Source organism: Lactobacillus hominis DSM 23910 = CRBIP 24.179, from assembly GCF_000296835.1.
Lineage (GTDB): Bacteria > Bacillota > Bacilli > Lactobacillales > Lactobacillaceae > Lactobacillus > Lactobacillus hominis.
Genome location: NZ_CAKE01000035.1, coordinates 1 through 57671, shown reverse-complemented (window position 1 = coordinate 57671; position 57671 = coordinate 1). Strand labels below are relative to the sequence as shown.

Below are 57671 nucleotides of genomic sequence, written 5' to 3'. Positions count from 1 at the left end.
CTCAAAATAAAAAAGCAGGTCATGATTATTTTATAAAAGAAACCTTGGAAGCAGGGATCGCTTTAACTGGGACAGAAATAAAGTCCATCAGAGCTAGAAGAATTAACTTGCGTGATGGTTACGTCCAGATAATTAATGGTAATGCTTATTTAGAAAACGTTCATATTAGTGAATATAAGCAAGGAAATATTTTTAATCATGATCCTTTAAGAAAACGCCAATTATTGCTGCATAAAAAGCAAATTACTCGTTTAGCGGGTATCCAAAGTCAACAAGGGATGACGATAATTCCATTAAAAGTTTATATTAAACATGGCTTTGCTAAAGTTTTAATTGGTGTAGGACAAGGTAAAAAGCAATACGATAAGCGTCAAACTATTAAAAAGCGAGATCAAGATCGAGAATTGCGTCGTAAGTATCGTGTGAGGTAAAAAATGATCAGAAAGGCTGAACGGAAAGATTTCCCTTTTATTTTTCCTATATTAAATCAAATATTTGAAGAAATGGATATGAAGACAATTAAAGCTTTGCCTGAAGGCCAATTCTATGATCTGATGAAACAAGCATTTTATTCAGATCATTATCGTTATTCTTTAAATCGAATTTGGGTTGCAACTGATGAAGATGATCGCCCAACAGGTTTAATTGATATGTATGGCTATGAAGATCAAAGCATAATCGATATGTCTTTAAGGCCTAGTTTAGCCAAGACTTTATTGCCTTTAGAAACAAAAATTTTTACTGATAAAGAGGCACTTCCAGGAGAATGGTATATTGATGCCTTGGCTGTAAATCCCAATCATTGGGGAGAAGGGATTGCTTCTTCTTTATTAGCAGTCGCCCCAAAAGTCGCTAAGGAAAAAGATTATAAAGTGGTTAGCTTAAATGTTGATCAAGATAACCCACGTGCACAACGCTTATATGAGTATAAAGGTTTTGAAACAGTGTCGACAATGAAAATTGGCGATCGAAAATATGACCATATGATAAAAAGAGTATAAATTCTATACTCTTTTTTATTTTTATGTTGCTTTATTTGATAGAATCTGGTATCTTAAAGTGCTTTATATATTAATAAAGCTAAAATATTAAGAAGATGAAAGGAGCAGTGTATGCCAATCAATTTTCGACATGCACAAAAGGTAATTTATAGTCATTTATCAGAGAAAGAGGTAACGTCGCTATCTATTTCGAAATTGCTAGAACAAGTTCCAGGATTTAATAGACAAGCTTTTTACAAGCAATATCATAATAAATTTTATTTCTTAGGAGTTTGTATCAATGCGATTGTTCGAGACGAATTAGCGTTTCATAATCACCCCAAGTTAAAAGATAACTTTTATGTGTTACTTCATCATATAAAACGTGAAGAAAGATTTTATACGAATGTCTATTCTTTGGTAAGAAATGCCTGTATTTGTGATCAATTACAAGATCATTTACATGATTTCGTTAAGGAAAAACAGAAAAACGATATCATTTTCTCAAAAGGAGTATTAAAAAAAGAAACCGATGCGATATATAAACGTATATATCATTGGGTTTCTCATAATTGTTATGAAGAAGTAAAGCAAATCTACAATGAATTAGGAACAAGTATGTCTCACGTAGAATACTTATGCGATTCGAAACTGCGTAATTCAGAAATTTTGATTAATTTTGAAAATAAATATTGGCAGACTTCTTCTGATAATTTAAGTTAGGCTGAAGCTGGTTTTTTTATTAAATTAAGCTGAGGTAACTTCAATGGTGTAGTATGCCATTGAGTGAATAAAATACTAATTAATAAAATGAAAGGAACATCTTCTGGCCGTGCAATTGAACAACATAACCCCGTCCCATCGAAAGTGACTAGTGTTTCAACGCTAGCCACTTTTTTTATGCCAGAATAAAATGAATAGTTGCCTTTTTTGATGTTGCCACTTACCCAGTAATTTAGTCGGGTAACATAAAACAGATTAGTTAAATGACTGTTAACTTTTTTGACTTTAACTAACGAGTGGTGAACAACATCGATTGTATATGAGCGAATTAGTTTAGAAGATTTATCAAGATATAAGCGACCAATTTCTTCATGGAAACTATTATATAAGATAATCGTATGATTTACATTGTCTAAATTTCCACAAATGAAGAAATCAGTCTTATGCTTTTTTTCAACGGGAATTTGACCTAATGTATTAGTCTTATTTAATAAAATATAATATTTCATGGTTAATTCTCACTTAAAAAATGTTCAATAGCAAAGGCAACTCCATCTTCATTATTAATTTTAGTAACAAATGAAGCTAATTGTTTGATTTTAGGTATTGCATTAGCCATTGCAACGCCGACTCCAGCCATTGAGATCATGGATTCGTCATTTAAGTTGTCGCCGATAGCTGCAACTTCTTCTGTTTTATACCCCTGTAGTTTTGCATAATCCATTAAAGCAATTCCTTTTTGAGCTTTGATACTATTGATTTCAATATTATTAGCGCCACTAGCAGTAACGACAATATTGCCTAAATTAGCAAGGTCTTTTTTAATAGATTTAAAAGCTTCTTCGCCTCGATTATTGAAAGCAATTAATTTCATCACTTCAAAGTTGGGCTGAGAAATAAGTTCACGATAGTCTTTAACAAAGTTAACTTTTAACACTTGATCAGATCCTGCTGCAACAGAAACTGCTTTTTTAAAACTGATATTTTTATTTAAACCAGTAACTAGATGAGCAAAATTAGCAATCCGTCGCATCTTCGAATTGGAATATACATGTTCAGCGGTAATTATTTCAAAATAATAGTCTGTTTTTTCTAAAAGATGAATAATTTCAAGTGCTTTATCGCGTTTTATAGGTTCTTTGACCATTAACTTACCTTGAGTATTAAAAACCATCGCTCCATTAAGATTGATAAACCCAGTTTTAATACCTGCACCTTGAACTAATTTTTTAGATTCAGCGGGAGCACGGCCAGTAGCAATTAAAAATTCAATGCCATTGGCTTGTGCTTTTTTGATCGCCTCGATATTTTTTTGAGAAATTTGCATTTTGGAGTTTAATAAGGTTCCGTCCATATCGCTAGCAATTAATTTAATCATGACTTTGCCTCCAACATATTTATATGTTTATAATATCATGAAACCAGATTCACAAATATATTGAGGTAGGTATTGATGAAAAAATTAATTGGAAATGACTGGGATGAAATTTTAGCTCCAGTCTTTGAAAGTCAACAATATCAACAATTGCACAATTTTTTAAAAAATGAATATGCCACAAAAAAGATTTATCCAGATATGTATCATATTTTTACGGCATTTAAGTTAACGTCTTTTGCCGATACAAAAGTAGTAATTCTAGGTCAAGATCCTTATCATAATCCTGGTCAAGCTACAGGGATGAGTTTTAGCGTTAATCCTGGAATAGCGCTGCCGCCATCGCTGCAAAATATTTATAAAGAATTATACGATGATGTCGGGGCAGTTCCAGTCAAGCATGGTTATTTAAAAAAGTGGGCTGATCAAGGCGTGCTTTTATTAAATGCAGTTTTAACGGTGCCATATGGGCATGCTAATGGCCATCAAGGTAAAGGATGGGAACTTTTAACAGATCAAGCAATTAAAGCGCTAAGTGCACGTGGTAAAGTGGTCTTTATCTTATGGGGACGGTTTGCTCAAAATAAGATTCCACTAATTGATACCAACAAAAATACAATTATCAAATCGCCTCATCCTAGTCCTTTTTCAGCTAACCGTGGCTTTTTTGGCTCGCGCCCATTTTCTAAATGCAACAAAGCGCTTTTATCTTATGGAGAAAATCCAATTGATTGGCAATTGCCAAGTGAAGTTAGTCAAGATGAAGTAGTTTAATATTTTATCTGTACGATGAATTAAGGTAAAATAAAAAGAAAAAGTGAGGACGTCTCTAATGAAAGTATTTGAATTATTAAAAAATAAAGCACTTGAAAACAAAAAGACTATTGTGTTTCCAGAAGGTACGGATAGCAGAATTTTAGAAGCTGCATCAAAATTAAACGCTGGTGGTTTTGTCGAACCTATTCTTTTAGGAAAGCCTGAACAAGTAACAGCAGCGGCTCAAAAAGAACATATTGATCTTGGTTCAATTGAAATTATTGATATGGATAATTATGAACATTTCGATAAGATGCTAGCTGATCTAGAAACTTTGAGAAATGGCAAAAATACTACAGATGAATGTCGTAAGATGCTTACGCAACCATCATATTTTGGTACGATGCTTGTTTATGAAAAAATTGCTGATGGTATGGTATCAGGAGCCACTCATTCCACTGCAGATACAGTTCGTCCAGCTTTACAAATTATTAAGACCAAGAAAAACATGAAACGTGTTTCTGGTGCAATGATTATGGAAAAGGATAATGAAAAATATATCTTCGCTGATTGCGCCATTAACATTGATCCAGATAGTGAAACATTAGCTGAAATTGCATATCAATCAGCACAAACTGCTAAGATGCTTGATATTGATCCTAAGGTTGCGATGCTCAGTTTCTCAACTAAGGGGTCAGCTCAAGGTCCAATGGTTGAAAAAGTCGTTAAAGCAACTGAAATTATGCATGAAAAGCATCCTGAAATTGCTTGCGACGGAGAATTGCAATTTGACGCAGCTTTTGTACCATCGGTTGGTCAAGCCAAAGCTCCAAACTCTAAAGTTGCAGGTCACGCAAATGTCTTTATTTTCCCAGAATTGCAATCAGGTAATATTGCTTACAAAGTTGCCCAAAGAATGGGTAATTATCAAGCAGTTGGTCCAGTTTTGCAAGGCTTAGCTGCTCCAATTAATGATTTATCTAGAGGTGCTAGCAGCGAGGATGTATTTTTATTAGGAATTTTAACTGCAGCTCAAGCAAATATGGAGTAATGACTAATGACAATTAGTATAGAAATTAATTCAGATGAAGAGATGCAAAATTTGGGTCAGCTTTTAGGTAAGACTGCTCAAGGACATGATCTTTTATTATTAAATGGAGATTTAGGAGCTGGAAAAACTACTCTGACTAAAGGAATTGCAAAGGCATTAGGCATTAAAAGACCAGTTAAAAGTCCAACCTTTACCATAGTTAGAGAGTATCGCGAAGGCTCTATGCCATTATTTCATATGGATATGTATCGTTTGGAAGATGGGGACTTGTCCAGCATTGATATGCCGAGCTATTTGGCTGAAAATGGGTTAGTTGTCATTGAATGGCCAGAATTTATCATTGATTCTTTACCAGATGATTATTTACAGCTAACAATCAAGCGAATAGATGATTCTTGGGATTCAACTAAAAGAAAAATTGAAGTTGAAGCAGAAGGTAAAAGAAATCAAGATTGGTGGCAAGGAGTTGCCAAGAATTTAGAGAAGTAAAGAAAAAACTAGTTAAGTTTTTAAACGAGCTTAACTAGTTTTTTTATTGGTTCATCGCCGAATCGCTGATTTTGTTTAATTAAAATTTCCGCACAGGCTTGACTATCGCTTAATGCATTATGATGATGCCATAAATCGATATCTAAGGCTTCCGACATGGTATCTAGTTTATGATTTTTAAGATCAGGTTCAAACAATTTGCTGGTAGCCAAGGTATCGATTGCCATATAATGCGGAGCTGCAATATCATAACGAGCAAGTGATTTTTCCATTACATTGCAGTCAAAGCGAGCATTATGGGCAGCTACCATCATCCCTGGCTGAAAGAGCTTTTTAATTTTAGGCCAAACCTCTGCCATAGTAGGAGCATTTTTTACATCGTTCGCGGTAATGCCGTGGACTTTGATATTTTGAGCGTCAAATGGCATTTGTGGATTAATCACGGTATAAAATTGATCGATTATTTTGTTGTTGCGAACTAAAACAAGAGCTAATGAGCAGGCACTTTCAGGATAATGATTAGCCGTTTCGAAGTCCATCGCTGTAAAATTCATAATTTACTCCTTTTTATTTTATTTTTAGTATAGCACATGGTAGATAAATACACCTTTTTTGCGTTATCATTATAAGGATAATAGAACAAAGGAGTCGCTAAAAATGAAGTTAATGGATTTAAAAGATCAAGGGATTGATATTCAAGAAAATGTTCCACTTAGTCGATTTACTTTTACTCAAACTGGTGGTCCTGCTGAATTTTTAGCTTTTCCAAAAAATTTAACTGAATTAAAGCAATTAGTAGAAACTGCGAAGCAATTAAGCATTCCACTTACAGTGATTGGTAATGCGTCTAATCTGATTATTCGCGACGGTGGAATTGAAGGTTTAGTTTTAATTTTAACCAAGATGGATGAAATTACTGCTGATGAAAAAAATCATACTGTTACAGCTCAAGCCGGTGCGCGAATTATTGATACTTCTGAAGCTGCTTGTCAGGCAGGCTTAACGGGGTTAGAATTTGCTGCTGGCATTCCAGGCAGTGTAGGCGGTGCAGTATTTATGAATGCAGGCGCTTATGGTGGCGAAACTGAATTTGTTATTAAGTCAGTTGATGTTTTGACGCGTAACGGAGAATTTAAAACTTATACCCACGATGAAATGAATTTTGGCTATCGTTATTCTCTTGTTCAAGATACTGGTGATGTTGTAGTAAGTGCAACTTTTGGTCTGGAACCCGGAGATAAGCTCGCAATTAAAGATAAGATGGAATATTTCAATGGCTTAAGAAGAGCAAAGCAGCCGTTAGAGTATCCTTCTTGCGGTAGTGTATTTAAGCGCCCTAAGGGTCATTACGTGGGTCCAATGATCATTAAAGCTGGTCTGCAAGGTAAAAGAATTGGTGGAGCAGAAGACTCAATGAAGCATGCCGGTTTTATCATTAATGTTGGTGGTGCAACTGCAACGGATTATTTAAACTTAATTCATTTAATCCAAAAAGAAATTTTGAAGAAATTTGGCGTGACTTTAGAAACTGAAGTTAGAATTATTGGAAAAGAAAAGGACTAAAGAGTCTTAAAGCTATTAAAGCTACAAGTATCGAGACTTGCAGCTTTTTTTATAGGGGGATTCGGGATGGCAGATATTATTAGACTAGAACATGTGAGAAAAGAATATGATGACGGCTTTGTAGCTTTAAAGAATATCAATTTAAAAATTGAGTCAGGAAAATTTTATTCTTTACTGGGTCCATCTGGCTCTGGAAAAACTACGATTCTTAGAATAATTGCTGGTTTTAGCGAACCTACGCAAGGAAAAGTCCTTTTTGATGGTCAAGATATTACACATTTAGATGCCTCAAAGCGTCAAATCAATACCGTTTTTCAAAATTATGCTTTGTTTCCTCATATGAACGTTTATGAAAATGTCGCTTTTGGCTTGCAACTAAAGAAAAAAGATAAAAAAGAAATAAAGATGGCTGTCAAAGAAGCCTTACACATGGTCCAATTAGATGGTTTTGCAGGACGTGAAATTTCTGAACTTTCTGGAGGCCAGCAGCAACGTGTGGCCATTGCTCGTGCGCTAGTTAACGAACCCAAAGTATTGCTGTTAGATGAGTCGCTATCTGCGCTTGATAAAAGATTGCGTAAAGATATGCAGTTTGAATTACGTGAAATTCAAAAAAAGCTGGGAATCACTTTCATTTTTGTTACTCACGATCAAGAAGAAGCTCTAGCGATGAGCGATGAAATTTTTGTCTTAAATGAGGGAAAAATCCAGCAAAGCGGCAGCCCCGTCGATATTTACGATGAACCGGTGAATGACTTTGTAGCGCGTTTTATTGGCGATTCTAATATTTTAACTGGGCGGATGATTAAAGATTACGAAGTGGAATTTGGTAATCATCGTTTCGAATGCGCCGATGCAGGAATTAAGCCGGGAGAAAAAGTTGAAGTAGTTTTAAGACCTGAAGATTTAGATATTGTTGACTTAGAAAAAGGTAAGTTAAGAGTACAAGTAGAAAGTCAGCTATTTTTAGGCGATCACTTTGAAATTAAGGCTAAAGATAGCGATGAAAACGAATGGCTAATTCATTCTACAAATTCTACTGAAATAGGTAAGCAAATTGGACTTTACTTTGATCCAGAAGATATTCATGTTATGCGTTTTGGTGAAAGTGAAGCCGAGTTTGATAAGCGGTTAGAAGCATATGAAGGAGATGAAGAATAACGTAATGAAAAAAAGTAAGCTAATATTTGTAATTCCCTATGTGTTATGGCTGATTTTATTTGTAATTGCACCAATTGTTTTAATTACGATCAATGCATTTTCTGATGGTCATGGTTTTACATTAGATAATTTTAGAAGATTTTTTGTTGATGGCACTTTTTTGAGAATGACGCTAAATTCATTTTGGTATGCATTTTTAATTACGTTATTCACTTTAATTATCTCTTATCCAGTAGCTTATATTTTGAGTCAGTTAAAGAATCAACAATTCTGGCTCTTATTGATCATTTTGCCTACTTGGATCAATTTATTATTAAAGGCCTATGCTTTTATTGGAATCTTCGGCCAGCACGGCCTAGTCAATAATTTCTTACACTTATTTGGTATTGGACCGCAAAATATTCTTTTTACAAATTTTGCTTTTATTTTTGTGGCAGCCTATATTGAAATTCCATTTATGATTTTGCCAATTTACAATGCTATTACTGATATTGATCCAGCTGTAATTCAAGCCGCGCGGGATTTGGGCGCTAATAAATGGCAAACCTTTATCAAAGTATTATGGCCTCTTTCTAAAAGCGGTGTAGAAGCAGGAGTTCAAGCAGTTTTTATTCCTTCACTATCTTTGTTTATGCTTACGCGTCTAATTGGGGGAAATCGCGTTATTACTTTAGGTACTGCAATTGAAGAATATTTTATGACTACGATGAACTGGCCGATGGGGTCGGCAATTGGAGTTATTTTAATTTTCTTAATGGTTGTTGTGATGTTAATTACGACATCTTCAGATAGTCATCATAAAAAGAGGATAGAACTATGAAGCGAATAAAAATTTCTCATATTTATCTAGCAATAGTTTTATTTTTGCTATATTTGCCAATCTTTTACTTGATCTATTACTCTTTTTCGAGTGGGCAGAATATGGACCACTTTGAGCATTTTACTTGGTCTCATTATCAGGACTTATTCAACGATAATCGACTACTAGCAATATTTTTAGAAACTATTGTTTTAGCTTTATTATCAAGTTTAATTGCAACTGCTGTTGGTACTTTTGGCGCGATCGCAATTGATGAAACTAAATCAAAAAAGGTAAAAAAGAGTTTTTTAGCCTTAAATAATGTTTTAATGGTTTCTCCTGATGTAATTATTGGGGCAAGTTTTTTGATCTTTTTTACTGCTTTAGGATTTGGCTTGGGATTTGGATCAGTTTTATTAAGTCATATTGCTTTTTCGATTCCAATTGTAGTGTTAATGGTGCTTCCACGTTTAAAGGAATTTGATCATTCTTTAATCGATGCAGCTTCTGATTTGGGGGCTAATAGCTGGCAAACTTTTACTAAAATCACTTTACCTGCAATAACTCCAGGAATTCTAGCTGGCTTTTTTATGGCTCTAACTTATTCATTGGATGATTTTGCAGTTACATTTTTTGTAACAGGGAATGGTTTTACAACATTGTCAGTAGAAATTTATTCTAGAGCACGCCAAGGAATTAACTTAGAAATAAATGCTCTGAGTACTTTGATGTTTATTTTTGTGTTAATTTTGGTAATTATTTATTACTTTATAACTAATAAAAAGTCACGCAATCGGAGGACGATACTATGAAAAAGATTATTATCAGCATCTTATCAATTATTATCGTCTGCTGCGGTTTGGAATTTTGGGCGCATGATTTAAACAATCACGATGTTTCTTCAAATAGCAAGAATTTAGTTATCTACAATTGGGGCGATTATATTGACCCTAAGTTAATTAAAAAGTTTGAAAAACAGACTGGCTATCATGTTATTTATGAAACATTCGATTCAAATGAAGCAATGTATACCAAAATCAAGCAAGGTGGCACTTCTTATGATATCTGCGTTCCATCTGATTACATGATTTCGAAGATGCGCAAGGCTAATTTATTAGAGAAAATTAACAAAAAAGAGATTCCTAATTATAAAAACATCGGCAAGCAATTTTTACATCAATCATTTGATAAAGAAAATGAATATTCAATTCCATATTTTTGGGGCACTTTAGGAATTGTTTATAACGATAAATATATTAAAAAAGGTTCCATCCAGCATTGGAATGATTTATGGAAAAATAATTATCGTCATGATATTTTACTCGTTGACTCAGCGCGCGATATTATGGGGATGTCTTTAGCTTCAATGAATTATTCGATGAATACCAAAAATTCTTTGGAATTAAAATTAGCAAAAACTAAGCTAGATGGCTTAGGTCCAAATGTAAAAGCTATTATTTCTGATGAGTTAAAAATGTATATGATTCAAAATGAAGCTCCAATTGGCGTTACTTGGTCAGGCGAAGCGCGGACAATGTTAGATCAGAATCCGCATTTGCATTATGTTGTGCCAAGCGAAGGATCAAATTTGTGGTTTGATAATTTTGTAATACCAAAAACTGTGAAAAATAAGACAGGTGCATATAAATTCATTAATTTTATGCTTGATCCTAAAAATGCAGCCCAAAATGCGGAATATATCGGTTATTCAACGCCAAATAGCTTAGCGAAAAAACAGCTGCCTGCTAAATTAAGAAACGATAAGCAATTTTATCCATCTGAGCAAACTATGAAGAATTTGCAGGTATATGAAGACTTAGGTCCAAAGAAAATTCAAGAATACAATGATTTATTCTTAGAATTTAAAATGTATGCCCGTTAAATCAAAGTGTTAGGTATAATTAGTTAGTAAAAGGAGGGGCATATGAAGTTTGATCTACAGAGCATTTTAACTTGGCAAAATTTAATGAATGTACTAGATATACTGATCGTTTGGTATATCATTTATCGACTAATTATGCTGGTTCGAGGAACTAAGGCGGTCCAATTAGTTAAAGGAATTTCTTTAATTATTATCGTGCGAATAATCGCAGGATTTTTAAATTTACATACTTTAACTTATTTTGTGGATCAAATTCTTTCTTGGTCAGTAATTGGAATCATAGTGATTTTCCAGCCTGAAATTCGTCGTGGATTAGAGCATTTGGGGCGGTCTCCAATTTTTGGTGGCAATCCTGTTAGTGAGAAAAAGACCTCTGAAAGAATGGTCCATGAGCTTGATAAGGCCATTCAATATATGTCTAAACGAAGAATTGGTGCCTTGATCACTATTCAGCAAAGCACTGGTTTAGAGGATTACATTGAAACTGGAATTCCGCTAGATGCTGATATTTCTGGAGAATTATTGATTAATATTTTTATTCCGAATACTCCGCTTCATGATGGGGCTGTTATCATCCGAGATAATAAGATTGCAGTAGCTGCAGCATATTTACCACTATCTGATAACAGTACAATTCCCAAAAAATTAGGAACGCGCCACAGGGCAGCTGTCGGGATTTCTGAAGTTACTGATGCCATTACGATTGTTGTTTCAGAAGAAACTGGTGGCGTAACTATTACGCGTAATAGTCAATTCATGCTTGATTTAACGAGAGCTGAATATATGAAATATTTGACTGCACAATTAGTACCGCCAGAAGATGAAAAACCAAATTGGTATCAAAGAATTGTAAATAAGTTATGGAATTGGGGGTCAAATAAAAAATGAAACGTTTTTTTGATAAACCCTGGTTTTATAAAATTCTTGCTTTATTGTTAGCAATTTTATTGGCTATTTATATTAATAATAATCAGCAAGGCTTTGCCCCAAAAGGACAACGTAATCAAACGATTAAAACAGCTACTCGTAAAGAAACATTGAAGGTTCCTTTACAAGTTTCGGTTAATACTGATAAATATTATGTTACTGGCTACCCTGAAAAAGTTTCACTGACAATTTCTGGTTCAAGTGCTTTGGTAACCTCGACAATGAATACTCAAAATTTTAGAGCATTTATTGATTTAAGTCGTTTAAAAACTGGCACTCATAAAGTACCTGTTAAAATCAATGGTTTGAGCAATCAACTCGCCTATTCTATAAAACCCAAAACGGTAAGAGTTACAATTCAAGATAGAAAATCTAAGTCTTTTCCTGTTCAAATAGAGTATAATAAGGGTGCTGTGCCTGATGGTTATCAAATTGGAACTGCAACTAGCGATCCTTCAGTCATTAATGTGACGGGTTCTAAGAGCGAAGTTAACCAAATTGATCGCATCGTTGCACGCGTCATTCTTCCTAAGGGACAGACTGAAACTTATAATCGAGAAGTAATGCTAATAGCAGAAGACAGAGATGGCCGACAATTAAATGTCGTTATGGATCCTGCTACAACGCATGTGCATGTACCAATTCATCTTCCTAGTAAAAAGGTGAAAGTAAATGTAACTTCTCATAATGAAAGTCAGAATAGGATTTATTCCTTAACTGCCAATCATTCGAGCGTTCGGCTTTATGGCAAAGCGAGCGTTTTGAAAAAGTTAAATGAAGTTTCGTTAGATGTAAATTTAGATAATATAAGTTCAACTACTACAAAAAAAGTAAATCTTGTATTACCTAAAGGTATCGTAAAGGCCGATCCCTCAGAATTTACAGTAAAAATTCGTGTATCTGAAAGCATGAATTCTGTGAAGAAAGAATAAATTTAGAAACAAAAATTAAGAAAGGTTGTTTATAAAAATGCTTAAGTACTTTGGTACCGATGGTGTGCGTGGTGTTGCTAACGCAGGTTTAACTCCTGAAATGGCATTTAAATTAGGTCGTGATGGAGGTTATGTTTTAACCAAAGATAAGAAAGATGGAGAAAAGGCAAAAGTTTTAGTTTCTAGAGATACTCGTATTTCTGGTCAAATGCTTGAATATGCTTTAATAGCTGGTTTATTGTCAGTAGGTATTGAAGTGTTAGAACTTGGCGTTATTACTACTCCAGGTCTTTCTTACTTAGTAAGAGCTCAAGGCGCTGATGCTGGTGTACAAATTTCTGCATCTCATAATCCAGTTCAAGATAACGGAATTAAGTTCTTTGGTAGCGATGGTTTGAAGTTATCTGATGCTAAAGAGGAAGAAATTGAAAAATTAATCGATGCACCAGAAGATAAACTTCCTCGTCCATCTGCTGAAGGTTTAGGTACTGTAACTAATTATCACGAAGGTGCTTCTAAGTATCTTCAATTCATTGAAAATACCTTACCAGAAGAATTAGGCGGTATTAAAGTTGTAGTAGATGGCGCTAATGGTGCATCTAGTGCTTTAATTTCACGCTTATTTGCAGATATGGGAGTAGACTTCACTACTATTGCTACTCATCCAAATGGTTTAAACATTAACGATCATGTTGGTGCTACTCACACTGAAAAACTTCAAGAAGAAGTCGTTAAGCAAGGTGCTCAATTAGGTTTGGCCTTTGATGGGGATGCTGACCGCTGTATTGCTGTTGATGAAAATGGTAATGAAGTAGATGGCGACCACATTATGTATGTTATCGGCTCATATTTAGCTGATCATGGCCGTTTGAAGAAAGATACTATCGTAACTACTGTTATGAGTAATCTTGGCTTTACTAAAGCTTTGGAAAGACGCGGTTTGAAGAATGTTAGAACTCAAGTTGGTGACCGTTACGTTTCAGAAAAAATGAGAGCTAACGGTTATAACTTGGGTGGAGAACAATCTGGGCACGTTATTATTAGTGATTACCACAATACTGGTGACGGAATGCTTACTGGTTTACATTTGCTTTACGTAATGAAGGATACTGGTAAGTCATTAAGCGAATTGCTAGAAGACTTTAAAGAATACCCACAACGCTTAATCAACGTTCCTGTAAAAGATAAGAAATCTTGGAAAGAACATGCAGCAATTACTGATGCAATTGATACTGTCGAAAAAGAATTGGGCGATGAAGGAAGAATCTTTGTAAGACCTTCTGGAACGCAAGATTTACTTCGTGTGATGACTGAAGCCCCAACTCAAGAATTAGCTGATAAATATTGTGAACAAGTTGCAGATATTGTTAAGCAAGAAATGGGTAGCAAAGATTAATCGATAAAATAAAGCTTTAGGAGAAATCCTAAAGCCTTATTTTTTTTGCTTTTGTATTAATGCAAAAGCAAAAAAATATGAATTGGTATGTACCTTAAAAGCAAAGTAGACCATTTACAGATAAATGCTTGACCTTAGAAAGAAAGTTTACTATTATATCAATTGCGATAGCTTTTTTAAAAGCAAAAACACAGTCTAGACCACTTACTCAAGTGGTTGGATAAAAGGAGATAAAAATATGTGTGGTATTGTTGGAGTAGTCGGAAAGCCTGCTCGTGATATTGTATTAAATGGTTTAAAGAATTTGGAATACCGTGGCTATGATTCAGCAGGTATTTATTTAAATGATTTAAATGGGCATGAATATCTAACTAAGGCAGTCGGAAGAATTAGCAACTTGGAAGATAAGCTAACTCCTGATGAACAAGGTTTAGTGGGAATTGGACATACACGTTGGGCTACGCACGGTAAGCCAACTGTTGATAATGCCCACCCTCACGTATCAGAAGATGGTCGTTTTTACTTAGTACATAACGGCGTTATTGAAAATTACGCTGAATTAAAAGAGAAATATCTTTCAGATGTTAACTTTAAATCTACTACTGATACTGAAGTTGTTGTTCAATTAGTAGCTAAGATTGCTCGTGAAAAAGATCTTGATGGTTTTTCAGCATTTAAAGAGGCTTTGAAGTTAGTTAAGGGTTCTTACGCTTTCTTATTGGTTGATGATACTGAACCATCTCATATTTTCATTGCTAAGAACAAGAGTCCAATGATGCTTGGTTTGGGCGATGGTTTTAACATTATTGCCTCTGACGCGATTTCAGTTTTAGATCAAACTAAGACTTTTATTGACTTGCAAGATGGTGATGTTGCTGATGTAACTAAGGAAGAAGTAGTTATCGAAAACCTCGATGGCGAAAAGGTTGAAAGAAAACCTCATACTTTAGATATCGATCCAAATGCTGCCTCCAAGGGTACTTACGAATTCTACATGCTCAAAGAAATCGATGAACAACCTGCAGTAATGCGGCGTTTATCTCAAACTTATTTTGGCGCTGATGGCGATGTGCGTGTTGAACAAAGTATTGTTGATGCAGTAGCTGAAAGTGATCGAATTTATATTTTAGCTGCTGGTACTAGTTACCACGCTGGCTTAGTTGGTAAGAATATTATTGAAAAGTATGCTGACATTCCAGTTGAAGTAGGTTTGGCTTCGGAATTTGGTTACCATTTCCCTAAGTTATCTAAAAAGCCTTTCTTCATCTTCTTATCGCAATCTGGTGAAACTGCAGATTCACGTGTAGTCTTAAAGCAAGTTAACGAAAGAAACCTTCCAAGTTTAACTATGACTAATGTTGAAGGCTCTACTTTATCTCGTGAAGCAACTTACACTATGCTTTTGGAAGCTGGTCCTGAAATTGCCGTAGCCTCTACTAAGGCATATACTGCTCAAATTGCAGTTCAAGCAATTTTAGCTAAAGCAGTTGGTGAAAAGAAGGGGCTTCAAGACGCTAAAGATTTCGATTTGAAGAACCAATTAGCCTTAGTTGCTGAAGGTATGCAAGAATTAGTTGATGGTAAAGAAAAGATCGATGAACTTGCTAAGAAGTACTTAGCTAATACTCGCAATGCATTTTACATTGGGCGTGGAGTAGATTACGCAGTTGCATTGGAAGGTGCTTTGAAGCTTAAGGAAGTTTCTTACATTGAAACTGAAGGTTTTGCTGCAGCTGAATTAAAGCACGGAACAATTGCCCTAATTGAAGATGGTACTCCAGTTATTGCTTTGATCAATGATCCTGCAACTGCAGATTTGACTCGTGGTAATATTCAAGAAGTTGAATCACGTGGAGCAAATGTAATGACCTTTGTTGGTAAGGACTTTGCACGTAAAGATGACGATGTTATCTTACCTCAAGTTGATTACTACATGTCACCATTATTAACTGCAGTACCTGCACAATTGCTTGCTTACTATGCATCTAAGAATAAAGGTTTAGATGTAGATAAGCCAAGAAACTTAGCAAAATCAGTTACTGTTGAATAATCAGAAAAGATGCCTTTTTAAAAGGCATCTTTTTTTCTATAATTAAAAATAGATATAAAGGGGGATCATATGTTGATAAAATTAATTGCTGTTGATTTAGACGGAACCTTATTAAATTCTGAGCAAAAAATTACTACGCTAACTAAAGAAGCTTTGCAAAAAGCTGCAGCTATGGGAATTAAAGTTGTACCTTGTTCGGGTCGTCCATTTCCAGGGGTCAAAGAATATTTAGAAGAATTAAATTTAGCAGATAAAAATCAATATGCTGTTACTTTTAATGGTGCGCTTGTTTTTAATTTGAGTGGTAAGGTCCTTGTCAAGGAGTTGCTTAATTATACTGATTTAAAATATTTTTATGATCTTGGTCAAAAATATGATATGCAATTTCATTTTGAATTAGAAGATCGTTTTGTGACTAGCGAACATTTCTTGAATTATTTCATGTCACGCGAAAGTTGGCTTACTAGAATGCCAATTGAAGTAACTAATTTTGAAAAAATTGATCAAAACATTGCTTTTACTAAAGGAATGTTTAGTGGTTCACCAGATAGAATAGTGGAATTTTTGAAGCAGTTGCCACAAGAACTTTTTGAAAAATATAATGTTTCTACTTCTGATCCGACTTTAGTTGAAATCAATAGTTTGACAGCTTCTAAAGGAAATGCTCTTAAGGAATTAGGCCAAACTTTAGGAATTGCCTCAGAACAAATTATGATTTTTGGCGATCAAAGAAATGATCTTTCGATGTTTAATGAGTCGGGATTTCATAAAGTGGCAATGGGTAATGCAATTGATGAAATTAAACAAAAAGCTGATTTCGTTACAAAAACTAATGATGAAGATGGAATTGCATATGCTTTAGGAGAGCTGGTATTTTAAATGTCTAAAAAGTGGGAAAACTATCTAAGTGTGGCATTTTTTGCCTTTTTTGGAGGAATTTTACGTGCGTGGCTCAATAGTTTGTGGGCTTTTAAAGGCACGATGCTGGTAAATGTTGTGGGCTGCTTTTTATTAGCGTTTTTAACTTACTTTTTTATTAATTATCGAGAAGGGCGCGATTGGCTGGCGACAGGACTATCTACCGGATTTGTCGGAGCCTTTACGACATTTTCAACTTTTCAACTTGAGACTTTAAAGCAGATTGAAAACGGTCAAGTCAAAGTTAGTTTATTGTATTTTTTTGGATCGTTAATAGTTGGATTATTGTTTGCGTTCTTAGGGATGATACTTGGCGACAGATTAGGCAAGAAATTAGGTGAAAAAGCATAAATGATAACAGCGTTATATATTGGGCTAGGTGCTAGTTTAGGTGCCATTAGTCGTTATGCAATTACAAATTTTGGCAAAAAGCATTTTTCGCATGTGTTCCCATTTGCTACTTTATTAATTAATCTTTCTGGAGCATTTATCTTAGGGTTTTTGTTTGCTAAACAAGTTTCACCAGTCATCTATGCGTTTTTAGGAACTGGAATTTTGGGTGGCTATACAACATTTTCAACTTTAAATACAGAATTAATTGGCCAATTAAAAGATAAAAAGATAAGACGGTTTTTACTTTATTTGATCTTGTCTTATGCGGGTGGATTGATTTTAGTTTTTGCAGGTTATTTTTTAGGAAAATAGTGCATATAAAAATGAGTTTAGTTCTGCTAAACTCATTTTTTTGTTATAAGGGTAGTCACATCAATATGTCCGACATCGCTTTTTAAAACAGCTAATGCTGGTGCATCTTCTTGGTTTAAATAGCCCTTCATGATGTTAAAATTGTCGCTAGCATAGATAATTGTATCCATCGGTAAGTTGATACGACCTAGATTTGTTTCTGCGTTGAAGCGCATCGGAAATGATTCTGATGCAAGTTTTAAATGGATATTTCCGCTAATGTTTTTAACGTTGATAGTGTCTTGAAATTTAGAATTTAGGCTTAATTTGCAGTTACCAGAATGCGTCACAATATCAGTTTTTTTAATGATATTTGCAAATTTAATATTTCCACTGTTAGTAGTAATTTCTGTATTCGAATTAATTTGATCAAGATGCAAATTTCCGCTTTTATTATTGATTTGAATGGCTTGACCAGTGATGTTAGTTAAATCGATACTGCCGCTACTTGTGGTAATAAGCATTGCTTGTTCGGTATTCGAGCAATTAATTGCTTCGGCTTTAATTTTTCCTGACTGGCTGTTGATGTGCCAATTTTGACTAAAACAGTTAGTCATTAACAAGTTACTAGATTTCAAATCTGCTTGGAATCGTTTGACTTTTAAATTACTTAACAAAACTCGTCCAGAAATATTAGTCAAATCTAGCATGCAGTGTGAGCTTAAGCCGATTAAAGTGACTTTTCCTGACTGGCTGCGGACAGTTAAAAAGCTGGCATAATTGTCTGGAACAAACAATAAAATTTTATTTTTAAAAAGACCAACTAATTTACGTGGTCCCTGGGTAATTTTGACCACATTACCAACTTTTTCGATTGTTGAATAAAGCTTAGGAATATCGCGTGACATGAGGTCTTTAACAATTAATTGATCGCCTTTTGTCGGTAAAATAATTAAGTCTCCGATTCGGTAATTAAAGTGCAGCTCTGTGATATTGGCTAAGTTAACCGTAAATTCATTAACTGATTTTAATTCTAAAATTTGAATAATGCTCTTTTCGAGTTGTTTGAGCATGACCGCAGAATTTTGACTATCGGCTGCTTGATTGATTAAATTTTCTAGTTCTTTGAGTAGAATAGAAATATTATTTTGTGCAGTTTCGGCATTGATTCCTTGGCTAATATCAAATTGAATCTGCTCATCTACACGTTCTAAAAATTTGTTTGTTAAATTTGGAGTTTCCGGAGAATGGGGAATTTTAGTTAAAAGTTTTTTAATTTTGTCTTCAAACATAGTTTGCTCCTTATAATTATTAATTGTAGTATAAAACAAAAATGTTTTGGAATATAGGTAAGGAAAGTATGAAAAATTATAAATTATCAAAATGGGAATTATTTTGGATCATCGCCGCCATTATTATTTTAGTTGGGCTATTTATTTCTAGTTCGATGACTTATCATGAGCAAAAAATTCAACCAGGATTTTTGAATCGGCATTTTGCTTTTTTAGAGCATTATCTTTCTGGATTGCAGATTAATTATGGCGGAAAAATGCACAGTGCTAGTCTTAACGGTAGCGCTGCCTTTACAGAATTTGTAATTAGAAAATTTGCTCATTTTGCAACGTATTTTTTACTTGGCGTTACTTTGTATTTAGCTTCAAAACCCGTTTATCGCTTGAAAATAGTTAGTCCAATTAATAGTTGGTTAATGATTGTGGGATTAGCTGCTTTAGACGAGTACCACCAATATTTGACTGGCGATCGTACCCCAAGCGTGCATGACGTGATGTTAGATGCTAGTGGAGCATTAGTTGGAATTTTATTAGTAGTGATTATTCAGTTAATAATCTATGCCGTTAAAAGGACGAAGCAAAGCTAAATAGGTCTTTTCAGTACTTAAAAAATATTTTAAAATAGTTTTTTGGAGGCTAAAAGATAATGAATTTTAAAACGAGACTAACGTTTTCAAGTGCTCTTTTATTAAGTGGACTTGTTTTGACAAATTTTTCTTTGAAAAACAATCGTACTGTTTACGCAGCAACAGTAACTGATCAAAAGCAAACTGTAAAAATTAATTATTCTGGTGGTGGCGGGGTAGCCGTATGGAATAATTATCAAGCTCCTCAGCATGTAACTGGTAAATATTTAGCTAATAATACTAATTGGAAATCTTTCAAGGTCGCTACCTTAGACAATCAAAGAAAGTGGTATAACCTTGGTGGCCAGCAGTGGATAGATGGTCAATATGTTTCGACTAATTCGCAAGCAAATAATGCGCCAGCTAGTGATAATTCCCAATACCAAGTAAAAGAGACTAAAGGAACTGCGCATATTACCTATTCTGGTGGTGGCGGAGTAGCTGTCTGGAATAACTATGATAATTCACGTAAAATAACCGGCAAATATTTGGCTAATAACACGAATTGGCATTATTTTAAGATCGCCACTGGTGATAATAAGACTTGGTATAACTTGGGTGGCAATCAATGGGTAGATGGTCAATATATTACTGAAAATCAAGAATATATTTTGCCATATACTTATTACAGCCAATTAACGCCAACTTTTGCACCTAGTGCTTGTGAAGCAGCTAGTTTAAAGATTGCGATGTCTGTTAAAGGAATCGGTAACAATTTATCAGTTAAAGATGTAATTGATAAAATGCCGCGGGCTTCAACTCCAGATAAAGGATTTAATGGTGACCCATATAAATTTGCTGGTGGCAAGTTTATTACGATTTATCCTGAACCGTTAGCCGCCTATGCAAGATCATTAGGTGCTAATGCTTTTAATATTTCTGGAGCTTCTGAGCAAGCATTAATTAATGAAATTAAGGCTGGCAATCCAATAATTGTCGCATGCAATTTGCACATGCAAGATTCTAGTTCATATCACGTTTCAACGATTGTTGGCTATCGCCCAGGCGCATTTTTAATTGCTGATCCTTATCGTTATGCTAATGAATCAGGTAAGGTATTTTGGGTAGATATGAATAAATTTATGAGAATTTATAACTATCGTGATAAGAAAGCTGTCGTTATCCGCTAGAAAATCCATTGAATTTAAACCTTGACTGCGGTATTATTGACAAGGTTAACTATATTAGAAAAAAGAAAGAAGGATTCTTATGTCAGGACATTCAAAATGGCACAATATTCAAGGCCGCAAGAATGCACAAGACGCTAAAAGAGGTAAAGTATTCCAAAAGTTATCTCGTGAAATATATATGGCTGCAAAGAGTGGTGGTCCTGACCCTTCAGGGAATCCAAGCTTACGTTTAGTTATGGATAAAGCACGCGCAGCTAACATGCCAAAGACTAACATTGAACGTGCTATTAAAAAAGCTGAAGGTAACTCAGAAGAACATTACGATGAAATTACTTATGAAGGCTACGCACCAGGTGGTGTTGCAGTTTTAGTTGAAGCTTTGACTGATAACAAAAACCGTACTGCTTCAGATGTTCGTGTAGCATTCACTCGTAATGGCGGTTCACTAGGAGCAACAGGCTCTGTTGCTTACATGTTTGACCGGCGTGGCTACATTGCAATTGACCGTTCAACTACCGATGCTGACGAAGATCAAGTTTTACTTGATGTAATGGATGCTGGCGGCGATGATTTGGAAACTAGCGATGAAGCATTTGAAATTTATACTGATCCTAAACAATTCACCGCAGTACGCGATGCATTGGAAAAGGCTGGCTACAAGATTGCTGATGCTGAATTAACTATGATTCCTCAAAACACAACTCCAGTTCCTGCTGATAAGAAAGAACAATTTGAACATTTAATTGATGCTCTTGAAGACAATGACGATGTTTCAAATGTTTACACTGCAGCTGCTGATGACGACGAATAATCATAAATCTTAGATAATCCTTAGGACATGTTCCTAAGGATTATTTTTTTTGAAATAAAAAATATATTTTTGCTGTTTTCGTGTAATTAATATTGAAGACTATTTTTAAGGAGTTTATATGGAAATTAAAACTTTAGCTAAAAATGTTATTGATTATGCAATAAGCAATTGGGCCAGCGATATTTTTATTTTTCCTAGGGCAGATAAATATCAGATCAATTTGCGAACGCAAAAAGGTTTAATTGAGTGGCAAGAAATTGAAAACCAAAAGGCGCAAGAATTAATTTCATATTTTAAGTATATTGGACAGATGGATATTGCCGAACATCGCAGACCGCAGGTGGGATCTGTAGATCAGATGGCGCAAAAGTCGCAGGTCTTTTTAAGATTTTCAACTACTGGAGATTTTTTAAATCGTGAAGCGCTTGTTATGCGAATTATTTATGAGAATAAGGAAAACAACTATTTTTATTCTTCACAATTTGAGCAACTTAAAAATCTGTGTTACTTACGCGGACTAATCATCACTAGTGGTCCTACTGGTTCTGGTAAGACTTCAACGATGTATGAATTAGCACGTCAAGTAGGGGTAAATAAGGTCGTAATGACAATTGAAGACCCAGTAGAAATTTATGAACCAAGATTTTTGCAAACCCAGATTAATGCAGTTGCTGGTATTAAGTATTTGGATCTTATGAAAGCCGCACTGAGAAATCGTCCAGATATTTTGATTATTGGAGAAATTCGCGATCCCGAAACAGCTAAAGTTGCAGTTAATGCTGCTTTGAGTGGGCACTTAGTGCTGGCTACAGTTCATGCTAAGAGTTCTCTTCAAACAATAAGCCGTCTGCAAGGTTTAGGAATTAATAAAAGTGAATTAGCCAATAGTTTGACTGCCGTGTCATATCAGAGACTAATTTTTAACCAAAAATTACAAGCTCCAGCCTGCTTATTTGATTTAGCTTATGGAAGCAAATTAACCCAGGCTCTAAATCAAGATGAACGCGCAGATTTTGTTGATTGGCAAGATAGTCTTCAATCTTTAAGAAAGGAGGACAAGATTAGTGAAACTGATTTCTACTTATTTCAACAAGGATAAATTAAATTCTGGTCAGCAACTGATATTTCTAGATTATTTATATCAGTGCCTAAAAAATGGTTTTTCTTTAAATACCAGTTTGAAATTGATGCCTGTTATTTGGTCGGATGGAAAAAATTGCATTCAAAACTTAGATAAAAAGATCGAAAATGGTGCTAATTTGGGTGATATTTTGCTTGAACTAGGTTTTTCTAAAAATATTGCGGTGCAGCTTAATATGGCGCTTTTACAAGGTGGATTAATTGAATGTCTAAAGCAGCTTACGCAACTAATCAGGCTTAAGAATAAGCAACTTAAAAAATTAAGAGCAGAATTAGCTTATCCGATTTTATTAATTATTATGATGATCTTTTTATTGATCGCGATGCAGACTTTTTTGAAAACTGAAACGCAGGCTAGCGACTGGTCGAGTGATTTGGTTTTTACTTTGTTAGTTGTAGTGATTGCTAGTTTGGTTTTCTATAGTATTCGCATTGTTTATTTGTTAAGAAAGCAAGATTATAATTCGCTTGCCAAACTAAGCAAGTATCCAATTATTGGCCAGACTATTTTGCTTTATGTGCAGTATTTGTTGGTCTATGATGTGTCTATTTTGCTGTCTAACGGCTTTTCGCTTCAGCAAATGTGTAAACTAACATCTAAGCAAGAAGAAGGCTCTCTGCAAGAAGTAATAGGTACTAAGATAAGCCAAGAGCTGCAAAAGGGTAAGTCAATTGATGACTTGATTAACAATGAAATTTTTCTGCCCAATAGCTTAGTGCTGCTCACGACAACAGGATCTGATAGAAAAGAAATCGGTAAGCGCAGTTTAGTGTTAGGCAAAACTTTATATTATGAACTGAATTTGAAATTGAATAAATTAGTTGTAAATGTCCAACCTGTTTGTTTTTTATTTATTGGAGCATGTATTTTAGGGATGTATCTCAAGATTTTAATGCCAATGTATTCGATGATGCAGACAATTTAAGGAGAAAAAATGAAAAAACTAAATATGTTAAAAAAGAAAGCTAAAGGCTTTACTTTGATGGAAATGGTTATTGTAATTGCAATTATTGCAATTTTGATTTTGTTAGTATTGCCTAACTTGACTAAGCAAAAAGATAAGGCCGGCGATAGAACTAGCGATGCTTTTAGAACAACTTTGCAAACGCAGGTAGATTTGCAAGATGACCCTAAGAGTATTACTTCATTTGATAAATTAGAATCAGACTCACTTTCTAAACAACAATTAGAAAAAGCAAATAAGGAATATAAAATTGTAGATGGTCAAGTTACCAAAATTAAGAAAGATGAAAAGTAAGGCTTTCACTTTAGTTGAAACATGCATTACCTTATTTATTTTCTGTTTAATTTTCACTATACCAACTATTAATTTCAAAGATTATCAAAACGCTATTAAGGTCCACAATACTCGACGACAAGTTAAATCGATTATTGAAAATTATTCGCGCTATGCAATTTTGAAGAATCGGACGTACATTATTCAAAACCGTCCATTAGAACATCAAATTAGAGTATCTTATGGAAATGAAGGAAAGGTTTTTAATTTAGATAAAGATGTCGATGTCAGAATACCTAATGGAAATAGGATTAAGGTTTCTGATAAGGGACACTTTGCACCAACTTGGATCTCTTTTGTTTGTCACAACAAAAAAGAGGTAGTTAATGTGCAAATGATGTGGGGAAGGATGATTGATGCGAAAGATTAAAGGATTTTTGCTCTGGGAGAGTATGATTGGCCTATTTATCGTTTGCTTAGGGATCACATTGTTATCTTTAACCGTTGGACAGGGTAAAGAAGTTGAACGCAAGATGGAAAAGAAAGTCGACGAAAAAATGGCGTATTATATTATGCGCAAAACTGGAGAAAGCGAAGTTTTAATTCATGATCAAGTTTATAAATAAAAAAATTCGTGCTTTCAGTGTTGCAGAAGCAGTATTGGCCGTCTTTGTCACTATCTTATGCATCAACTTACTGGTGAATTTGCTTGGTAATGTCAAAAGCGCTGATAAGCGCCATGATCCGATAAATAATGTGGCAATGTCATATGTGCAATTGGAACGATTTTTAAAAGATGATGGTCCATTTGAAGTTGATCTTAAAAATTCAGCTTCAAAACAGGTGATGCTAAAACATCGTACTGGTGAAAAAGATGGCGAACCTGTTTATGGCGATAGCTATTATTTAGAGCATTATAAAAATATGATTCGCATGCGAAAATCTGGAGCTGGTTCTGGAGGACACATGCCGTTAGTTTTAAATATTAGTAAAGCGAGTTTTAGTCATGGAGAAGATTATTTCAGAATTCATTTAACTGAAACTGATAAAAGGAAAAGTACGCTAACTTTTAAGACTGAAAAGCCGTTGCCGAAAAAGAAAAAAGATGACAATAAAGATAAAAATAAGAAAAAAGATAAGACTTCTAAAGAAAATAAAAATCATGAAAAGCATAAAAATGAAGATGAGATCAAAACTGAAAAAAATGAAAAAACTAAAAGCTAGTGCGTTTTTAAGCGCAATGCTAATCTTAATTTTTTGCATTTTATTTGTAACTTATTATCAGCAAGCCTTTTTAATGAACATAAAAAATAATCAGCTGCTGATACAATATTTTTCTTAAAAGCTTTTCTTGCGAGCCGGCAGACATATCTATAAAATATATATGAAGAGGTTATTCATATGAAAAATATAGAAGAATTGTATGCCAAGTATCAATCAGCTGTTGAGGTTTTGCAAAAAGCATTAAATGTTTCTTTTGCATCAGCTTTAACAGAAACTTTTGATAATCTTGAAAATGAAAAAATAAAAGTAGAACAAGGCGTTCCTGATAAAGATACTGTTGCTCAATTAACAGATATTTATCGTAAATTGGACTATGATCATGCTTCAAAAAAAGAAAAAGTAGAAATTTTTACTTTGCTAACTTTAAAGGCAATAAATGATGATGGTCGTAATTACACTCAAATGCCAACTCCTACGATTATTGCGACAGTAATTGCTTTAATGTGGCAAAAATTAGTGTCATCTGATGCACAAGTTGTCATCGATCCAGCTATTGGAACTGGAAATCTGCTTTATTCAGTTATCAGACAATTAGTTCAAGAAAATCATTCAAAAAACAATTATGAATTATACGGAATTGATAATGATGAGAGTCTTTTGGACTTAGCTGATGTCGGTGCTCATTTAGATGGTTTAAAGATTAACTTGTATCGTCAAGATGCACTAGATCCATGGATGGTTGGGCCTGCGGATGTGATTGTCAGCGATTTGCCTGTAGGCTATTATCCTTTGGATAATAACGCGCAAAAATTCGAAAATAGGGCAAAAGAAGGACATTCATTTGCACATGTTTTGTTTATAGAACAGATTGTTAACAACCTAAAGAAAAATGGATTTGCATTTTTAGTTGTTCCTAGGTTATTATTTACGAGTGAGAGTGTTAGCGGTTTCATGCAATGGCTAACAAAAAAGGTAAACTTACGTGCAATCGTTGATTTACCTTCTGAAATGTTTGCCAGTCAAATGCAACAGAAATCGATTTTAGTGTTCCAAAACCATGGAGATAAATCAGCCCCTGGGGATGTTTTAGTAGCTAAGTTAGATTCTTTGAAAGATCCAAAGTCTTTAGTTGAATTTAACATTAAGCTAAATGATTGGTTTGAAAACATGCAACATAAATAATTATTTAGGAGGATCTATATGAAAAAAGTTTTAGCAATTAATTCTGGTAGTTCATCTTTTAAGTATAAGTTGTTTTCTTTACCTGATGAAAAGGTAATCGCTGAAGGGATGGCCGATAGAGTAGGATTACCTGATTCTACTTTTGATATGAAACTTGCTGATGGCAAGAAATATGAAGAAAAAGAAAATATTCCAGATCAAGAAGCTGCTGTTCAAAAACTATTAGATTGGTTACAAAAATATAACGTTGTTACCGATCTTTCAGAAATTGCTGGCGTTGGACACCGTATTGTGGCCGGTGGGGAATATTTCAAAGATTCAGCAATTATTGATGAAGATAAACTTGAAAAAGTTTTTGCTTTGAAAGAATATGCGCCTTTGCACAATCCTGCAGAAGGAGAAGGAATCAGGGCATTTATGAAGTTGCTTCCTGGTGTTCCAGAAGTTGGCGTATTTGACACTTCATTCCACGAAACTTTGGATGCTGTTCATTATCTTTACCCAATTCCTTATGAATATTATGAAAAATATCGTGCACGTAAGTATGGTGCTCATGGAACTTCCGTACGTTATGTATCTGCTCAAGCGGCTGAAATGATGAAAAAGCCTTTAGATGAACTTAAGTTAATTGTTTGTCACTTAGGCTCTGGTGCATCAATTACCGCAGTTAAAGATGGCAAGTCATATGATACTTCAATGGGCTTTACTCCATTGGCTGGAATTATGATGGCTACTCGGTCAGGCGATGTAGATCCCTCTCTTCTTCAGTATGTAATGAAGAAAGAAAACTTGAGTATGGATGAAATGATCGAAATCCTTAATAAAAAGTCAGGTTTATTGGGAGTTTCAGGTATTTCACCAGATATGCGCGATTTAAAGCATAATCCAGATAAGCGTGCACAATTAGCTCGTGAAATGTTTATTAACCGCATTGTTCGTTTCATTGGTGCATACACTGCAGAAATGGGCGGAGTAGATGGTATTGTATTTACAGCTGGTATTGGTGAACACGATAAGCGTGTACGTAAAGCTGTTATGAGAGACTTAGAATTTTTAGGTATTGATCCAGACTTTGATGCTAACGAAACTAATGGTCAAAAGTTCATTACTAAGCCTGATTCGAAGATTAAAGTTATGATTATTCCAACTGACGAAGAACTTATGATTGAAAGAGACGTAGTTCGTTTGGCACATTTGGATTAATTATGTTATAGTTGAGGACATAACTATTTTGGTTGTATAATAGTTATGTCTTCTTTTTTGGGGATGTTTTGGGATTCGACAGGCGTAGATTCGCATTGACTGCAATTCGTAGGTCACGTCTACGTAAAAACGTCACAGTTAAATATAACTGCAAATAACGAAAATTCTTACGCAGTAGCTGCTTAGTCAGCCTGTGTGATCTGATGACGGTTTGCTCATGGCTGTTATCGGGTTTTACCTTTAATGAGCTACGTTTAACTACCTCATCTGAATAGTTAAAAAGAAGAATCTCAGGTATGTCTTAATATGTTTGCCCTGTTATATGGCGCAATGTTTTGACGAGATTAAATAATATAACTATGATTGTAGAGGTTAATGACGAAATGCGTTTGGACAGGGGTTCAATTCCCCTCATCTCCACTATATGAGTAAAAAATGTTGATATATCAGTATTTCTGTATTGAAAAAACACCTTTTGGCTAATAAAAGGTGTTTTTATTTTATAGATAAATCTAAAAATGATTAAGCGTTTCAAGTTAGTGATCTTTTGAACACTTTATCAATAATTAGATTAATTTATTTCGATATTTAAATTTGTTGATAATTCAGCTAGGCTTTTACCATCAAAAAAAGAATCATTTAATAGATTTTTAGGGTCGTGATATTGCTTTTCCTTATCCCCGTACCACATTGTTAAGGTAGGAACCCCATTATTTACTTCATATGTAGTAATGCCTGATGGTTTACCATTCACTATAAATGAGAAATTTAATGTATAGTCTGTTAATTTTCGTTTTAATTCGTTTATTTTCATAAGATTTTATCATTTGTACTGTAGCTCTAGTATAAATTGAATATTTTAGCCATTTAGTATTTAATTTGGATCTTTTCCCAACGACCACCTTTAGAACTTCCATCCATAGGAGCTGGATGCTCTTTAGAATACAAATAATCTTCTCCACTGTCATCAATTACACGGTAATAAGGGCCTTCTTCGCTTAAAATTTCATATTCTTTTCCATTAGTTAAACCTTCTACATAAAAGCTTGGACCAACATATCTTAATTTCATTATTTTTGCCTTTTTCCCTAATTGTTAATAAATAAACTATTTACAATATTATACCTGAATTATAAAGTTGAATCCTTTTTTCTTCCCAGTCATCAAACTTTATGGTTGAGAAAATCTCAAAAACTTTCTATTCTAGAATAGTACAGTAGAAAAATGGAGAGTTTATTATGAAGAAAAAAATGTATGGTTCAGACATAATTATTGATAGTCTGAAAAAACACAAAATTGATTTAGTATTTGGAATTCCAGGTGCTAAGATTGACAGACTTTTCGAAGGTTTAGACGGAAAAGATAGCCAAGATGCACCTAAGTTAATTATTACTCGCCATGAACAAAATGCGACTTTCATGGCTCAAGCATATGGTCGTTTAACTGGAAAAACTGGTGTTGCAATCGCAACTTCTGGTCCAGGAGTCGGCAATTTAACTACAGGTATTATGACTGCCAATGCTGAAGGCGATCCATTACTTGCAATTGGTGGACAAGTGCAAAGAAAAGACTTATACCGTGCAACTCACCAAAGCACGCCTTCTAAGCGATTGATGGCTCCAATTACGCGTTTTAGTGCAGAAATTCAGGATCCAAATAATATTTCTGAGACAATGTCTAATGCCATTGAAGCTACGCAAGGTGCAAGAAAAGGAGCTGCTTTTATTAGTCTGCCTCAAGATATTGACGATGCAGTTGTTACCGAAAAGCCATTGCCGGTTTATTCTAAGCCTAAAATGGGGCCAGCTGATTTAGCTGATTTAACAAAATTAGCTGATTTAATTAAAGAAAGCAATTTACCAGTAATTTTGGTTGGTCAAAGAGCAGGCGATGAAAAGACAACTCAAGCTTTGCGCGATTTACTTGATAAATATGCTTTCCCAGTAGTTGAAACTTATCAAGCAGCGGGCGTAATTTCTCGTGAATTAGAAAAGCAATCTTACTTTGGCAGAGTAGGACTGTTTAGAAATCAAGTCGGCGACCGTTTACTAGCTGAAAGTGATTTGGTCATCACGTTAGGTTATGATCCAATCGAATATGAGCCTAGAAACTGGAATAAAGAAGATAAGTTAAGAATTGTTAACTTAGATACTGTTCCTGCTCAAATTGATAATAACTTTACGCCAATTATGCAGTTAGTTGGTAATTTGGCATCTAGCTTAAAGCAGTTAAGCAAACGTCTAGAAGGTTTTACTTATCCTAAAAAGTCAGCTGCTTTGCTGGGAGAATTCAAGGCTGAATTAGATAAAGATAGGACCCATCCAATGGAGCCAAAGGGCAATTTAAACCATCCTTTGGCAATTGTGCATGCAATTCAAGAAAACGTGACTGATGACATGACTGTGGCTTTAGATGTGGGCTCGCACTATATTTGGATGGCTAGACATTTTCGTTCATACCAGCCGCACCATTTATTAATTAGTAACGGGATGCAGACATTGGGAGTCGGCTTGCCTTGGGCTATTACTGCTGCTTTGCTAAAACCTGAAACTAAATCTGTAGCTGTTTGTGGTGATGGTGGCTTTATGTTTTCTGCAGCTGAATTATCAACGGCAGTGGAACATAATCTAAACATTGTCATCGTAGTTTGGAACGATGGTGGTCATTACGATATGGTACGTTTCCAAGAAGAAATGAAGTATCAAGACAATGCCGGCGTAAACTTTGGTCAAGTAGATTTAGTAAAATTTGCTGAAAGTTTTGGTGCAACTGGATTAAGAGTAGAGAAGCCTGAAAACTTAAACAAGATTATGAAAAAAGCATTTAGTATTCAAGGACCGGTTGTTGTGGATGTTCCAGTTGATTATTCACATAACCAGGATTTAGCAACTCATTTAATAGATTCACAATTAGGATAGGAACAAAGATGACAACACTTTATGAACATAGTACTTTAGCTTCGCTAATGGCGGGGAATTTTGATGGAACGATAACCTTAAAAGAGTTACTTACGCACGGATCTTACGGTTTAGGCACTTTTACTGGCTTAGATGGTGAAGTAATTATCTTAAACAATGAAGTCTATCAAGCAACTTCTAGTGGCAAGGTAAATCATATTACTGATATGAGTACTAAACTGCCCTTTGCATCAGTCCATTTTCCAGATAACTTACAAGAATTGAACTCAGAAAATGTGGACTTTAATTATGTAAATAAGAAATTAGTAGAAGAAAAGAAATTACAAAATGTCTTTGCTGCAATTCAATTAAAAGGAGCATTTTCATTTTTGCATACTAGAATTGCGCCTAAACAAGAAAAGCCGTATCCTAGCTTGTTAGAAGTAGCTCAAAAACAGCCTGAATTTAACTATGAAAATATTTCAGGAACCATTATTGGCTATTATGCTCCAGCTATTTTTGGCAGTGTGACGGCAAGCGGCTGGCATTTGCACTTTATTAGTGATGATCGTCAGATTGCAGGACACGTTTTAGATTTTAAAGCGGAAAAATTAAGTGGAAATTTGGAAATATTTGATAATTTAATGCAACATTTTCCAGTTAATGATCTTGATTTTCGCGACTCTCACGTAGATTTAGCTTCTGTTAAAGAAGGAATTGAAAAATCAGAAGGAGCTAATCATTAGTCATAGCTTCTAGCTATAGCTACATCAACTAAATAAGTATTCGACATAATGAATCATAAGACTAAACTAGAATATGCCAACATATTTAAGAATATTAAAATCTAGGAGTCTTAAATGAAAACAATTAAAGATAAATATTTCGAAGGAGAAAGAATTCTTTATGGTTTAAAAGATGCGAGTTTAGATGGCATAACTTTTGGCCATGGTGAATCTCCTTTGAGGAAGCTTCAAATATTGAAATTAAGAATTCAATTTTTAACTGGAAATATCCTCTCTGGTATGACGAAAATGTAAAAGTTGCACAGAGACAATGTCACGTAGCGGTATTTGGTACACCAAGCATATTTCAATCACTGATTCAGCGTTGCAAGCTCCAAAGCTTTTTAGAAGAAGCCAAGACATTACTTTAGACAATGTACATTTTAGGGACGCTCAAGAAACTATGTGGACTTGTAAAGACATTAAGATCACTAATACTCAAATTAATGGTGATTATTTTGGCAAAGATAGTCAAAATATCTACTTAGATAATGTGAGCGTTATCGGAAATTATGTCTTTGATGGTGGCAAAAATATTGAAGCTCATAATTGTACGTTTATTTCTAAAGATGCTTTTTGGAACTGCGATAACGTAACTATTTATGATTCGACAATTGATGGAGAGTATTTAGCTTGGAATACTAAAAACTTAACTTTAATTAATTGTAAAATCGAAAGTGATCAGGGGCTAAATTATATAGATAACCTTGTTATTAAAAACTGTGACTTTTTAAGAATCGATTTAACTTTTGAATATGTTTCAAATATGGACGTAGAAGTAAATAATATGATTGATAGTGTCAAAAATCCGATTTCTGGCAAAATCGAAGCGCCTCAAATTGGTTCGTTAATCATTGATCCTGAAAAAATCGATCCAGTAAAAACGACGATTATTTGTCCAAAGATCGAACAGAGATTAGATAGTTCTGATAATAATCAGCAAGCAAAGGACTAAAAGATGGAAGATTTCGATTTTGAAACTGTGCCGGATCGCACAAAAACAGATTCAATCAAATGGAATATCGATATGGACAGCAATTCTTGCGTATAAATCTGGCTTGTCCAATGAAGCTGATAAAAGACGGTATGAAGCGCTTGCAAAAAGGTGTTGAATTATATCGAAAAACTAACTGAAAAAGTATATACTTTACTTGAGGTGATTTTTTATGGAACCAATATTTTTAACTCCTTATTTTCGTCCTAAGATTTGGGGTGGACGTAAATTAAATACTGAACTTGGATATAAGATTCCTGATGGAAAAGTCGGCGAAGCTTGGGTTATTTCAGGTTATAAAGATGATGCATCTACTGTTACTGAAGGTCCTTATAAAGGAATGACTTTACGTGATCTTTACTTAAAGCATCCAGAACTTTTTGGTAATCCAAAGGCTAAAGAATTCCCATTGTTAGTAAAATTCTTAGATGCTAACGATAACTTGTCAGTGCAAGTGCACCCAGATGACGATTATGCACGCGTACATGAAAATGATTCTGGTAAAACTGAAAGTTGGTACGTTCTTCATGCAGAACCTGGCGCAAAATTAATCTACGGACACAATGCTAAGTCTAAAGAAGAATTAGAAGACTGGATTAAGAATGGCAAGTGGGACAAATTATTTAGATATGTTCCTGTTAAAGAAGGGGACTTTTTGTATGTACCAGCAGGTACAGTTCATGCTTTGACAAAGGGAATCATGGTAATTGAAACCCAACAATCAAGTGATGTTACTTACCGTCTTTATGACTGGGATCGTGTAGATCAAAAGACTGGTAAAAAGCGTGAACTTCACATTAAGCAATCTTTAGATACTATTCAAGTTCCACACAAAGATCCTAAGTTGAACATAACCCATGAGCAAGTTGGAGATGCTAAGATTACTACCTTAGCTCAACCTCCAGTTTCTCCTCATTTTTATTTGTGGCAAATCGATGTAAATGGTATATTTAATTGGACACTAGATGATCATCCATATCTTTTAGTTTCTGTAATTAAAGGAAATGGTAAGTTCACAGCAGATGGAAAGGACTATGATATTAAGTTAGGAACTAACTTTATCATTCCAAATGAAATGAAGAACTTTAGCTTCAGTGGAGATAACTTGAGATTGGTTATTTCTGCCCCAGGTAAAGAATAAATTTGAATAATTAGAAAGGAAGCCAAATGATTTATCTAGCTTGTGGTGCAATAATGCTTGCAATAGGAGTCATCTGGCTTTTTTCGCCTGCTAAGACTCCAAATAGAATGTATGGCTATTTATCCTATTTAGCCAGCGTTAATAAGGATAGTTTTGCTTATGCTCAGAAATGGGCCCGGAATTACTTTATTTTGTTTGGCGCTATTCAAATAATTCTGGGAATTATTATTCATCTTCTCAACTGGGATAAATTTTTCATTTTGTGGTTGTTAACTTTTTATCTGTTTATATTGGCGCCAATTATTTTAACAGAAAAAAAACTGCAAGATTTTCTAAAAAAACGTGGTGAATTGCCACATGATTATGTTGAACCAGATAAGATTAAGCATCAAAAAGTAAAGGGATTTAGAGATAAAAAATGAATATTTTAATGGTTGAAGATGATAATTCTGTAGCAGAAATGATGAAGATGTTTTTTGCTAAAGAAGATTGGAATGTTGAAATTGCTGAAGACGGAGTACAGGCAATTGAAAAATTTAAACAAGATAGTAAAAAGTACGATATTATTACTTTGGATTTAAACCTGCCTAAAAAAGACGGGATGCAAGTTGCTAAAGAAATTAGAGAAATTTCTAAACAAATTCCGATTATCATGTTGACGGCACGTGATTCAGAATCTGACCAGATTCTAGGCTTAGGAATTGGAGCGGATGAATATGTGACTAAGCCATTTAGTCCATTAGCTTTGATTGCCAGAATTAAAGCTTTATATCGTCGTAGCCATTTGGATAGTCCTAAAGCTGCTACGAGCAAAAACTATGATGTTGTCACTAACCATTTGAAGATTTCGAAAGATCGTCGCGAAGTTTTATTTGATGACCATCCAGTTGAGGGCTTAACTCCAAAAGAATTTGATTTACTTTTAACAATGGCTAAGAATCCTAAGCAAGTCTTTTCACGAGATAAACTTTTGGAATTAGTATGGGGTTATGAGTATTTTGGCGAAGAGCGTACTGTTGATGCCCATATTAAAAAATTACGTCAAAAGTTAGAAAAAGCAGGTCCTCAAGTTATCCAAACTGTTTGGGGCGTTGGCTATAAGTTTGATGATTCTGAGGTGTAATAGCTTTTGAAACTTTTTTATCAGCAGATGTTAGGATTTTTGCTCATTATTTTTACTAGTGTGGCAATTATCGGCTATGCATCAATTAATTTTGCAACTAATCAAGCCTATGAACAAAGCTATAGCCGTTTGGAAGGTTATGCCCATTCATTAGAGCAGCTTGCTTTATCAAAGAAAAATCCTGATGGTAAAATAGATCCAAAATTTTTAGATAATTTACAAGTTGTCATGCAAGGCGAAGACACTACCTTGCGTATTTTTTCTAAAGATAATCAAATGATTTATCCGCATTCACCAATGAAGTGGAGTTTGCCTGAAAGCTATTTTAAGAAGATGAAAAAAGGCGAAACTATCCAGATTCGCAATGATCACCAATCTAGTCAGTTGACTTTTTCAAGCAAAGAACCATATACTAGTGTTTTAGTGCCTTGGTTCAATACAGGAAAATTAATTGGGATTATCTGGATTGGCTCGCGTGCCCAAAATGTTGAATCAGTTATTGTTCGTGAAAAGCATAATATCCTGAATGCTTTATTAATTACGGTAATTGTTGCATTTATTCTGAGTTTTATTTTGTCTTATTTTATTTCAAAACGAATTGCGCGTTTATCAAAGGCTACAAAAAAAGTTGCTGCGGGCAATTTTAATGTTGAGATTCCGCACGGCGATACCGATGAAATTGACGACTTAGCCCGTGATTTTAATCAAATGGTTGTCGCTTTAAAGAAATCATCTGAAGAAATTAAGGCTCAAGAGCAAAGACGAGATCAGTTTATGGCTGATGCAGCCCATGAAATGAGAACACCGCTAACGACAATTAATGGCATTTTGGAGGGTTTACAATACGATGCAATTCCTGAAGAAGCTAAGCCAAAGTCGATTGCTTTGATGCAAAGCGAAACTAAACGTTTGATTCGTTTGGTTAATGAAAACCTGGACTTTGAAAAGATCCGTAGCAATCAAATTATGCTAGTCAAAACTAAGTTTAACGCAGCTAAAGTTTTAGAGAACTTGACTACACAAATGAAGCAAAAGGCTAAAGATAAGGGCGATACTTTGAAAATTGATTGTCCAAAAGAGCTTGAAACTTATGCTGATAAAGACCGCTTTACTCAAATTATGGTAAACCTAGTTCAAAATGCATTGCAATTTACCGAAAATGGAACAATTACAATTAGTGGCAAGCGATTAGAGCATGCTAGTCAATTTAAAGTTACCGATACAGGAATCGGTATGAATGACAAGCAAAGAAAATTCATCTTTGATCGCTTTTATAAGGCCGACCCTTCAAGAGCTAAATTAGGCTCTGGAGAATCAGGGTTAGGTCTTGCTATCGTAATGTCGCTCATAAAGCAGCATGGAGGTGAAATTACAGTAGATTCTGAATTAGGCATAGGTTCTACATTCACTGTTACTATTTATGATAAAGGTTTTGAAAAGTTTACTGATAAAGATAAATAATTAACTATAAAAACGGGAAGGATTAAAATTAAATCCTTCCCGTTTTTTATTATTGACTAATTAGCTGGTTCTTTTTGAACTTTAGTAGAGTTATCTGATTCTTTATCTTTGCTTTCTAAAATATTATCTGGCACGGTATCAATTTCATCACGGTTGCTTTCAACCGCATCAGTATTATATAAATTGGTCGTTGATGACTTGTGCTGACTGAATAGTGAGGTTGACTTATTGCCCAGTTCTTTACTAATTTGCAGCATCTTTTGATAATTCAAACTGTAATTGAACTGGCCTGGATCAACCGGAATAAAGCCGTTTGGTGTATAGAAACGTAACAAGTTACGATTATTTAGCAAATCTGAATCATGGAGCAATTGTTTAGCATAATTAGCTAACTCTTTAATTTGCTGACGCTGTTTATCGGTGAAAGTGGTCATTTTTTCACCATTATGATTGTCATAAATAGTGCCTTTGATTCCTTTATTACCAATAATGACATAATCAGGCGTAACAATAGTTCCGTTTCTAAAGACTACTACTTGTCGTCTGTGTGCAGATAGTAAGTCATTACCGAATTGGATGTAGTCTTTGGTGTTGACACCTAGCAAATGTAATAAAGTTGGTAAGACATCAATTTCACCGCCGTAAGTTGAATCAATTTTTCCTTTCAGTCCTGGCATATGAATCATGAATGGAACTTTTTGAATTTGAACATTATCGTATTCATTCCATTGCGAACTCTTAATTCCTAAAACGGGGGCTAAGGCTGAAGTTTCACTATCAGAACTCCCGACGCCGTAGTGATCGCCATAGATGACAACCATAGTGTTTTTATCAAGTCCGCTCTTTTTAAGATAATCGAAGAATTCTTTTATTGATTGATCAAGATAGTGGGCAGTTTCAAAATAATTGTTAATTGTCGTATTCGGCGTATCAGTTGTTGTAAAGTTTTTGTCTTTATCTTGTTCATCCATATTGAATGGGATGTGGTTAGTAACTGTTAAATATTTAACATAAAACGGCTGCTGCATTTGCTCAAGATATTTAATACTTTGAGAAAACAGCAATTTGTCTTTTAGACCGTAGCCAATTTTATCTTCTTTATTTTGAGAAAAGTAATTAGAATCAAAGAAATAGTTATAGCCCAAATTTTTGTAAACTTCATTACGATTCCAAAAAGTACCTGTGTTTCCATGAAAGACAGCGGAAGTATAACCTTTTTGACGCAGAATCTGTGGTGCTGCTTGGAAGGTATTTTCTGATCCTAAAGAAGAAAATAACGAGCCGTCAGAAATACCGAATGTTCCCGTTTCTAGCATATTTTCGGCATCACTAGTTCGACCTAGGCCAACTTGGTGGTAAAAATTGTCAAAAGAAATCGTATTTTTATTGTGGTAAATTGAATTTAGAAACGGCGTTACTTCTTGACCATTGACTTTTAAGCCAATTAAGAATTGCTGGAAACTTTCTAGGTGAATTACAATTACATTTTTGCCCTTGGCTTTGCCAAAATACTTCGGGTTAGGGGAAGTATAATTTTTTCGGACAAAAGCGAGAATTTTATTGATATCATCAGCGTTAGCATTCTTTTTAATCTGGTTAGACTGGGCGCTTTTCGCAATATCATAAACCGAATAAGTATCAATTCCTAGATACTTAACTACATAAGAACGGTCAAAAGTGTTACGCAGCAAATGTGGCCGTGAAGTTTCAGCTAACATCATGTTTAAAGTTAAAATAAAAACACCAAAAGAAGTAACTGCAAATGGCCGCTTTAAGCCATACTTACGCGGATCGATTTTAATTACATGGATGACTAGCAAAATAATAATTACAATGATATCGATCCAGAGTAAAATATCGCTAGGCTGAAGCAGGGCAACAGTACTTTTGCCTAAACCTTGAGATACTTTGCCAGTATTTTGGACTGTCTTAAATGTTAAAAAGTCATTGAACTGACGATAATAAATGACATTTGCAAAAAGCAAGATCGTATTTAAAATATCTAGCACCAGCATGGCAATATAAGAAATTATGGGCTTAGAGAAATAAAGTCCGATACTTAACAAAATTATGCCGCTGCCTAGTGGCGTAAACCAGATAATAAAATGTTGGTAAGGATCTGATAATCCTAATTTAAAGTTGAAGTATGAAGCAAACATGTATTTTGCCCAAAAACAGAGCATTAAAAGAGTGAAGAATCCAATTCTTGTTTGCCAAAAATTTCTTTTATTCAAAATTTTTCTCCTCGTATTATATAAAGTCCATTTTACTGGTATTTTTTGAAAACGCCAAATTTGTATAAAAGGTTTTAATTTTTTTAATATTTTGCTTTGAAAAGGCATCTTGATGCTAACTAATATATAATGGTATTAAACTCAAAAAGGTCGGATTTCATGCTTTTTTTACAACCGTTTTATGATATTTTAAGTCATAATCTTGCAGGTAAAATAAATCACTTTGCCCTGATTAAACTGATTTTTTATAGTCTAGATAAAACCATTTTTTATTTTATAATTTTTGCCATTTTGCGCCTATGCTGGCTTTTATTTGTTAGACACCGCCGGCATCTTTTGTCTGAGGTATGCGTCTGGGTCTTTGCCTTTTATGTGATTTTGCTTTTGATGCTGACGACATTTCGCGATACGTATTTCCCATGGCAGCTTTCGTTTAACTTTAATAGGCCGCTCAGCGATGTAAATTTGATCTTTATGAAAGAAACGCTTAAGTTAACACAAGGAGCAAGTTTGCTGGACTTTTTCTATAATTCATTAGGAAATATCTTGTGGTTTATTCCATTTGGTTTGCTGTTTCCGGTAATAATTATGAAAAAAAGCTGCTTTAAAATTACTCTGCTGGTAAGTTTAATTTTTTCAATTATTATCGAAAGCCTGCAATTTGTCTTGGCAACTGGGGTTAGCGATATCGACGATGTCTTTTTCAATGTCTGCGGTGCAATAGCAGGCTATGGAATCTATCTTTTAATTTTAAAAACAAAGAATGTAAATGGACTAGTTTTCTAAGCGATTTCTGTTAAAATAAAAATGTATCAAATGTAATAAAAAAAGGAAGTAAAATAAATGGATAAAGTTGTACATCTTGACGCAAGTAAATTAAAGCCATTTGTTCATGAAAATGAACTTAAGGAATTACAACCAATGGTGACTGCTGCTGATAAAGAATTACGCGACGGCACTGGTGCTGGTAGTGATTTTCGTGGCTGGATTGATTTGCCAGTAGATTATGATAAAGAAGAATTTGCTCGCATTAAAAAAGCTGCTAGGAAGATCCAAGGCGATTCTGAAGTATTAATTGGAATTGGTATTGGTGGATCATATCTTGGTGCTCAAGCTGCTATTGAGTTCTTAAACGGTGCATTTTATGGCAAGCAAAAGAGCGACTACCCAACTGTAGTATTTTGTGGTAACTCTTTATCAGGTTCATACCTTTACGATTTAATTGAATGGCTTGGAGATAAAGACTTTTCTATTAACATTATTTCTAAGTCAGGTACTACTACTGAACCTTCAATTGCATTCCGTATTTTGAAAGATAAATTAATTAAGAAATATGGTAAAGAAGAAGCTGCTAAGAGAATTTACGCAACTACTGATCGTCAAAAGGGTGCTCTTAAGACTGAAGCTGATGCAGAAGGTTACGAAGAATTCGTTGTTCCAGATGATATTGGTGGACGTTTCTCAGTATTATCAGCTGTTGGTTTGCTTCCAATCGCTGTTGCCGGTGGGGACATTGATGAATTGATGAAGGGTGCTGCTGATGCACGTGCAGCTTACACTGATCCAGATGACACTGGCGACAACCCTTACAAGTATGCTGCTTTGAGAAATATTCTTTACCGCAAGGGTTACACTACTGAATTGCTTGAAAACTACGAACCAACTTTAAGAATGTTTGGCGAATGGTGGAAGCAATTAATGGGTGAATCAGAAGGTAAGGACCAAAAAGGTATTTACCCATCAAGCGCAAACTTTACTACTGACCTTCACTCACTTGGTCAATACATTCAAGAAGGTCGTCGTAATTTGATGGAAACTGTTGTTAAGGTTGACAATCCTCGTCACGATGTAACTATCCCAGAAGATAAGGAAAACCTTGACCAATTGAACTTCTTGTCAGGCAAGACTATGAACTACGTAAACGACCGCGCTTACGAAGGTGTAGTTTTGGCACATACTGATGGTGGTGTACCAGTTATGACTGTTGATATTAAGGATCAAAGTGCACATACTTTAGGTTACTTAATTTATTGGTTCGAATTAGCTGTTGGTATTTCAGGTTACTTGAATGGTATTAACCCATTCAACCAACCAGGCGTTGAAAGCTACAAGAGAAATATGTTTGGTCTTTTGAACAAGCCTGGATATGAAGATTTACACGACGATTTAACTAAACGTCTTTAATAATTGAGGCATACTCAGTATAGTTTTTATGGCTATACGCATGAATATAGTTGTAAGACTAAAGAAAGGGTAGGAGCGATTTTGCTCCTGCCTTTTTTAATGAAAAAGAAGAAAAGTGGACATGAGATCAAAAAAGAGTAATTTGAAAAATGTTTTTGCTATTTTAGCACTAGCTTTTATGTCATTTGTTGGAATTTTAACTGAAACCAGCTTGAATGTTACTTTTCCAACGATGATGAAGCAATTTAATGTTAGTTTAGATATTATTCAATGGACCACGACTGGTTATTTGTTAATGATTGCCATTATTATGCTGGCATCATCGTATTTAAACAAACGTTTTACTGCTCGTCAGCAATTTGCCTGTGCTTGTTTAGCTTTTATGATTGGGAGTCTTATTTCAGCTGCTGCGCCTGGTTTTACAATCTTATTGTTAGGAAGATTAATTTCGGCATTTGGAGCAGGGCTGTCTACGCCATTGATGTTTAATCTAATTGTAGAAATTATGCCACGTCCTAAGTGGGGCTTTTATATGGGAATTGCTGGCCTAGTAGTTGCCATGGCGCCTACACTTGGTCCGGCATTTGGTGGCGTAATCAATTATTATTTTAATTGGCGCTGGATTTTTATTATTGTTACAGTTTTTGCTTTTATTGTCTTTTTATGTGGACTAATTGTGATTAGAAAATATCACGAGATCCAAAAAGAAAAATTTCTCTGGTTAAATTTTATTATTTTGTCTTTAGCATTAATTAGCTTAACAATTGGACTTAATCAAATTAGTCATGGTTTAGGTAATTGGCTATTTTGGACTTTATTGGTTATTGCAATATTACTGTTTGAAATCTTTATTCATTTATCCAAAAAGACTGAAAACAATATTATTGATCTAAAAGTTTTTGAGCAAAAAGGTTTTATTTATGGCAGTTTGGCTTATTTTTTGTTGCAATTTGTTAATATTGGAACAAGTTTTGTCTTACCAAATTATGTGCAGATTGTGAATGGTCAGACATCTTTAGTAGGAGGGCTAATTTTGCTACCTGGAAGTATTTTAGCTGGATTGCTTAATCCTTACTTTGGTCGGTTATATGATCGTATGGGAGCAAAATTTCCGCTGTATTTAGGTGGATCTTTAGTAACTCTTAGTGGGTTATTATTTGCAGTTTTTGGGATGCATTTGAGTGTTTTAATACTAGTTTTATTTTATGGAATTTTGATGTTGGGACATCGAATGGCATTTTCAAATACCCTGGCTGAAACTTTAAAATTGCAGTCTAGCGACTTAAGAGCCGATGCAACGGCAGTTTGTCAAACAGCTCAGCAATTAGCTGGGTCAATTGGAACGACGATCTTAGCGGCAATTATGGCTATTTGGCAAAATAAGCATAATGCACCATATTCAGTTTTGACCGCACAAGGAAGTCAAGTAGCATTCATTGTGACAACGGTTTTAGGTGGCTTGATTTTGTTCAGCTACACCAGATTGTTTAGTATTGAAAAAGAAAAGAAGAATAAATAAGCTAAAAAAAGCGTTTAGGATTTTACCTAGACGCTTTTTTTGATTTTTTTATATTTAATGAATTGCAGCCCCAATAATGATTAATACTAATCCGATTAAAGTAGCAATAAATTCAAATTTAGGCTTTCTTTCACCAACAATAAAGATTCCACCCAAGGTAGAAATAATTACACAAAGTTGGCTGTAAACAAAAGCGTTGATAACCCCGTTCATTTTAGCAGAGAAAATGTAGGCTAAAGCGGCGATACCAAATGAAAAACCAGAAAAGATGTTCAAATAAGTAGCTTTTTGTTTAAAAGCGACGGTTTGACGGGTAATTAATAAATAAATGATACTTCCAATGAAAATTCCAAACATTTGCGGGAAGAATAAAGATTGAGCATCCGCAGTGATGGTTTTAGGAAAAGTTGAGTAGATCCAGTAACCAATTGAAGTAAATAGCAAGAGCAAGAAATCTTTACCAGTAATTTTAGATTCATCCCCGCGACTAATTGCAGTTAAACTTACACCAATAATGATTAGGATCAAAGAGATAATTCCGACTACATATTGGCGAAGGCCAGACCATTCGTTGAACATGATAACGCCGATTAAGGTATTTCCGATTAACTGCAAGCCAGTTGAAAGCGGCATGGTCTTACTGATTCCGACTTTACTCATTGAGATAAATTGCCCAGCTTGCCCCATTGTCCAAAACATTCCCGATAAAAGAGATAAGAGAAAGATCTTCGGACTTACAGAGGAAGGATTAATTATTGCAGTAATTATGCCGATAATTAAAGCGCCGATGGCTAAGCCGAATATTTCGTTACTTGGCTTACTGTTTTTTATTTTCCCTGCAATTAAAGGAAAAATTCCCCAACCAAGTGCGGGAATTAAAGCGATAAGTATATTCATTATTAACTCCTTTTCTAGATAAAGTGCTTTCATTATACTAAAAATGTAAGATGCAAATCTAGTTTTAGAATTTAAGAAAGTGTAAATATAGGGTTAAAATTACTTGGTAGCCGTAAATGTAATGAGTTTAGGAATGCGTTTGGCAAAGAAAAATAACCCATTATTATTCGAAAAAATATAAAGGGGATGCGAGTTATGTCTAATCTAAGCAAATATGTTGGTAAAAAAATTAATATTGTTGATATTAATAATAAAAATGGCAAGGAAGAGGAATTGGTTGTGATTCGCCAGGTGATTCAGAAGACAGTTATTGGTATTTAGATGTTGAAATTCAAGGTTTTGGTGTTTTAGAAATTTCAGAATCAGAAATAAAATCAATTGAAATCATTTAATGAAAACTAACCGTTTAAAAATCTTGTCACCGAAAAGTGCAATATTTTATTAATTTGAAATAATTTCTGAAAACAAAAAGCCTTTAATATCAATGCTTAGAAACAATTGACATTAAAGACTTTCACGAATATTGAGATATTCGGGCTCGAACCGAAACATCCAGGAACCAGAATCCTGTGCCTTACCAATTTGGCTATATCTCAGTAAATCACCCGTACGAGAATTGAACTCGTAACTCCACCTTGAGAGGGTGGCGTCTTAACCATTTGACCAACGGGCAAATTCAACATATGTAAATATAATTGATTAATTTGTTTGTGTCAAGTTCTATCATACTTTTTTACTTTGATTTCATAGGGTATCATGTAAATGGAGAGATTAATTATGATAGAGTATTTTAAAACGCAGCATCTGATAGAAGAGATGATTAGCGATCGGATTGTTCCAGGAATAAACTATGCTTTTATCAAAAACGAGCAAGTCTTTTCTTCTACAGTCGGCTTTGCCAGTTTGTTGCCAGATTTAACGCAGCTGAATCCATTTGCCTTGTATGATTTAGCCAGTTTAACCAAGGTCTTGGGTACGACCAATGTTTTTTTGAAATTAAAACAAAAAGGGCAGTTGAACTTTTCTGAACCGTTGTCAGAGTTTTTGCCTGAATTTAAAGATGATCGAATTAGACTATTTCACTTGCTCACGCATACAAGCGGCATTCGCGGCTGGATCGAAAATCGCGATCAGCTGCCTGCAAAGGAATTATTGCTTGCTATTCAACATTTGCCAGTAACTGATGAATTTGAGACAAAAATGCGTTACGCCGACACGAATTTTATTTTACTAGGCTTAGTATTAGAAAAATTATTTAACCAGTCGGTGCAAGATGTAATTATTGATCAAGTTTTAAAACCAACGCATCTAAATGAGATCACTTTTTCACCAGATCCAGATAAATGCGTACCAACTGCTTTAATGCCAGATGGTCAAGTTTTGCAAGGAGTTGTTCATGATCCTAAAGCTCGCATCTTAGGTAAAGATTGTGGCTCTGCGGGGATGTTTGCATCTCTACCAGCCCTAATTGAAATGGCTAAGGGGTATTTAGGATTAAATTCAAATATTTTAGGTTTAAATGAAGAAACAATTGCAGATTTGTTTGATGTTAAAACTCCTAAAAATGTCCATCCGCGCTCTTGGGGATGGGACTTACGGTTTGATCCAGTTGACCGGCACCCTTTAATTTATCATACGGGCTTTACTGGTACTTTTATGATCCTAGATCGACTTAATCAATCGGGGTTAATTGTGTTGACCAACCGAATTCACCCAAGTGGTCATAATCACATATTTTTAGCAATGCGCGAACATATTATTAATACTTTTCTGCAAGAAAATGTTTATAAATCATAAAAAGCATCTCAATTGATAGAAAAATCAATCAAGATGCTTTTTTACATACCGGCTTTAATTATCTTGTGTTCTGCCATCGACTTACGTAGTGCAAGCATTGCAGTATAAGTGGATAAAATATAAACCTTCTTAGTTGGCAATTTATCAAGTTCGTCGATTAATTCATTGTCATTAGTTACTGTTGTCATCAGACCTGGATCAAAGCCTGAAACTTCCAATCTAAAGCCCATATCGTGCCAGCGGTGGCCACCAACAATAACTTTTTTAATCTTAGACTTGTCTAGCCCTTCATAATCAGCGTCCCAAATCCAAGACGTATCAATTCCATCAGCATGGTTAGCATTAAGCAAGGTAACTAAAGAATAATTATCTTTTTCGGTGTTGAGCATGTGGAGCACTTCATCAAGACCAACTGGATTTTTAACTAAGATTAGATCAATTTCTTTACCCTTGTATTTAATAATTTCTTGCCGACCAAAAATACGTTTATTTTCAGCAAAACTTTGAGCAACTTCATCCTCGCTTAAGCCAAATTCACGCGCTACAGAATAAGCAGCTAAAGCATTATAGATGTTGTAAGTACCACCAATATTGATGCTGTAATCTTTTTGCCCCATTTGAAAGGCAAGACTATTTGGCGTTTGATCAATGATTCTGTTTACTTGATACTTAAGTTCTGGGCGATGGTAGCCACAGTTAGGACAGAAGAAGTCTCCCAAGTTAGCATAGATTCTTTCGTGAAAATGCAAGATATGATCGCACTTAGGACATAAAACGCCGTCGGTGTTAACAGGAGCTTTAAGATCAACGTCTTCTTTATCGTCAGCCAGTTTAAAGCCGTAAAAGACTTTGTTATTTGGCAATTCTACTGAAGAAAAGATGCTGGCATCACCGTTAGCAATAATTGTTGCATTGGGCGCTAATTTAATTCCGCTAACGATCTTATCGTAAGTAGTATAGATTTCGCCGTAACGATCCATTTGATCGCGGAAAATATTAGTTAAAACGAAAACGCTGGGATGCAATAATTCAGTTACCATTTTGACGTTGGCTTCATCAACTTCCAAAACAGCAATCTTACGTTTAACTTTTTTATTTTTGTGGGCTAAAAAGGCGGTGACAATACCTTGCTGCATGTTTGAGCCGGATGGATTGGTTAAAATATCGCCGTATTTTTTCTTTAAAGCTTCGACAATTAAAGCGGTGGTCATTGTTTTTCCGTTGGTACCAGTAACAATAATTGTTTCGTATCCCTTAGCTAAAGTTGATAAGACATTGGGATCAATTTTCATGGCAAATTTTCCTGGAAAACTTGTACCACCTTTAAGTACGTTATGTAAGAACCAGTAAGAAGACTTACCGGCAACTTTGGCAACATTTGCTTTAAAACTCATATTTTGTACCTCACTTTAAAACTAGTTTTTACTATAGCATAGGAATAAGGAGAAAACGATATTTTCACTGCACAAATTTAAATTTTCATCTATACTTATAAGGCAGATAACATTGAAAAGGGGACAAAATATGGCACAATTATTTTTTCGATATGGCGCAATGAGCTCGGGAAAAACAATTGAAATTTTAAAAGTTGCTCACAATTATGAAGCTCAAAAAAGAAAAATTGCCTTGATGACAAGTGGCCTTGATAATCGTAGTGGTGTAGGAACGGTTGCTTCTAGAATCGGTTTGCACCGCAGTGCCACGCCAATTAGCGATGAGATGAATCTTTTTGATTATGTTGCTAATTTAAATAAAAAAGACGTTGCTGATGGCGACGGTAAGGTTGCTTGTGTTTTAATTGATGAGGCGCAATTTTTGAAAAAACACCATGTATTAGAATGTGCCAAGATCGTAGATGAATTAAAAATTCCAGTAATGGCTTTTGGTTTGAAAAATGATTTTCAGAATCATTTATTTGAAGGAAGCAAGAATTTATTGATCTATGCTGATAAAATAGAAGAAATGAAAACTATTTGTCATTATTGCGGACACAAAGCGACAATGAATTTACGAATTAATAATGGCAAGCCAGTTTATGAAGGTGAGCAAGTGCAAATTGGCGGCGACGAAAGTTACTATCCAGTTTGTCGTTTTCATTATTTTGCTCCAGATAAAACAAGAAATTAATTATCTAAGAAAGGAAAGAAGTTATTTATGGATAAAGTAATGGCTCAATTGGAAGGATTAGTAGCTCATTATGAAGAACTGCAAGAAATGATGGCTGATCCTGAAGTTATTAACGATACCAAGCGCTACATGGAAATTTCTAAAGAAGAAGCCGATATGCGCGAAGTTGTACAAAAATATCGTAAATATAAGGCTGATCAAAAAGAAATTGCCGATAATAAAGAAATTATTTCTAACGAATCAGATAACGATTTAGTTGAAATGGCTAAAGAAGAAAATTCTGATTTAGAAAAAGAAGTTACTGAATTAGAAGATCAAATTAAGATTCTCATGCTTCCTAAAGATCCTAACGATGATAAAGATATCATTATGGAAATTAGAGGAGCTGCTGGTGGGGATGAAGCTTCATTATTTGCCGGTGATTTGCTTAGAATGTATGAAAAATATGCCGAAACTCAGGGCTGGAATGTTTCAATGATTGATTCAGAACCAACTGAAGTCGGTGGCTATAAGCGCGTTGCTATTATGATTACGGGTGATAAGGTTTATTCTAAATTAAAATATGAAAACGGAGCTCACCGCGTTCAGCGTGTGCCAGTTACTGAATCACAAGGTCGTGTTCATACTTCAACAGCTACAGTTGCTGTTATGCCAGAATATGAACAAGTAGATATTGATATTGATCCAAAAGATATCCGTGTGGATGTTTACCGTTCATCTGGTGCCGGCGGTCAGCACATTAACAAGACCTCTTCTGCTGTACGTATGACGCACCTTCCTACTGGAATTGTTGTTGCTATGCAAGATCAACGTAGTCAGCAGCAAAACCGTGAAAAGGCTATGCAAATTTTGAAATCACGTGTTTATGATTACTATGAAAGTCAAAACCGCGATTCTTATGATGAAAAGAGAAAAAATGCGGTTGGTACTGGGGATCGTTCTGAAAGAATTAGAACTTATAACTACCCACAAAACAGAGTTACTGACCACCGTATTGGTTTAACTTTGAACAAGCTTGATCGAGTAATGAACGGCGAACTTGATGAAATTATCAACGCTTTAGTTCTTTACTACCAAACTCAACAATTAGAGAAGATGGCCGAAGAAAATGCCTAAGACTTTACAAGAAATAAAAGATAAAACTTTGAAAGATAATCCGAACTTGCGCAGTCAAGATATCGAATATGTTCTAGCAGAGCGCCTTTCTTATACTCCAAGTCAGTATCAAATGCATAAAGATGATGAATTGAATAAAGAGCAAGAAAAGCAAGCTAATTTAGATATGAAAAAGCTGCGTCGTGGAGTTTCTCCACAATATATCTTGGGTTACAGCTGGTTTTATGGCTACAAGATTTTAGTCAAACGTGGCGTGTTGATTCCGCGCTTTGAAACGGAAGAGTTAGTTAAATGGGCGCTAGATTCTGTCAAAGACGGCGATAAGATTTTGGATTTAGGAACTGGATCTGGTGCAATTACAGTTGCTTTAGCCAAAAAAGCGCAAGAAAAAGGTATGGCTGATCTTAAGTTTTATGCTAGCGATATTACTGATTCAGCTTTGCTAGAAAGCGAAGAAAATTTTTTAGTACATAATATTGACGTAACTACACGCAAAGCAAACGTTTTAGTGGGATTAGAAAAATTTGATATTATCGTTTCAAATCCACCTTATATTAAAACTAGCGAAAAAGATTTAATGGACGAAAATGTTCTTAAAAATGAGCCAGAAGAAGCCTTATTTGGTGGAGAAGATGGTTTAGATTTTTATCGCAAGTTTGCTAAACAAGTTCGTGATCATTTAAATTCTGGTGGTGAATTTTTCTTAGAGTTTGGTTTTGATGAAAAGCAAGACTTAGCTAAGTTATTTGCTAAAGAATTGCCAGATTTTGAGATTGAATTTAGGGATGATATGGCGCAAAAACCAAGAATGGTTCATGGAAAGTGGGAAAAATAATTGGAAACAAAGATTTTTAACAAGGACCAAATTCCAGAGGCAGTTGAATTATTAAAAAAGGGCGAACTAGTTGCCTTTCCAACAGAAACAGTTTATGGCTTAGGAGCATTAGCCACTAATGAAAAGGCCGTAAAAGGCGTCTATCAAGCTAAAGGACGTCCTAGCGACAATCCCTTGATTGTTACAGTTAGCGATGAAGAGATGATGAGTCGCTTTGTGAGTGAAGTACCTGAGCGCGCTAAAAAGTTAATTAAACATTTTTGGCCAGGTCCTTTGACCATTATTTTGAATGTCAAAAAGGGTACGCTTCCTGATGCAGTCACAGGAGGACTTCCAACTGCTGCATTTAGATGTCCTAAAGATGATTTGACTCATGAATTAATTGCAAAATTAGACAATCCGATTGTTGGTCCTTCAGCCAATACCTCAACTAAGCCATCGCCAACAACAGCTGAGCATGTTTATCATGATTTAAAAGGCAAAATTGCAGGAATTATTGATAATGGACCAACTGCTATTGGTCTAGAATCAACTATCGTCGATCTTTCAGTAGATAAGCCGATTGTTTTGCGTCCAGGCGAAGTTACGCCACAAGAAATTTCCCAAGTCTTAGGCCAAGAAGTTTTGATGAATAAAGGCACTACGCAAACTAAGGGAGTGCCAAAAGCACCGGGGATGAAATACCGCCACTATGCACCTAGTGCACCTGTTTATATTGTGGATAAAGAAGAAGACTTTCAATCGATTCCACATGATGATGCTAGCGCAGTTGCTGCCTTAGATGAGGTTTTAGCTGGAGTAGAAAACAAAAATAAATTTAGTTTGGGTAAAACGATTGACGAAGCTGCACATAATTTATTTGGCGCTTTAAGATATTTTGACAATGAACCAAACATTAAAGAAATTTATGTCCAAGGATTTTCAAAAGGAAATATTAGTGCAGCTTACATGAATCGTTTGAATAAATCGGCTGCAGGACACCATTTTGTAAAAAAGTAAGCATTAGTGCTTACTTTTTTTGTATTTTTAGGAACTTAATGCCAATAGTTTGTTAAAATAAGCATCGAAGTATTAATTCTTTTTTAGGAGGTTACTATGGGTAAATTTACTGTTTTAAATCACCCGTTGATTCAACACAAATTGACGATTATTCGTCGTAAAGATACAAGTACGAATGAATTTCGTCAAATTGTGGGTGAAATTGCTGGTTTAATGGTTTACGAAATGACTCGTGACTTGCCATTGGAGAATGTCGAAATCGAAACTCCAATTGGTAAAACCACTCAAAAGCAATTGGCTGGTAAAAAGCCAGTTATTGTTCCAATTTTACGTGCGGGCTTAGGAATGGTTGACGGAGTTTTACAAATGATCCCATCTGCCAGAGTCGGACATATTGGAATGTATCGTGATGAAGAAACATTAAAGCCACATGAATATTTCTTCAAGATGCCGCCAGATATTGAAGAAAGAGAATGCATTATCGTTGATCCAATGCTTGCAACTGGTGGTTCAGCAAATATGGCCATCGAAGCTTTGAAAAAGCGTGGAGCTAAAAATATCAGACTAGCAGTTTTAGTTGCTGCTCCTGAAGGTGTAAGAAAAGTTCAAGAAGAAAATCCAGATGTTGACATCTATGCTGCAGCAGAAGATGAAAAATTAATGGATAACGGTTACATCTATCCAGGACTTGGAGATGCAGGCGATAGATTATTCGGAACTAAGTAAAATAACCCCATTTTTTTAAAAATATAGTTTTGAATTTGGGAATTTAAGGTGTTATGATTTTTAATGTGTTTGAGGTATTCAGCACAAGAAGGGAGGTCACGAAGTGGGTGAGAAATCTGTTGTTCGTAATTTATTCGGCTTAAATTTCAACATAACTAACTGTTTTGGTGGAACTTTAGTTGCAATTGCAGTTTTTGCTTTAGTTTATTATTTAGCTAAAAAGGTCACTTTGAAGCCAAATAAGAGACAAAACGTTCTCGAATATTTAATTGATTTTACTAACGGAATCGTTAAAGATAACGTTGAAGACAAAGATGCTCAAAAGCATTTGTCGCTATATGCCTTTACCTTGTTCATGTTTGTCTTTTTCATGAACCAGTTAGGTTTGTTCTTTGAGTTTTCAATTAACGATCACATCCTTGTCAAATCGCCAACTGCCAACCCATTGATTACTATGACAATGGCAATGATGACTTTGCTTTTATCATATAACTTTGGTATTAAGCGTTTTGGTGCAAAAGGTTATTTTGGCAATTATGCAAAACCGGTTGGCTTTTTACTACCAATCAATATTATCGAAGAGTTTACTAACTTCTTGACATTATCATTACGTCTTTACGGTAATATTTACGCCGGTGAAGTTTTGTTAACCTTAATCGGTGGCCGTTTTGCTAAGAGTGCGGGTTGGTTTACCATCATCGCTTCGGTTCCATTAACTTTAATCTGGCAAGGCTTCTCTGTCTTTATTGGCTCTATCCAGGCATATGTATTCGTAACTTTATCTATGGTTTACATCGGTAAGAAAGTTACTGAAGAATAAAATTTACGGAGGTTTTTTCTATGAAGTATATAGCTGCCGCAATTGCCGCTGGTTTAGCTGCTTTAGCAGCATCCTGGGGTAACGGAAAGGTTATTTCAAAAACTATTGAAGGTATTGCAAGACAACCTGAATCTGCAAACAACTTAAGATCAACTATGTTTATCGGTGTTGGTTTGATCGAAGCTGTTCCTATCTTGGCTATTGTTATTGGATTCTTAATTCTCTTCTTGTAATTTCATTAAGAATTGTAATTACTAGAAAGAAGGGAAAACATGCAATTAATGTTTGCCGCCTTAAAGCTTGAATTAGGAGATACTTTATACTATCTTTTGATTTTTGCTTTACTTTTAATCCTTGTTAAGCATTTTGCTTGGGGTCCTGTTACTGAAATGATGGAAAAGCGCCGTCAAAAGGTAATTAATGACCTAGAACAAGCAGAAAGCGATCGTAAGAAAGCTGAACTTCTTGCAAATCAAAGACAAGCTGCATTAAAAGATTCTAAACAAGAAGCTACACAAATTCTTTCTACTGCAAAGAGCAATGCGGAAAAGACTAAAAATGAAATTGTTAGTCAAGCTGATAGTGAGGCTGCCGCAATTAGAAAACAAGCTTCCAAAGATGCTGCACAAGCTAAGGCTGATGCTTTAAACGAAGCACGTGATCAAGTAGCAGACATTTCTGTAGCAATCGCTGAAAAAGTGATTAGCAAGAATTTAACTGCTGCTGATCAAAAAGACTTAGTAGATAGTTTCATCAAGGGGCTGAATGACTAATGGCTTTAAGTAGAGAAGAAATTGCTTCCAGATACAGCAAAGCTTTATTTGAATATAGCAGTGATATGAAGGCAGTTGATGAAGTTCATCAAGAAATGAATGTTTTACTTGATATTGCAAAAGAAAATACAAACTTCATCAAGTTGTTAAGTAATCCTGTTTTGAAGAAAAATGAAAAAGAAGAATTTCTTGCAAGTTTTTCAAACCAAATGTCCCAACCTACGCAGAACTTTTTAAAGTTGCTTTTAGAGTATGGACGTTTTGGAAACTTTGTTGATATTGTGACAGCATATGATGCTCTCTACAATAAATCAATGAATGTGGCACAGGGTGTTGCTATCACTGCAATTTCTCTTGAAAAAGAGGAATTAGATAGAATTGCTCAAGCTTACGCTAAAAAGAACAATTTGAACAATCTATATTTAGATAATAAAGTCGATCCTAGTATCTTGGGAGGCGTCGTTCTCCAAGTCGGAGATAAGATAATAGATGGTTCGATAAGAACTAAATTGCAAAAAATTCGTGAGCAATTGATTGAAAATAGATAAAAGAGGTGAAACCATTGAGCATTAAAGCAGAAGAAATTAGTGCTTTGATCAAGCAACAACTTGAAAAGTATGATGACAAGCTCAACGTTGACGAAGTGGGTACTGTTACCTACGTCGGTGACGGTATCGCCCGCGCTCACGGTTTAAACAATGTTTTATCAAGTGAATTGCTAGAATTTTCTAACGGTTCATACGGTATTGCACAAAACCTTGAAGCCAATGATGTTGGTATCATCATTTTAGGAAAATTCGATGATATCCGTGAAGGTGACCAAGTCAAACGTACTGGTCGAATCATGGAAGTACCTGTTGGTGACGCCATGATTGGACGTGTTGTTAACCCATTAGGGCAACCAGTAGATGGTTTAGGTGAGATCAAGACTGATAAAACTAGACCAATTGAAAGTAAAGCTCCTGGCGTTATGGACAGACAATCTGTTAACCAGCCTTTACAAACTGGGATCAAAGCCATCGATGCTTTAGTTCCAATTGGTCGTGGACAGCGTGAATTAATTATTGGTGACCGTAAAACTGGTAAGACCGCTCTTGCTTTGGATACGATCATCAACCAAAAAGGACAAGATGTCATTTGTATTTACGTTGCAATTGGTCAAAAAGAGTCTACAGTTAAGAACTCTGTAGAAACATTAAAACGTTATGGAGCAATGGACTACACTATCGTTGTAGAAGCTGGTCCTAGTGAACCTGCACCAATGCTTTATATCGCCCCATATGCAGGTACTGCAATGGGTGAAGAGTTTATGTACAATGGTAAAGACGTATTGATCGTATTTGACGATTTAAGTAAACAAGCCGTTGCTTATCGTGAAATATCATTACTTCTTCGTCGTCCGCCTGGTCGTGAAGCCTACCCAGGTGATGTCTTCTACTTACACTCAAGATTACTTGAAAGAAGTGCTAAGTTGAGTGACAAACTCGGTGGCGGATCAATGACTGCCTTACCATTTATTCAAACTCAAGCTGGTGATATTTCAGCTTATATTCCAACTAACGTTATTTCTATTACTGATGGACAGATTTTCTTGGAAGCTGATTTATTCTTTGCTGGAACTCGTCCTGCTATTAACGCTGGGGAATCCGTTTCTCGTGTTGGTGGTAGTGCACAGATTAAAGCAATGAAGAAGGTTGCTGGTACTTTACGTATGGACTTAGCTTCATATCGTGAACTAGAAAGTTTCGCGCAATTTGGTAGTGACCTTGATCAAGCTACTCAAGCAAAATTAAGTCGTGGTCGTCGTACAGTTGAAGTGTTGAAACAACCATTACATAAGACTTTATCTGTTGAAGATGAAGTTCTCATCTTGTACGCATTGACTCACGGTTTCTTAGATTCAATTCCAGTACCTGATATTCAACGTTACGAATTAGAATTATATGATTACTTTGCAAGTAACTATGATGACTTACTTGATGTAATCCGTAAGACTGGAGATCTACCTGACGAAGATAAGCTTAAAGAAGCTTTAAAGAACTTCAACGAAGGTTTTTCAATCAGTAAGAAATAGAGGAGGTTTTTTCATTGGCAGAATCTCTCCTTGAATTAAAAAGAAAGATTGCCTCGATTCAAAAGACTGGCCGTATTACTGAAGCTATGAGAATGGTTTCCGGGGCTAAGTTAAGTAAAACTGAAAAGTTGGATCAAGGATATTCAATCTATAACGATAAAATCAGAGCTACTGTTTCTCATTTAATGAGTTCGCAAATTTTTAAAGAAATTAATAAAAAAAGTCGGAACCATGTCGAAGATATCGATTTAGATAGTATTGACTATAACGATGTTTTTGATTTGGGGACTTTAACTTCTTTAATTCAACCTCGTGAACACATCAAATCAACAGGGTATCTTGTAATCAGCGGCGATCGTGGACTTGTCGGTTCATACAACAGTCAAGTTATTAAAAATATGATGAGTATTTTTAAAGACTCTGAAGCTGAAAATAAAGATGTCAAAATTTTAACTGTTGGTAGTGTTGCAGCGCAGTTCTTTAAAAAGCAAAACTTGAATGTGGTTTATGAATATAGCGGCGTAAGTGATGTCCCAACTTATGATGAAGTTAGAGATATCGTTCAAACCGCTGTAAAGATGTATCTTAACGGCGTTTATGATGAATTATATGTTTGTTATACACACCACGTAAATACATTGACTTCCGCTTTTCGAGTACAAAAAATGCTTCCAATTTCAGATATTGATCTAAATCATGACGAATCTATGCCGACTGAATATCTGGTAGAACCAAGCGTTGACGCAGTTTTAAAAACTGTATTGCCACAATTTGCCAAATCAATGATTTTTGGTGCAATACTAGACGCTAAAACTGCTGAACATGCTAGTTCAATGACTGCAATGCAATCTGCTACTAAGAATGCAGAAGATGTAGTTTCTGGTTTAACAACAAGATTAAATAGAGCTCGACAGGCACAAATTACTACCGAAATTACAGAAATTATTGGTGGTGCCAATGCTCTTCAATAAGGATAGAAAAGGAGGTAGATGTTTTGAGTAAAGGCGAAATTGTTCAAGTAATTGGACCAGTCGTTGATGTCGAATTCCCAATCGACAAAAATTTGCCGGATATTAACAACGCTTTGCGCGTTAAAAATAATAATGGCGACACTCTTGTTCTAGAAGTTACTCTTGAACTTGGTGACGGAGTTTTAAGAACTATCTCAATGGAATCTACCGACGGTTTAAGACGTGGGATGGAAGTTGAAGACACTGGTGCTCCAATTTCTGTTCCTGTTGGTAAGGACACATTAGGACGTGTATTTAACGTTTTAGGTGATCCAATTGACGGTGGTCCTGAATTACCAGCGGATGTACAACGTGAAGGTATTCATAAAGAAGCTCCTAAGTATGATGAATTAAGTACTAGTGAATCAATTCTTGAAACTGGTATCAAAGTTATCGACTTACTTGAACCATATGTTCGTGGTGGTAAAGTTGGTTTGTTTGGTGGTGCCGGTGTTGGTAAGACTACTATTATTCAAGAGTTAATTCACAATATTGCCCAAGAACACGGTGGTATTTCAGTATTTACTGGTGTTGGTGAAAGAACTCGTGAAGGTAATGACCTTTACTTCGAAATGAAGGCATCAGGAGTTTTAGCCAAAACTGCCATGGTATTTGGTCAAATGAATGAGCCGCCTGGTGCCAGAATGCGTGTTGCATTGACTGGTTTGACAATTGCTGAATACTTCCGTGATGTCGAAGGTTTGGACGTATTATTGTTTATCGATAATATCTTCAGATTTACTCAGGCCGGTTCTGAGGTTTCAGCTTTGCTAGGACGTATGCCAAGTGCCGTTGGTTACCAGCCAACTTTGGCTACTGAAATGGGACAATTGCAAGAAAGAATTACTTCAACCAAGAAGGGTTCTATTACTTCTATTCAAGCAGTTTATGTTCCAGCCGATGACTACACGGACCCAGCTCCAGCTACTACTTTTGCTCACTTGGATGCAACTACTAACTTGGAACGTCGGTTAGTTGAACAGGGTATTTATCCAGCTGTTGACCCACTTGAATCAACTTCAAGTGCTTTGGATCCAGAAGTTGTTGGTGAAGAACACTATCAAGTTGCTGTTCAAGTACAGCATATTTTGCAACGTTACCAAGAATTACAAGACATTATTTCTGTTTTGGGTATGGATGAATTATCCGATGAAGAAAAATTGATTGTTGAACGTGCAAGAAAGATTCAATTCTTCCTCTCACAAAACTTCTTCGTTGCAGAACAATTTACTGGTTTACCAGGTTCATATGTTCCAATTAAGGAAACTATCAAGGGATTCAAGATGATTATTGATGGTAAACTCGATGATTTACCAGAAGATGCATTCCGTAACGTTGGCCCAATCGAAGATGTAATTAAAAAGGCAGAAAAGATGGGTGTAACGCCAAAGAATCCTGAAGCCAAAGCTATGCTAGAAGCAAAGTAGGGTGATGCATTATGGCAGAACCAGAAAAACTTTTAACAGTAACTGTAGTAACTCCAGATGGAATAATTTATTCTCATCGTGCTCAAGCTGTAGCAATGCGTGCTATTGATGGTGAAAGAACTATCTTATACGATCACTTGCCGCTTGTTACACCTTTGACTATTGGCGAAGTTAGAGTTGTACGTGGTGAAGACATGCAAAATAGAACCGATCACATTGCTGTGAACGGTGGCTATATTGAATTTTCTGACAACGTTGCAACAATTATTGCCGATAGTGCTGAAAGAGCCCGCAACATTGATGTTAAACGTGCTCAATCAGCTAAGGAGCGTGCTGAAAAGCATATTCAAGAAGCAAAAGCTAAACATAATGAACGTGAAGTACTCGAAGCGGATATTGCTCTTCGTCGAGCAATCAACCGTTTGAATGTTCGTTCAAAATATGGTAAATAATGATTAAGAAGAGACGTTATGCGTCTCTTTTTTTGTGAGGAAATTTATGAAACAAATCGGAATTCATGCAATCGTCAGTATCATTACCTATTTATTAATGATCGCTCTTTCTTTTAGATCGCTACAAGGTTTACGTCTAGAAAAATTCTTTAGAAAAGGTCATACTTTTGAAATTCAACTTTTTATCTTGTTTGCAGCAATTGCGTTGGGATATTTAGTAGGACAATTTTTGTTAGCCTTAATTGATCAATCTTTAGCTATTAGGATGCTATTTTCATAATTTTTTGACAATAAATTGTTTAGGAATGGTTAAGTTCATAGTATTTCTTAAAGTAAAGGGCGTTTTGTGTTACAATTTTTAATGATTAAATACTGGAGGCACAATCTTGGCAAGAGATATAGGAATCGATTTAGGTACAGCTAACGTCTTGATCAATGTATCAGGTAAGGGGATCGTTTTAAACGAACCTTCTGTTGTAGCTGTAGATACAGATACAGATAAAGTGGTTGCTGTTGGTACAGAAGCATATAAAATGGTAGGTCGTACCCCTGGCAATATTCGAGTTATTAGACCTTTGAAAAACGGTGTCATTGCGGATTTTGATATCACTGAGGCAATGCTCAGTTACTTTATTGAGAAGTTAAATGTAAAGGGCTTTATGTCTAAGCCTAATATTTTAGTTTGTGCACCAACTGGTGTAACTTCAATTGAACAAAAGGCGATTATTCAAGCTGCAGAAAAATCAGG

The 57671-nt window shown here is 35.1% G+C and carries 64 protein-coding genes, 2 tRNA genes, 1 other RNA gene and 1 pseudogene (1 of these 68 running past the window's edge); 57 read left to right on the top strand and 11 right to left on the bottom strand.

Translation table 11 applies throughout. The features are described from left to right. The 3 genes from smpB to BN55_RS09340 all read left to right on the top strand — a co-directional run. Positions 1-431, top strand: the 3' portion of a protein-coding gene (smpB, locus tag BN55_RS09350) for an SsrA-binding protein SmpB (RefSeq protein ID WP_008471904.1). Its footprint begins 28 nt before the window's first position; the window shows 431 of its 459 coding nt (coding positions 29-459); its start codon lies beyond the left edge, outside the window; the stop codon is at positions 429-431. A gap of 3 nt (positions 432-434) precedes the next feature. Further along, positions 435-1001 carry a GNAT family N-acetyltransferase gene (locus BN55_RS09345; protein ID WP_008471902.1) on the top strand — a complete coding sequence of 189 codons (567 nt, stop codon included), beginning with the start codon at positions 435-437 and terminating at the stop codon, positions 999-1001. Between the two features lie 111 nt (positions 1002-1112). Further along, positions 1113-1703 (top strand): hypothetical protein, encoded by a 591-nt coding sequence (locus tag BN55_RS09340; protein WP_008471901.1) that lies wholly within the window; start codon positions 1113-1115, stop codon positions 1701-1703. Here BN55_RS09340 and BN55_RS09335 read toward each other — a convergent pair. Next, positions 1700-2212 (bottom strand): LURP-one-related/scramblase family protein, encoded by a 513-nt coding sequence (locus tag BN55_RS09335; protein WP_008471900.1) that lies wholly within the window; start codon positions 2210-2212, stop codon positions 1700-1702. The two genes, BN55_RS09340 and BN55_RS09335, sit on opposite strands and share 4 nt — an antisense overlap. A 2-nt stretch (positions 2213-2214) precedes the next feature. Continuing rightward, positions 2215-3081: a Cof-type HAD-IIB family hydrolase gene (locus BN55_RS09330; RefSeq protein WP_008471899.1), complete on the bottom strand. Its 867-nt coding sequence runs from the start codon at positions 3079-3081 to the stop codon at positions 2215-2217. Positions 3082-3156: 75 nt separating this feature from the next. Here BN55_RS09330 and BN55_RS09325 point away from each other — a divergent pair, with 75 nt between their 5' ends. The 3 genes from BN55_RS09325 to tsaE are packed head-to-tail and all read left to right on the top strand — an operon-like array spanning position 3157 to position 5374. Continuing rightward, entirely contained in the window at positions 3157-3852 is a 696-nt protein-coding gene (locus tag BN55_RS09325) for a uracil-DNA glycosylase (RefSeq protein ID WP_008471898.1), read from the top strand. Between the two features lie 58 nt (positions 3853-3910). Continuing rightward, positions 3911-4885 carry a phosphate acetyltransferase gene (gene pta / locus BN55_RS09320; RefSeq protein WP_008471897.1) on the top strand — a complete coding sequence of 325 codons (975 nt, stop codon included), beginning with the start codon at positions 3911-3913 and terminating at the stop codon, positions 4883-4885. 6 nt (positions 4886-4891) lie between these two features. Next, a complete protein-coding gene (gene tsaE / locus BN55_RS09315) occupies positions 4892-5374 on the top strand; it encodes a tRNA (adenosine(37)-N6)-threonylcarbamoyltransferase complex ATPase subunit type 1 TsaE (RefSeq protein WP_008471895.1) in 483 nt (160 codons plus the stop codon). Between the two features lie 20 nt (positions 5375-5394). On the opposite strand, the gene BN55_RS09310 is transcribed toward tsaE, so the two are convergent. Then, positions 5395-5928: a 3'-5' exonuclease gene (locus BN55_RS09310; protein ID WP_008471894.1), complete on the bottom strand. Its 534-nt coding sequence runs from the start codon at positions 5926-5928 to the stop codon at positions 5395-5397. Positions 5929-6031: 103 nt separating this feature from the next. Between BN55_RS09310 and murB the strand changes: the two genes are divergently transcribed. The 12 genes from murB to crcB all read left to right on the top strand — a co-directional run bounded on the left by murB (position 6032) and on the right by crcB (position 17707). Beyond that, complete coding sequence (gene murB, locus BN55_RS09305) at positions 6032-6937, top strand: UDP-N-acetylmuramate dehydrogenase (protein ID WP_008471893.1); 906 nt, start codon at positions 6032-6034, stop codon at positions 6935-6937. A gap of 66 nt (positions 6938-7003) precedes the next feature. Continuing rightward, a complete protein-coding gene (locus BN55_RS09300; protein ID WP_008471892.1) occupies positions 7004-8098 on the top strand; it encodes an ABC transporter ATP-binding protein in 1095 nt (364 codons plus the stop codon). Positions 8099-8102: 4 nt separating this feature from the next. Further along, positions 8103-8918: an ABC transporter permease gene (locus tag BN55_RS09295; protein WP_040469601.1), complete on the top strand. Its 816-nt coding sequence runs from the start codon at positions 8103-8105 to the stop codon at positions 8916-8918. After that, positions 8915-9709, top strand: a complete 795-nt coding sequence (locus BN55_RS09290) for an ABC transporter permease (RefSeq protein ID WP_008471890.1) — start codon at positions 8915-8917, stop codon at positions 9707-9709. The genes BN55_RS09295 and BN55_RS09290 overlap by 4 nt, the downstream gene beginning before the upstream one ends. Further along, the gene (locus BN55_RS09285; RefSeq protein WP_008471888.1) at positions 9706-10779 is read left to right on the top strand and encodes an ABC transporter substrate-binding protein; all 1074 of its coding nucleotides are present in this window, start codon (positions 9706-9708) and stop codon (positions 10777-10779) included. Before BN55_RS09290 ends, BN55_RS09285 begins: the two co-directional genes overlap by 4 nt. Before the next feature lie 42 nt (positions 10780-10821). Continuing rightward, a complete protein-coding gene (gene cdaA, locus BN55_RS09280) occupies positions 10822-11667 on the top strand; it encodes a diadenylate cyclase CdaA (RefSeq protein WP_008471887.1) in 846 nt (281 codons plus the stop codon). Next, positions 11664-12638: a CdaR family protein gene (locus BN55_RS09275; protein WP_008471886.1), complete on the top strand. Its 975-nt coding sequence runs from the start codon at positions 11664-11666 to the stop codon at positions 12636-12638. Before cdaA ends, BN55_RS09275 begins: the two co-directional genes overlap by 4 nt. A gap of 37 nt (positions 12639-12675) precedes the next feature. Continuing rightward, positions 12676-14034 (top strand): phosphoglucosamine mutase, encoded by a 1359-nt coding sequence (gene glmM, locus BN55_RS09270; protein ID WP_008471885.1) that lies wholly within the window; start codon positions 12676-12678, stop codon positions 14032-14034. A gap of 238 nt (positions 14035-14272) precedes the next feature. Next, positions 14273-16084 carry a glutamine--fructose-6-phosphate transaminase (isomerizing) gene (gene glmS / locus BN55_RS09265; RefSeq protein WP_008471884.1) on the top strand — a complete coding sequence of 604 codons (1812 nt, stop codon included), beginning with the start codon at positions 14273-14275 and terminating at the stop codon, positions 16082-16084. A 69-nt stretch (positions 16085-16153) separates the two neighbouring features. Further along, positions 16154-16963 (top strand): Cof-type HAD-IIB family hydrolase, encoded by an 810-nt coding sequence (locus BN55_RS09260; RefSeq protein ID WP_008471883.1) that lies wholly within the window; start codon positions 16154-16156, stop codon positions 16961-16963. Continuing rightward, positions 16964-17353 (top strand): fluoride efflux transporter FluC, encoded by a 390-nt coding sequence (locus tag BN55_RS10065; RefSeq protein ID WP_008471882.1) that lies wholly within the window; start codon positions 16964-16966, stop codon positions 17351-17353. Next, positions 17354-17707, top strand: a complete 354-nt coding sequence (gene crcB / locus BN55_RS09250; RefSeq protein ID WP_008471880.1) for a fluoride efflux transporter CrcB — start codon at positions 17354-17356, stop codon at positions 17705-17707. A gap of 32 nt (positions 17708-17739) precedes the next feature. Here crcB and BN55_RS09245 read toward each other — a convergent pair whose 3' ends face one another. After that, positions 17740-18978 (bottom strand): DUF4097 family beta strand repeat-containing protein, encoded by a 1239-nt coding sequence (locus BN55_RS09245; RefSeq protein ID WP_008471878.1) that lies wholly within the window; start codon positions 18976-18978, stop codon positions 17740-17742. Between the two features lie 68 nt (positions 18979-19046). Here BN55_RS09245 and BN55_RS09240 point away from each other — a divergent pair, with 68 nt between their 5' ends. The 12 genes from BN55_RS09240 (at position 19047) to ssrA (ending at position 27955) form a co-directional block, all read left to right on the top strand. Then, positions 19047-19565, top strand: a complete 519-nt coding sequence (locus BN55_RS09240) for a VanZ family protein (RefSeq protein WP_008471877.1) — start codon at positions 19047-19049, stop codon at positions 19563-19565. A 59-nt stretch (positions 19566-19624) separates the two neighbouring features. Beyond that, entirely contained in the window at positions 19625-20734 is a 1110-nt protein-coding gene (locus BN55_RS09640; protein WP_008471876.1) for a C39 family peptidase, read from the top strand. A 79-nt stretch (positions 20735-20813) separates the two neighbouring features. Beyond that, entirely contained in the window at positions 20814-21545 is a 732-nt protein-coding gene (locus BN55_RS09230; RefSeq protein ID WP_008471875.1) for a YebC/PmpR family DNA-binding transcriptional regulator, read from the top strand. 118 nt (positions 21546-21663) lie between these two features. Then, a complete protein-coding gene (gene comGA, locus BN55_RS09225; protein ID WP_008471873.1) occupies positions 21664-22644 on the top strand; it encodes a competence type IV pilus ATPase ComGA in 981 nt (326 codons plus the stop codon). Beyond that, on the top strand, positions 22610-23611 hold the full coding sequence (locus BN55_RS09220) for a type II secretion system F family protein (RefSeq protein ID WP_040469586.1): 1002 nt from the start codon (positions 22610-22612) through the stop codon (positions 23609-23611). Before comGA ends, BN55_RS09220 begins: the two co-directional genes overlap by 35 nt. A gap of 9 nt (positions 23612-23620) precedes the next feature. Next, on the top strand, positions 23621-23944 hold the full coding sequence (locus BN55_RS09215; protein ID WP_040469584.1) for a prepilin-type N-terminal cleavage/methylation domain-containing protein: 324 nt from the start codon (positions 23621-23623) through the stop codon (positions 23942-23944). Next, positions 23934-24353 (top strand): type II secretion system protein, encoded by a 420-nt coding sequence (locus BN55_RS09210; RefSeq protein ID WP_008471869.1) that lies wholly within the window; start codon positions 23934-23936, stop codon positions 24351-24353. Before BN55_RS09215 ends, BN55_RS09210 begins: the two co-directional genes overlap by 11 nt. Further along, positions 24340-24549, top strand: coding sequence for a hypothetical protein (locus BN55_RS09205; RefSeq protein ID WP_008471868.1), 210 nt, complete (start codon positions 24340-24342; stop codon positions 24547-24549). Before BN55_RS09210 ends, BN55_RS09205 begins: the two co-directional genes overlap by 14 nt. Further along, positions 24530-25147 (top strand): ComGF family competence protein, encoded by a 618-nt coding sequence (locus BN55_RS09200; RefSeq protein WP_008471867.1) that lies wholly within the window; start codon positions 24530-24532, stop codon positions 25145-25147. The genes BN55_RS09205 and BN55_RS09200 overlap by 20 nt, the downstream gene beginning before the upstream one ends. A gap of 177 nt (positions 25148-25324) precedes the next feature. Beyond that, positions 25325-26329: a class I SAM-dependent methyltransferase gene (locus tag BN55_RS09195; protein ID WP_008471866.1), complete on the top strand. Its 1005-nt coding sequence runs from the start codon at positions 25325-25327 to the stop codon at positions 26327-26329. 18 nt (positions 26330-26347) lie between these two features. Next, positions 26348-27532 (top strand): acetate/propionate family kinase, encoded by a 1185-nt coding sequence (locus BN55_RS09190; RefSeq protein WP_008471865.1) that lies wholly within the window; start codon positions 26348-26350, stop codon positions 27530-27532. 59 nt (positions 27533-27591) lie between these two features. Next, positions 27592-27955: a transfer-messenger RNA gene (gene ssrA, locus BN55_RS09890) on the top strand. Between the two features lie 148 nt (positions 27956-28103). On the opposite strand, the gene BN55_RS09185 is transcribed toward ssrA, so the two are convergent. Both BN55_RS09185 and BN55_RS09180 read right to left on the bottom strand, forming a co-directional pair. Continuing rightward, entirely contained in the window at positions 28104-28346 is a 243-nt protein-coding gene (locus BN55_RS09185; protein ID WP_008471864.1) for a hypothetical protein, read from the bottom strand. Positions 28347-28399: 53 nt separating this feature from the next. Continuing rightward, positions 28400-28603 carry a hypothetical protein gene (locus tag BN55_RS09180; RefSeq protein ID WP_008471862.1) on the bottom strand — a complete coding sequence of 68 codons (204 nt, stop codon included), beginning with the start codon at positions 28601-28603 and terminating at the stop codon, positions 28400-28402. Between the two features lie 167 nt (positions 28604-28770). On the opposite strand from BN55_RS09180, the gene alsS reads away from it, so the two are divergent. The 7 genes and pseudogenes from alsS to BN55_RS09145 all read left to right on the top strand — a co-directional run bounded on the left by alsS (position 28771) and on the right by BN55_RS09145 (position 35933). After that, positions 28771-30450 (top strand): acetolactate synthase AlsS, encoded by a 1680-nt coding sequence (gene alsS, locus BN55_RS09175; protein WP_008471860.1) that lies wholly within the window; start codon positions 28771-28773, stop codon positions 30448-30450. An 8-nt stretch (positions 30451-30458) separates the two neighbouring features. After that, complete coding sequence (gene budA / locus BN55_RS09170) at positions 30459-31175, top strand: acetolactate decarboxylase (RefSeq protein WP_008471859.1); 717 nt, start codon at positions 30459-30461, stop codon at positions 31173-31175. A gap of 114 nt (positions 31176-31289) precedes the next feature. After that, positions 31290-32046, top strand: a pseudogene (locus BN55_RS09165) (DUF3737 family protein); the annotation flags it as partial. Positions 32047-32380: 334 nt separating this feature from the next. Then, positions 32381-33349, top strand: coding sequence for a mannose-6-phosphate isomerase, class I (gene manA / locus BN55_RS09160; RefSeq protein WP_008471853.1), 969 nt, complete (start codon positions 32381-32383; stop codon positions 33347-33349). Positions 33350-33375: 26 nt separating this feature from the next. Next, on the top strand, positions 33376-33771 hold the full coding sequence (locus BN55_RS09155) for an SdpI family protein (RefSeq protein ID WP_008471852.1): 396 nt from the start codon (positions 33376-33378) through the stop codon (positions 33769-33771). Continuing rightward, complete coding sequence (locus BN55_RS09150; protein ID WP_008471851.1) at positions 33768-34472, top strand: response regulator transcription factor; 705 nt, start codon at positions 33768-33770, stop codon at positions 34470-34472. The genes BN55_RS09155 and BN55_RS09150 overlap by 4 nt, the downstream gene beginning before the upstream one ends. Positions 34473-34478: 6 nt before the next feature. Further along, positions 34479-35933, top strand: coding sequence for a sensor histidine kinase (locus BN55_RS09145; protein WP_040469581.1), 1455 nt, complete (start codon positions 34479-34481; stop codon positions 35931-35933). Positions 35934-35989: 56 nt separating this feature from the next. On the opposite strand, the gene BN55_RS09140 is transcribed toward BN55_RS09145, so the two are convergent. Then, a complete protein-coding gene (locus BN55_RS09140; RefSeq protein ID WP_375710914.1) occupies positions 35990-38116 on the bottom strand; it encodes an LTA synthase family protein in 2127 nt (708 codons plus the stop codon). 210 nt (positions 38117-38326) lie between these two features. On the opposite strand from BN55_RS09140, the gene BN55_RS09135 reads away from it, so the two are divergent. The 3 genes from BN55_RS09135 (at position 38327) to BN55_RS09125 (ending at position 41870) form a co-directional block, all read left to right on the top strand. Beyond that, positions 38327-38953, top strand: coding sequence for a VanZ family protein (locus BN55_RS09135; RefSeq protein WP_008471846.1), 627 nt, complete (start codon positions 38327-38329; stop codon positions 38951-38953). 57 nt (positions 38954-39010) lie between these two features. Beyond that, positions 39011-40351, top strand: coding sequence for a glucose-6-phosphate isomerase (locus BN55_RS09130; RefSeq protein WP_008471844.1), 1341 nt, complete (start codon positions 39011-39013; stop codon positions 40349-40351). Between the two features lie 121 nt (positions 40352-40472). Continuing rightward, entirely contained in the window at positions 40473-41870 is a 1398-nt protein-coding gene (locus BN55_RS09125) for an MFS transporter (RefSeq protein ID WP_008471842.1), read from the top strand. A gap of 54 nt (positions 41871-41924) precedes the next feature. Here the strand turns inward: BN55_RS09125 and BN55_RS09120 are convergent, their stop codons facing one another. Further along, on the bottom strand, positions 41925-42767 hold the full coding sequence (locus BN55_RS09120; RefSeq protein WP_008471841.1) for a GRP family sugar transporter: 843 nt from the start codon (positions 42765-42767) through the stop codon (positions 41925-41927). A gap of 195 nt (positions 42768-42962) precedes the next feature. Here BN55_RS09120 and BN55_RS10330 point away from each other — a divergent pair, with 195 nt between their 5' ends. After that, entirely contained in the window at positions 42963-43088 is a 126-nt protein-coding gene (locus BN55_RS10330) for a hypothetical protein (protein ID WP_008471840.1), read from the top strand. Positions 43089-43290: 202 nt separating this feature from the next. Here the strand turns inward: BN55_RS10330 and BN55_RS09115 are convergent. After that, a tRNA-Gln gene (locus tag BN55_RS09115) sits at positions 43291-43363 on the bottom strand. Positions 43364-43368: 5 nt separating this feature from the next. Beyond that, positions 43369-43440: transfer RNA gene (locus tag BN55_RS09110), tRNA-Glu, on the bottom strand. A 104-nt stretch (positions 43441-43544) separates the two neighbouring features. On the opposite strand from BN55_RS09110, the gene BN55_RS09105 reads away from it, so the two are divergent. Then, complete coding sequence (locus tag BN55_RS09105; protein WP_008471839.1) at positions 43545-44564, top strand: serine hydrolase domain-containing protein; 1020 nt, start codon at positions 43545-43547, stop codon at positions 44562-44564. A 41-nt stretch (positions 44565-44605) separates the two neighbouring features. Here BN55_RS09105 and BN55_RS09100 read toward each other — a convergent pair whose 3' ends face one another. Next, positions 44606-45958, bottom strand: a complete 1353-nt coding sequence (locus tag BN55_RS09100) for a Mur ligase family protein (RefSeq protein WP_008471837.1) — start codon at positions 45956-45958, stop codon at positions 44606-44608. Positions 45959-46088: 130 nt separating this feature from the next. On the opposite strand from BN55_RS09100, the gene BN55_RS09095 reads away from it, so the two are divergent. The 15 genes from BN55_RS09095 to BN55_RS09025 all read left to right on the top strand — a co-directional run. Continuing rightward, on the top strand, positions 46089-46691 hold the full coding sequence (locus BN55_RS09095; RefSeq protein WP_008471836.1) for a thymidine kinase: 603 nt from the start codon (positions 46089-46091) through the stop codon (positions 46689-46691). Between the two features lie 27 nt (positions 46692-46718). Further along, on the top strand, positions 46719-47807 hold the full coding sequence (gene prfA, locus BN55_RS09090; RefSeq protein WP_008471835.1) for a peptide chain release factor 1: 1089 nt from the start codon (positions 46719-46721) through the stop codon (positions 47805-47807). After that, on the top strand, positions 47800-48642 hold the full coding sequence (gene prmC, locus BN55_RS10160; RefSeq protein WP_008471834.1) for a peptide chain release factor N(5)-glutamine methyltransferase: 843 nt from the start codon (positions 47800-47802) through the stop codon (positions 48640-48642). The genes prfA and prmC overlap by 8 nt, the downstream gene beginning before the upstream one ends. Further along, a complete protein-coding gene (locus BN55_RS10155) occupies positions 48643-49641 on the top strand; it encodes an L-threonylcarbamoyladenylate synthase (RefSeq protein WP_008471833.1) in 999 nt (332 codons plus the stop codon). A gap of 96 nt (positions 49642-49737) precedes the next feature. Continuing rightward, positions 49738-50367, top strand: a complete 630-nt coding sequence (gene upp, locus BN55_RS09075; protein WP_008471832.1) for a uracil phosphoribosyltransferase — start codon at positions 49738-49740, stop codon at positions 50365-50367. Between the two features lie 103 nt (positions 50368-50470). Beyond that, on the top strand, positions 50471-51187 hold the full coding sequence (gene atpB, locus BN55_RS09070; RefSeq protein WP_008471831.1) for a F0F1 ATP synthase subunit A: 717 nt from the start codon (positions 50471-50473) through the stop codon (positions 51185-51187). Positions 51188-51207: 20 nt separating this feature from the next. Then, positions 51208-51420: a F0F1 ATP synthase subunit C gene (gene atpE / locus BN55_RS09065; RefSeq protein ID WP_008471828.1), complete on the top strand. Its 213-nt coding sequence runs from the start codon at positions 51208-51210 to the stop codon at positions 51418-51420. 39 nt (positions 51421-51459) lie between these two features. Further along, a complete protein-coding gene (atpF, locus tag BN55_RS09060) occupies positions 51460-51960 on the top strand; it encodes a F0F1 ATP synthase subunit B (RefSeq protein WP_008471827.1) in 501 nt (166 codons plus the stop codon). Next, complete coding sequence (atpH, locus tag BN55_RS09055; RefSeq protein WP_008471826.1) at positions 51960-52508, top strand: ATP synthase F1 subunit delta; 549 nt, start codon at positions 51960-51962, stop codon at positions 52506-52508. The genes atpF and atpH overlap by 1 nt, the downstream gene beginning before the upstream one ends. 14 nt (positions 52509-52522) lie before the next feature. Next, positions 52523-54034 (top strand): F0F1 ATP synthase subunit alpha, encoded by a 1512-nt coding sequence (gene atpA, locus BN55_RS09050; RefSeq protein WP_040469577.1) that lies wholly within the window; start codon positions 52523-52525, stop codon positions 54032-54034. Between the two features lie 14 nt (positions 54035-54048). Next, the gene (locus BN55_RS09045) at positions 54049-55005 is read left to right on the top strand and encodes a F0F1 ATP synthase subunit gamma (RefSeq protein ID WP_008471824.1); all 957 of its coding nucleotides are present in this window, start codon (positions 54049-54051) and stop codon (positions 55003-55005) included. A gap of 23 nt (positions 55006-55028) precedes the next feature. After that, complete coding sequence (gene atpD, locus BN55_RS09040) at positions 55029-56471, top strand: F0F1 ATP synthase subunit beta (RefSeq protein WP_008471823.1); 1443 nt, start codon at positions 55029-55031, stop codon at positions 56469-56471. An 11-nt stretch (positions 56472-56482) separates the two neighbouring features. After that, on the top strand, positions 56483-56923 hold the full coding sequence (locus BN55_RS09035) for a F0F1 ATP synthase subunit epsilon (protein WP_008471821.1): 441 nt from the start codon (positions 56483-56485) through the stop codon (positions 56921-56923). Positions 56924-56969: 46 nt separating this feature from the next. Further along, positions 56970-57203, top strand: a complete 234-nt coding sequence (locus tag BN55_RS09030; RefSeq protein WP_008471820.1) for a DUF1146 family protein — start codon at positions 56970-56972, stop codon at positions 57201-57203. A gap of 106 nt (positions 57204-57309) precedes the next feature. Next, positions 57310-57671: rod shape-determining protein (locus BN55_RS09025; protein WP_040469575.1), on the top strand; the 362-nt coding region annotated here is incomplete at its 3' end.

What these genes read in the sequence shown, in the direction of transcription:
- BN55_RS09345 (WP_008471902.1), top strand. Translation starts at nt 435, where the DNA reads ATGATCAGAAAGGCTGAACGGAAAGATTTCCCTTTTATTTTTCCTATA.
- BN55_RS09340 (WP_008471901.1), top strand. Translation starts at nt 1,113, where the DNA reads ATGCCAATCAATTTTCGACATGCACAAAAGGTAATTTATAGTCATTTA.
- BN55_RS09335 (WP_008471900.1), bottom strand. Translation starts at nt 2,212, where the DNA reads ATGAAATATTATATTTTATTAAATAAGACTAATACATTAGGTCAAATT.
- BN55_RS09330 (WP_008471899.1), bottom strand. Translation starts at nt 3,081, where the DNA reads ATGATTAAATTAATTGCTAGCGATATGGACGGAACCTTATTAAACTCC.
- BN55_RS09325 (WP_008471898.1), top strand. Translation starts at nt 3,157, where the DNA reads ATGAAAAAATTAATTGGAAATGACTGGGATGAAATTTTAGCTCCAGTC.
- pta (WP_008471897.1), top strand. Translation starts at nt 3,911, where the DNA reads ATGAAAGTATTTGAATTATTAAAAAATAAAGCACTTGAAAACAAAAAG.
- tsaE (WP_008471895.1), top strand. Translation starts at nt 4,892, where the DNA reads ATGACAATTAGTATAGAAATTAATTCAGATGAAGAGATGCAAAATTTG.
- BN55_RS09310 (WP_008471894.1), bottom strand. Translation starts at nt 5,928, where the DNA reads ATGAATTTTACAGCGATGGACTTCGAAACGGCTAATCATTATCCTGAA.
- murB (WP_008471893.1), top strand. Translation starts at nt 6,032, where the DNA reads ATGAAGTTAATGGATTTAAAAGATCAAGGGATTGATATTCAAGAAAAT.
- BN55_RS09300 (WP_008471892.1), top strand. Translation starts at nt 7,004, where the DNA reads ATGGCAGATATTATTAGACTAGAACATGTGAGAAAAGAATATGATGAC.
- BN55_RS09295 (WP_040469601.1), top strand. Translation starts at nt 8,103, where the DNA reads ATGAAAAAAAGTAAGCTAATATTTGTAATTCCCTATGTGTTATGGCTG.
- BN55_RS09290 (WP_008471890.1), top strand. Translation starts at nt 8,915, where the DNA reads ATGAAGCGAATAAAAATTTCTCATATTTATCTAGCAATAGTTTTATTT.
- BN55_RS09285 (WP_008471888.1), top strand. Translation starts at nt 9,706, where the DNA reads ATGAAAAAGATTATTATCAGCATCTTATCAATTATTATCGTCTGCTGC.
- cdaA (WP_008471887.1), top strand. Translation starts at nt 10,822, where the DNA reads ATGAAGTTTGATCTACAGAGCATTTTAACTTGGCAAAATTTAATGAAT.
- BN55_RS09275 (WP_008471886.1), top strand. Translation starts at nt 11,664, where the DNA reads ATGAAACGTTTTTTTGATAAACCCTGGTTTTATAAAATTCTTGCTTTA.
- glmM (WP_008471885.1), top strand. Translation starts at nt 12,676, where the DNA reads ATGCTTAAGTACTTTGGTACCGATGGTGTGCGTGGTGTTGCTAACGCA.
- glmS (WP_008471884.1), top strand. Translation starts at nt 14,273, where the DNA reads ATGTGTGGTATTGTTGGAGTAGTCGGAAAGCCTGCTCGTGATATTGTA.
- BN55_RS09260 (WP_008471883.1), top strand. Translation starts at nt 16,154, where the DNA reads ATGTTGATAAAATTAATTGCTGTTGATTTAGACGGAACCTTATTAAAT.
- BN55_RS10065 (WP_008471882.1), top strand. Translation starts at nt 16,964, where the DNA reads ATGTCTAAAAAGTGGGAAAACTATCTAAGTGTGGCATTTTTTGCCTTT.
- crcB (WP_008471880.1), top strand. Translation starts at nt 17,354, where the DNA reads ATGATAACAGCGTTATATATTGGGCTAGGTGCTAGTTTAGGTGCCATT.
- BN55_RS09245 (WP_008471878.1), bottom strand. Translation starts at nt 18,978, where the DNA reads ATGTTTGAAGACAAAATTAAAAAACTTTTAACTAAAATTCCCCATTCT.
- BN55_RS09240 (WP_008471877.1), top strand. Translation starts at nt 19,047, where the DNA reads ATGAAAAATTATAAATTATCAAAATGGGAATTATTTTGGATCATCGCC.
- BN55_RS09640 (WP_008471876.1), top strand. Translation starts at nt 19,625, where the DNA reads ATGAATTTTAAAACGAGACTAACGTTTTCAAGTGCTCTTTTATTAAGT.
- BN55_RS09230 (WP_008471875.1), top strand. Translation starts at nt 20,814, where the DNA reads ATGTCAGGACATTCAAAATGGCACAATATTCAAGGCCGCAAGAATGCA.
- comGA (WP_008471873.1), top strand. Translation starts at nt 21,664, where the DNA reads ATGGAAATTAAAACTTTAGCTAAAAATGTTATTGATTATGCAATAAGC.
- BN55_RS09215 (WP_040469584.1), top strand. Translation starts at nt 23,621, where the DNA reads ATGAAAAAACTAAATATGTTAAAAAAGAAAGCTAAAGGCTTTACTTTG.
- BN55_RS09210 (WP_008471869.1), top strand. Translation starts at nt 23,934, where the DNA reads ATGAAAAGTAAGGCTTTCACTTTAGTTGAAACATGCATTACCTTATTT.
- BN55_RS09205 (WP_008471868.1), top strand. Translation starts at nt 24,340, where the DNA reads ATGCGAAAGATTAAAGGATTTTTGCTCTGGGAGAGTATGATTGGCCTA.
- BN55_RS09200 (WP_008471867.1), top strand. Translation starts at nt 24,530, where the DNA reads ATGATCAAGTTTATAAATAAAAAAATTCGTGCTTTCAGTGTTGCAGAA.
- BN55_RS09195 (WP_008471866.1), top strand. Translation starts at nt 25,325, where the DNA reads ATGAAAAATATAGAAGAATTGTATGCCAAGTATCAATCAGCTGTTGAG.
- BN55_RS09190 (WP_008471865.1), top strand. Translation starts at nt 26,348, where the DNA reads ATGAAAAAAGTTTTAGCAATTAATTCTGGTAGTTCATCTTTTAAGTAT.
- BN55_RS09185 (WP_008471864.1), bottom strand. Translation starts at nt 28,346, where the DNA reads ATGAAAATAAACGAATTAAAACGAAAATTAACAGACTATACATTAAAT.
- BN55_RS09180 (WP_008471862.1), bottom strand. Translation starts at nt 28,603, where the DNA reads ATGAAATTAAGATATGTTGGTCCAAGCTTTTATGTAGAAGGTTTAACT.
- alsS (WP_008471860.1), top strand. Translation starts at nt 28,771, where the DNA reads ATGAAGAAAAAAATGTATGGTTCAGACATAATTATTGATAGTCTGAAA.
- budA (WP_008471859.1), top strand. Translation starts at nt 30,459, where the DNA reads ATGACAACACTTTATGAACATAGTACTTTAGCTTCGCTAATGGCGGGG.
- manA (WP_008471853.1), top strand. Translation starts at nt 32,381, where the DNA reads ATGGAACCAATATTTTTAACTCCTTATTTTCGTCCTAAGATTTGGGGT.
- BN55_RS09155 (WP_008471852.1), top strand. Translation starts at nt 33,376, where the DNA reads ATGATTTATCTAGCTTGTGGTGCAATAATGCTTGCAATAGGAGTCATC.
- BN55_RS09150 (WP_008471851.1), top strand. Translation starts at nt 33,768, where the DNA reads ATGAATATTTTAATGGTTGAAGATGATAATTCTGTAGCAGAAATGATG.
- BN55_RS09140 (WP_375710914.1), bottom strand. Translation starts at nt 38,116, where the DNA reads ATGCTCTGTTTTTGGGCAAAATACATGTTTGCTTCATACTTCAACTTT.
- BN55_RS09135 (WP_008471846.1), top strand. Translation starts at nt 38,327, where the DNA reads ATGCTTTTTTTACAACCGTTTTATGATATTTTAAGTCATAATCTTGCA.
- BN55_RS09130 (WP_008471844.1), top strand. Translation starts at nt 39,011, where the DNA reads ATGGATAAAGTTGTACATCTTGACGCAAGTAAATTAAAGCCATTTGTT.
- BN55_RS09125 (WP_008471842.1), top strand. Translation starts at nt 40,473, where the DNA reads ATGAGATCAAAAAAGAGTAATTTGAAAAATGTTTTTGCTATTTTAGCA.
- BN55_RS09120 (WP_008471841.1), bottom strand. Translation starts at nt 42,767, where the DNA reads ATGAATATACTTATCGCTTTAATTCCCGCACTTGGTTGGGGAATTTTT.
- BN55_RS10330 (WP_008471840.1), top strand. Translation starts at nt 42,963, where the DNA reads ATGTCTAATCTAAGCAAATATGTTGGTAAAAAAATTAATATTGTTGAT.
- BN55_RS09105 (WP_008471839.1), top strand. Translation starts at nt 43,545, where the DNA reads ATGATAGAGTATTTTAAAACGCAGCATCTGATAGAAGAGATGATTAGC.
- BN55_RS09100 (WP_008471837.1), bottom strand. Translation starts at nt 45,958, where the DNA reads ATGAGTTTTAAAGCAAATGTTGCCAAAGTTGCCGGTAAGTCTTCTTAC.
- BN55_RS09095 (WP_008471836.1), top strand. Translation starts at nt 46,089, where the DNA reads ATGGCACAATTATTTTTTCGATATGGCGCAATGAGCTCGGGAAAAACA.
- prfA (WP_008471835.1), top strand. Translation starts at nt 46,719, where the DNA reads ATGGATAAAGTAATGGCTCAATTGGAAGGATTAGTAGCTCATTATGAA.
- prmC (WP_008471834.1), top strand. Translation starts at nt 47,800, where the DNA reads ATGCCTAAGACTTTACAAGAAATAAAAGATAAAACTTTGAAAGATAAT.
- upp (WP_008471832.1), top strand. Translation starts at nt 49,738, where the DNA reads ATGGGTAAATTTACTGTTTTAAATCACCCGTTGATTCAACACAAATTG.
- atpE (WP_008471828.1), top strand. Translation starts at nt 51,208, where the DNA reads ATGAAGTATATAGCTGCCGCAATTGCCGCTGGTTTAGCTGCTTTAGCA.
- atpF (WP_008471827.1), top strand. Translation starts at nt 51,460, where the DNA reads ATGCAATTAATGTTTGCCGCCTTAAAGCTTGAATTAGGAGATACTTTA.
- atpH (WP_008471826.1), top strand. Translation starts at nt 51,960, where the DNA reads ATGGCTTTAAGTAGAGAAGAAATTGCTTCCAGATACAGCAAAGCTTTA.
- BN55_RS09035 (WP_008471821.1), top strand. Translation starts at nt 56,483, where the DNA reads ATGGCAGAACCAGAAAAACTTTTAACAGTAACTGTAGTAACTCCAGAT.
- BN55_RS09030 (WP_008471820.1), top strand. Translation starts at nt 56,970, where the DNA reads ATGAAACAAATCGGAATTCATGCAATCGTCAGTATCATTACCTATTTA.